The organism is Erythrobacter sp. S249, assembly GCF_057364975.1.
Genome location: NZ_CP200287.1, coordinates 909,409 through 964,790 on the forward strand (window position 1 = coordinate 909,409; position 55,382 = coordinate 964,790).

Below are 55,382 nucleotides of genomic sequence, written 5' to 3' on the forward strand. Positions count from 1 at the left end.
GAGGCAGGCGGTTATGATGTCTTGCTGTGCGATCTGGGCCTGCCCGATGGCAGCGGGGTGGATCTCATCCGGAAAGAGGTCCTAACCGGCCGAGATACCGACATCTTGGTAATCACGATTTTTGCAAATCAGGCGAAAGTTCTGGATGCGGTGCGGGCGGGTGCACGCGGGTATCTGCTCAAAGATGAACGAATTGAGGATTGTATTGAGGCCATCCGCAATATCCGTGCAGGGGGTTCCCCCATCAGCCCGGTGATCGCGCGGCAATTGCTTGGTGAGATCAAACCCGATCCAGCACAGCCCGCGGTGCCAATGGCCTCGCCCTTGTCAGAACGCGAATTTGAGGTGCTGAACCTGCTTGCGCGCGGTTTTTCCAATGCGGAATGTGCGGATGTCTTGAGCGTATCGAGCCACACTGTTGGAACACACGTCAAAAACATCTATCGCAAGCTAGAAGTCAACAGCCGAGCGGAGGCGTTGTTTGAAGCTTCATCACAGGGGCTGCTCGTGCGCGAGTAGAATGGGCGCGAGTAAAGCGGGGATGACTGCATGGGCGATGCGGTTCGCACTGCTGTGCCTTATGCTGCTCGCCGTGCCAGGCACTCTGCTGGCTCAGACCGCCGACTCCTTTGAAGTGATCGAGACGCCAACTGGGCCGATCATCGAATTTACCGAGGGGGAATATATCCTCAGCGAAGGCATCCAATTTCCAAACGAAGGGTGGGAGCGAGGCGAGAACCCGGCGATATTCCGCATAAACGAGGCCAAATGGCGGATCGGCGACGAACACAGTTTGAGCGGACGATTTCGGTTTGAACGCAGCGCGATTGGAGCAAACCCTATCGCGCTTTATACGATCAGCACGCGCAACAATTTTACAGTGCTAGTGAACGGTGAAGAGGTCTACCGCAATTTTGCACAGATCTCTGATCAAATGAACACATGGTATCGGCCGATCTTAATTCCGATCCCAACGGAAACCTTAAAGCCCGGGCTGAACGAGATCATCTTTCAGGCGTATTCGCAAGAATCGTTGGGAATTGGCCGAGTGCTGCTCGGGCCGCAAATCACGTTACAGAAATTCCACGATTCGCGGTTCTTTTGGCAGATTTCAGGACCACGCGCCGTGAATTTTGCCATGCTTCTTATGGGCATGCTGGTGTTCCTATTTTGGCTGGGGCGCAGACAAGAGGTAGAGCTGCTCTGGTTATCGATTTCGACGGTCGTTTGGTTCCTGAGGAACTACCAATTCTACGCAGAACAAGCTCCGTTTGAACTCAGTCCGTTCGGCCTAACAGTGTTTACAACATTACCAGTTTATGCGGCGTACTTTGCAACGGTGGCAACCGCGGCATTTTATCTCTGCTTTACGAAATCAGCTTACCGGAAAACTTGGATATGGGTCATGTTGTCCCTCGGCGTGGTGCTGACGTTGGTGCATGCACTGCTCGGCACCTCAGATCTAACTCTGTATGGGCCTTCTGCAATTGTCGTCTTTGGCATATCTGCACTCGGGTTCATTAACTTGAATCGCCATCGCAATATTGAGCATGGCGTTCTCGGTTTCATCATGATGGCGACGCCGCTTTTGACCCTATACGATCTCTATATAGCAATCTTACATCAAGGCGACGGCAGCGCCACTTATGCGACGATCTATGGCGGACTGATGTATACTAGCGCCTTCGTTATCTCCTTCGGCAAGAGGGCGCTTGATGCCTTTGTCGATCTGGGCAAATCCAACGTGCGGCTTGCACAACGTATAGCAGAGACCCGCGCGGAACTGGCAGCAAGTGAAGCGGCCAGGCAGGAATTGCTGGTCGAGCAAACCCTAGCTGGAGAGCGAGGCCGCTTGATGCAGGAAATGCATGATGGGATCGGGTCAAATCTGATCACTGCCTTGGCCGTGGCGCGCCGACAGAACCATCCAGAGACTACAATAAACACTCTCAACCGTGCGCTTAATGATCTGAAGATAACGGTCGATTCATTGGAACCGATCGAAGGCGATTTGCTCGCGCTCATCGGCAATCTTCGTCACCGCATGGCGGGTGATTTGCGTGATGCTGGGATCGCCTGCAAATGGGAGGTTGAGGACTGCCAGCCGCTCTCTTGGCTAGATGCGAGCAACGCGCTGCATGTTCTGCGGATTATGCAAGAAGCGATTGGAAACGTGCTACTTCATTCCCAAGCCAATGAACTCACGATCGGATGCAAGGAGGAGACGCAGAGCGGCGTCCAAGGGATCGCCTCTTACGTGATAGACAATGGCTGCGGCTTTGACGCGGACATAGATTACCAAGGCAAGGGGCTCAGCAATATGAAGTCCAGAGCGCAGTCTTTGCACGGCAGTCTTGCTTGTCGCTCCGAGCCCGGTGGAGGCTGCACAATCACTCTCTGGCTGCCTTATTTTCGGCAAGAGCGCCGAGAACTAGCATAGGGGCCTGCGCTACCCTTTGATTGCTAAATAACGCAACTGCCAGCGGTATTAGCTAATGAGCACTTTAAAAATGTCCGTCTCCGCCCTCACCCAAGAATTCAAGCGATGGCAAAAATGGGCCAACAGCGGAACCTCCGCTTGCTGCTAGAGGCGTCTAAAATGGACATATCATCCCAGCGCTTTAGTCTCTACGCTTCCGCAAACTCCACGGGAACCCAGCCACCTATTGGAAAATTCAAAGACTATCAGTGCCTCTCAGTTCTCTTTGAGGTGAGATCAATGCAGCCGCCCTCTTCGCCTCATTTGGTAGGTGCATATACAGGCAAGTCAGCCAAGAGGCCTTGGTCATAAGGCTCTTCTGGGAACATCAGCGGATAATAGAACGCGCGCAGCTGGCCATGGTAGTCCCGCACGCGGTTTTCATAGGCGATCATTGCGGCTGCATCGGTTCCAGCCAGTTTCTCAAACGAACGCTCAGCCAGCGACGTAGGGGACAGCAGCGAGGCTGTTCCTGCCAACCGATCTCTCGCAAGCCGCGCATCGCGATATTGCTGAACGAGCGGCTCTGCCACTTGGTCGCCGACCTGCTGGAACGCGTAATACCACTTCCATTCGAAGCCTTCTTCGATCTCTGTATGGTCAACGAGTTCAGGATGCCGCTCCACAAACGGCTCCATCGTCGCTTCCTTGGGTAAATCCCATGCGTCGTTCACTGTCTCGCGTTGCAAGAGGAGGATTTCACCGCCGTCGGGCACAGGATTGCTGGCTTCGATGGCCGCCTTTGAAACAGCAGGAACGACGATGGCTAGCGCAAGCCACAAGCCGATCAGCGATGTCAGCAGGATCGATGGTGAGGCGTCGATGCGGCTGACCAACTCAACGATCAGCCACCAGATCAGCAGCGAGCCGACTACGATAGCGCTCGCCTGTATGGTGAGCGCCAGCGCAGCGCCTTCGACCGCAGTTCCTATCCAGAGGGGAATGAGCAGCAGCAAGGCCAACGCAGATACTCGCACCAGCGCACGCGGCAGCCATAGCGACCGCGGCGAACCGGCGGTCGCCACCAGCAAATCGTGGCGGCGCATGGTCCGCTCCGATGCCCGCAGATCGTAGAGCAACAATATCAGCAGCAGCGGCGCAACGGAGGCCGCTAGGAAGGCGAAATCGAACCGTCCAACAAGACCGAAGTCCGCATTGCGTGTATCGGCCTCATGGATTTGCCCCTCCAGCGCGAGCATGCGCACACGGTGTTTCCATGGGCTGCTATCGCGTTGTCCCATGGCCGCGAAGGCGAAGTCGGATGGCGGCGCGTAGGTGAGGTGGAAGGCGTAATAGGCGGCGCTGCCCCAATCCTCCTGTCCCTCGAGTGCATTTGCGCGATCCGCAGCGTCTTCTTCGAGCAAAGTCGCGATGGTTTCGCGCTGTTCGCGAACCTCTGCGATGCCGAAAGATACCGCCACGACGGAGAGGAGAAACGCGAGAAGCAGCCAGAACAGCGCCCCGCGATCTTTTGCGAGGAAACGCGCTTCGCGGACTAAATTTCCGAGCATCAGAGCCTCACCCGCCGCGCTGCGCCGTAAACCAGCCCGCCAGCAGCGGTGAGCCAAATCAATAGAATGACAAATGAGAGCAATGCGCGCTCTAGGCGCGTGTCTGCGTCATCTGGCTCAAAGCGGAACTCGTCGAGCACCTCCCAGGCGCCGGCGTTAATTCGTGCGCGGCGGGACGCCTCAGCATCGGCATTGCGGTTCATGTCGATTGCATAATCGAGTTCGTTGACGTGCTTTTCATTGAGCGCCTGGACGAAGCCAAATCGCAAAGCCTCGCTTTCGCGCAAGAACCGGTGGTGGGTTGCGAGATCGGTCCCAGCCAGTGTGCGCGACGCTGAGCTGATCGCGATGGTCGGTGAAGCCAATCCGAACCATCCGAAGATGCGCGACTGGCTCGCCTCTAGCCCCATACGCTCTTCTGCGTAGGAATTGAGCAGATCGGTCAGCTCGGCCTCCGAATACGATGCGACCACGCCGCGCCAATTCATGGGTAGCTCCTCGATGGTCTCAACTTCATATTGCTCCAGCACTTCGGCCTGAAGCTGCATGAAGGCTGGGTCTGCCGCATTGTGCCCATCGCCCAGCTTGCGCTGCTCGGCAAGCATCACAAGATCGCTCTCGATTTTGCCAGGTGCGTCAATCGCCGCGCTGCTCGCATTAATGGCAAAGCGCGGGACGATGAGGGCTGCGAACAGCCACACGAAGATCAGTGCGCCAAGCGAGACCGAGCGCTGATTGAGCAAGATTGAGGCAGCGAGGACAATTGCGCCCCAGATGCAGAGGTAGACGAAATACCCGGCGACCATTGAACCGGCAGCAAGGGCACTTTCGCCGAGGCTGACCGAATAGGCAGCCACGAGCACCAGCGGGACCATGAAGATGGCGATCACGGCAAGCAAAGCGGTTGCTTTGCCCAGCGCAAGCCTCGCGCCCGATTGTCCCTGCGCGAGCATGACCGCGAGCGTTCCGCTTTCGCGCTCGCGCAGGAACATAGCGTGGCCCAAGACGATGAGCAGCAGCGGCAGGAGCAATTGATAGAGGCTCGCCGGGGTCAGTGCGGCAAATCCGCCAAGATCCGCCGCCGCCTTGGTATCGGCGAACATAGCAGTGTTCTGGCGGTGCCCTTCGAGAAAGATGGATTGACCTGTCACCGCATCCACGCCCGGCTCAAACACCGCAAGCGGCGGCGGCGGACGGAACGCATAGTGGCCGTAGTGAATCATCCTGTGGGGATGGCGGTCAGGCTGCGCAAAGAAGGTTTGCTCTGCTGATATCTGTTGCTGGGTGCGCTGATATTGCTCGTCAGCGATACGGCTTGCGGTTAGCAGACTTGTGGCAGCAATCAGCACCGCGACGATCACCGCAGCCGCGATCACGACCCGCGAGCGCAGCCAGAGGCGCCATTCCTCGCGCGCTATGCGGGTGACCGTGCTCATGCAGCTTGCCTTTCAGCGAATGCCGCATGCACCGTTTCTGTATCGATCCGCTGGCCGTTCTCTGCCGCGAAGCTGCCGACCAATTTGCCGTGGCGGAGCAGACCGACCCGGTCTGCAATTTGGCAAGCGCCGTAAACATCGTGGGTCACCATAAGAACGGTCTGCCCGCCCTCGGCCAAGGCCTTCACGAGATCGTGAAACTCATGAATGGCAACTGGATCGAGGCCTGATGTCGGCTCATCAAGCAGCAATATTGGGGTTTCGCGGAGCAAGGCGAGCGCGATGGCGGTCTTTTGCCGCATCCCCTTGGAATAGGATTGCAAGCGGCGGGTTCTAGCTTCTTGCGGCAAGGCAACGCGGTCAAGCGCGGCGTCGATCTCGCCCGTAGTCGCTGATTTTCCGGCTAGGTGTAGGAAATAGTCAAGATTTTCATAGGCTGTCATGTGCCCATAAAGCGATGCCGCCTCAGGCAAATATGCGATCGCACCGCGAGCAGCAGCCACATCACTGCTCACACTTGTGCCATTCACCAACACTTCCCCGCCGGACGGATCGAGAAAGCCGAGGAAGGTGAGCAATGTGCTGGATTTGCCAGCACCATTGCCGCCGAGCAGCGCGAAAATCTCGCCCTGCTGTACGGCAAAGGAAACGCCGTCCAACACGGCGTTTCCCTCGCGAACCAGAGAAAGCGAGCGAGCCTCCAAAGGCGATGTCATGTCGTTTTCCTCTTTCAATCAGAAGCTGTAGCGTGCTGAGATAAACGCCGAGCGTGGAGCGCCAGGTTGGACCCAGACGGATGCGAAGGAGTCGGTGTAATAGGTCTCGTCGAACAAGTTCTCGAAATCGACCCGGAATGACAGGTTCTCGATAAATTCAAATTCGGCGAACAGACGGACCGTTGTGTAATCGGGCAGGTCGAAGTCGCCACCGACTTCCCCGTTACGCTCTCCAACATGAAGCACCCCGCCGCCCAATTGTACGCCAATATCATCGACCACCCAGCGTTGAGACACTTGCAGGCTCAGCTGATGGTCAGGCGAGTTGATGAGCGGCTCTCCAGGATTGAAGGTGGTGAACGTTGCCGAATCCGTTCCGCTATTGGTGTATTCGGCATCGGTGTAAGCATAGGACAGCCAGATATTTAGTCCGCTATCGAAGCTCGCATTGGCATCAAACTCCAGCCCGCGGCTGCGCGCTTCGCCCGCTGGGATCAGTTCGCCCGCTGCTTCAGGACGTGGGTCGAAGATGAGAATATTGCTCTGATCAACATCGAACACGGTCGCAGAAGCTGAACCCTGAACGCCTGAGAACACAGAAGCTAGGTCAAGCTTCAAGCCCGCTTCAAACGACGTAGACTTATTCGGATCGAATGAGTTGCCTTCAAAGTCCGCACCGGAAAGCTGGCGAATGCCCTCTCCGTATGACGCATATAGGCTGATGCCATTGGTCGCGCGGTACACAAGGCCTGCTTGCGGAGAAAAGGCGCTGTTGGATGACTCGCTTACGACTGCGGGAGTAGAGCTACGGTTGACCAACCTCTGATTAAAATCATCAAAGCGCCCGCCTATGCGAACCTGCAATTTGTCGGTCAGGTCAATCTGGTCCTGGATGTAAAAACCAAATCCACCCGTTTCTTCCAAGCGATCAATCTGTGCAGCGGCATCGGGGCGGGCATATTGACCGTAAAGCGGGTTGTTCACGAAGATTAGCAGGTAAGTCTCTGGATCAAGCGTGCCGCTGGCAGCTCCGCCAATTCCAGCCTGGCGAAAACGGTTGGCGACCTGATCATTGTCAAACTCGTCGTAGTCGACACCGAAGATCAAGCGGTGACGCAATGCGCCCGTGTTGAACTCGCCATTCACCTCTGCGCGCAGGGCGAGATATTCCGCTTCGTAATCGCGGAAGCGGAAAAAACGGGAAATCGCTTGGCCGTCGACGAGATAGGGCTGGCGGCTGCCAAAGTTGTTTTCATAAGCATCGCCAACAAGCGATGTCTCTCGATAACCTGCACCTACGAGAAGGCCCCAATTGTCGCTGAACTCGGTCTGAAATTCGAGCTGGTGCCCAAACACCTCTGTATCGATCAGCGCATCAGGTTCGCCCGTGAACAAGCTGCGAGGCGAAAAACTGAACTGGTCGGAGAAGATTACACCGCGGTCCTGAGGCAATTCTTGCGAGGTGTATTCAAGCTCGTATGTGATCGTTGAGCTTTCCCCGACATCGAAACGGACGGACGGATAGATGCCAAATTTCTGCGTTTCCTTACCCACGCGGAAACTGCCCGCATCTTCGAAAAAGCCTGCAACGCGGATACCGCCATTGTCACCCAGCGTCGTTTGAAGGTCGATATCCCCGCGGTAAAAATCAAATGAGCCGCCTTGAAGCTGGACATAGCCAGACGTCTCATACTGAGGACGCTTGGTGACGAGATTGATCGTGCCGCCCGGTTCACCCCGTCCATAAAGCGCAGAGCGCGGGCCCTTCAAAACTTCAACCGCTTCAATTCCAGAAATATCGCGCGGGCCGCCAAAGCCTCGCCCGGCGTTAAAACCATTAACGAGAAAACCGCTGGGCAGGTTGATGTCGCCTGAAAAGCCGCGGATGGAGAAGCTGTTCCAAAGGCCGCCAAAGTTGTTTTGGCGTGACACAGAAGCCGACAGATCCAACGCTGCATTCAAATCCAGTGCATTGGTATCGCGCAGAATTTCTGAGCCGATAGTCTGGTCGATTTGAGGAATCTCAAGATCCTCAAAATCGCCCCGATAGGCGCGGCGATCGGTGACAATGATCTCGCCACTTGCCGTCTCGACACCCTCGGACGCTTCAAAGTCCTGAGCGATGGCCGGAGCACTGACAGCGCCTAGTATGATGAAGGAAGAGGAGGCAAGAAGCCGATTAAGGTGCATTAGAATATCCGTTCAGAACTAGTGATTTCGGGAAAGTCGGTAGAGGTGCGCCCCCGCCAAGAGCACCGCGCCGGCAATTGTTGGGGCGGTTTCGCCAAAGCCTAGGGACTCAGCGACAAGCGCAAGGAGCAGCAAGCCAATCCCGGTGATTGCCGGGATAAGAAATGAAGGCGTGCGCGCATCATGCGCGATTAAGACAGTCGTGACCCCCGCCAGGATTGCGAGTGCTACAAACAACCAGTGGACCCATTCGGCATCCGCCAGCAAACCAAGCATTGGTAGGCTGATCGCGGCGACGGGCAAGAGCGCGCAATGCACCACACAGATCAGGCTGAAGCCTATTGCTGCCCGGTCGATTTTTGCTGTGTTCTCCATGTCACTCGCCCTCAGAAGGATTGAGGACCAGAAGCAGGCGTTTCTCGCCCGTTCCTGCGATAGGAGGCGAACGGTGAATGGCCGGGCTATTGGTGGCGAGCTTACCCTTGAAGATGCCAATATCACCCGCCGACATCGAGTTGATGTGGAGCGGCTCAGCTCCGTTCTTTACGCGGGCGGCATCGTCGTCTGTCAGCCATTGAGTGCCTGACCCCGCATAAGTCGTGATTAGGCGCGCTTTGACATAGTCGGCATGCCACTTGCGGCAGGAATTGGTGGTAACGACCTCAATTCTGACTTCGAGTTCAGTGAGGTCAAGAACGCTACAATAGCGCTCCGCCAACATCACAATGTCGGCGGTCAGTTCGTCTCGCTCAACTTGATCTGCGAAGCCCGCATCATCCAAGCATTCCTCAAGGCGTTCGCGTAGGTTTGGCAAGGGCGTGTCGAACCGAACATCTGTAGGATCGCTCGAAAGTAGGCGGGCATAGTTGCCCGGAATTTCGCGCTCCCAGATCGCGAGATTGCACTCTGGATCACGCAGCGCGCGAAGAACGTCACAGGAGGCAGAAACCGCTGCGGAGGTTTGCAATATTTCAGACAATTTCGAGATCGACTCATTTAATGTTACAACGTAACATCGGAGCTAGCTGAGGGATTTGTTCCTTGCAAATGGTTTGTTGATGGAACGTTCGTTTCCGGCCGTAGAGCTGGAACTCCCCACATGTGAGGGCTCCTGAAGGTGGCATTCGCACCGGCTTGAACGCGCTCGATCCTTCTGAAGCAAAACTCCAGCTACTCACTTATTCTGCCCAAAGGACGCACCAACAGCATTGACAAAATTCCGGCATCACTAGATGCTAATGCAAGTGACTCGCATTTGCGAAACGCTATGGAGGATTTTCACTTGTCAATTACCCGTTTCAGTCATGCTGCCCGAGCAGCATGTTCTGCCATCGCTATTATGTCCGCTTGCGCGGCAAACGCTTCGGAAGAAGCCGCAGAGGATCAACAAACCGATCAAAACACCATTACCGTCACTGCGACGCGCGCGCCCGTGACGATTGCTGACGCGCCCGCAACGGTCACAGTTATCGATGCTGAGCAGATTGCGGATGAGCTAGTCACCGACATTCGCGATCTGGTGCGCTTTGAGCCAGGTGTGACTGTTCGCCGTGCTCCTGCCCGCTTTGGTGCCGCGCTCGGCACGACTGGGCGCGCTGGCAATGAGGATTTCAATATTCGCGGGATCGGCGGCAACCGTGTGCTAATCCAGGTGGATGGCATCCGCGCGCCGCAAGGGTTTGCATTTGGCGCGCAAAGCGTTGGCCGAGACAGTGCCAGTGACCTTGGCCTGATCAAATCGGTCGAGATCCTGCGCGGGCCTGCCTCTGCATTTTACGGCAGTGACGGGCTGGCCGGCGCGATCAGCTTCACAACTTCGGACCCCGAAGATTTCATTGATGATGGCAACCGCATCGGCGGCTTTATGCGTGCGCAATATGGCTCTGCCGACAATGAGTTCGCTGGCACCTCTGCCATCGCGGGCAGTGCCGGGAACTTCTCCGCGCTGCTCGCCTACTCGCGCCGCGATTTCGAAGAGCTCGACAATCAGGCAAGCATTGGCGGCGAAGGCCCCACGCGCACCTTGCCCAATCCCCAAGACGGCGAATCCAACGCACTGCTCGGTAAATTGGTCTGGAGCGATGGCGGCCATCGCATTCGTCTGACCGGTGAATACCTTGAACGCGAAGTGTTCTCCGATGTGCTGACCGGGCGCGGTCCTGTCTTCCTATTCGGCCCAACGCCCAGCTGGATTGTCGACAGTCTAACGGCGCTCGACACGACAGAGCGCACCCGCGTTTCAGCCGATTGGACATGGACCGCTGACGAAGCTGGCACTGGCTTTATCGATTATGCCCATCTTGCGGCCTATTGGCAGGATGGCGAAGATCGCCAGTTCGCCGATGAAGATCGCTCACCAACCGGGGCAACACCGCGTCCTGATCGCGAACGGCTCAACACGTTTGAGAACCGCGTTTATGGCAGCGTCGCAGACTTCCGTTCGAGCTTTGACACTGGCGGGATCTCGCACACGCTCTCCTATGGCGGCGACGTGAGCTTCACCCGGCAAGAAGGCCTGCGTCACGGAGTGGTCCCGCCATTCGGCGAGAGTTTCCCAAGCAGAGCCTTCCCAGTCACCGATTTCACGCTCGGCGGCATATTTGTGGGTAACGCAGTAGAGATCGCTGATGGCGCATTCACGCTTTACCCAGCAGTACGGTTCGACTTTTATGATCTGGACCCGACCGATGATCCGCTTCTGCCGACCTTTTCAGCATCGGGACAAGATGGCTCCCGCCTCTCACCGAAAGTCGGCGCGGTTCTCAAACTGGGCAATGGCGATGTCCGCCTGTTCGCAAACTACGCGCAAGGTTTCCGCGCGCCAACGCCAAGCCAAGTGAACAACTTCTTTGAAAACCTGGCCTTCGGCTACACCTCTGCGCCCAACCCGGATCTCGAACCAGAAACCAGCGAAACGTTCGAGGGCGGTGTGCGCTACGGCACGGATGAGATTGATCTGTCGCTTACTGGCTTTGTCGCCGACTATGACAACTTCATAAGCCAAGAGGTTGTTAGCGGCACCGGCACGCCATTTGATCCCAGTGTTTTCCAGTTCGTCAATCTCGACAGCGTCAAGGTCAACGGCGTCGAGGCAAGAGCCAGCTACCAGGCGGATAACGGTTTCCGCACCCGGTTCGCCATCGCCTATGCCGATGGCGAGGTGCAGTCACCCGGCGCGCCTGTTGCTGCGCTTTCAACTATAGATCCGCTCAATGCGGTGTTCGGCATCGGCTATCGCGACCCGGATCGACGCTTCGGCGGCGAGCTGATCGTTACGTACAATGCGGGCAAGGAAGCGAATGAAACGGTCGGCGTGTGCAATGGCACCTGTTTCCGTCCAGAAGAGTTCGCGATTTTTGATGCAACGGCCTTCTACCGCTTCAACGACACATTCACGCTGCGCGCCGGCCTCTTCAACATCACGGATAGGGCCTATTCCTATTGGAGCGATGTTCGCGGCCTGACCGACGCGTCCACCCTCACCGAAGCCTTCACTCAACCCGGCCGCAATTTCAGCGTCTCGCTCAGCGCCGCTTTTTGATCCCAGGAGAATGAACCCATGAAATTGGCAAACCTATTTGGCGGCGCCGTTTGCGCCCTTGCCCTTGCAACCAGCCCAGCACTCGCTGACGCCCCTGTCGGTGAGCGTACGAGCGCCCAGGAAAGCGCATCGTTCGAGGCGGACCGCGCCGACATTCTGGCAATGGCAGGCGACTTCAAAGTTACCTTCGATATGAAAGAAACGACCCCTTGGCGCGAAGGCTATGAGCCGATCGATGCCAAAATTTCTGGCGGGCATGAAAGCGTGCGGGTGATCGAGGATACGGGCCGCAAGATTGTGCTGCAGCACCTGCTGGTGGTCGGACCGGAGGCGAGCCCATTTGTCATCAAGCATTGGCGGCAAGACTGGGAATATGAGCCTGAGCAAATCCTGACTTACAACAGCACGGGCAAATGGGTGCTCGAAGATGTGCCCCAACCAATGCGAGCCGGGCGCTGGTCGCAAACCGTCTATCAGGTGGATGACAGCCCGCGCTATGCCGGGTGGGGTCAATGGGAAACCACCAATGGTGTGCGCCGCTGGCGGTCAAATTGGACCGTGCGCCCGCTGGCCCGCCGCGATGCGACCCGAAATCCGGATTATGATCACTACCGCTCGATCAACCGTCATCAGCCATTTCCGGGCGGCTGGATCCATTGGCAAGACAACACGAAGATGAAGTGGGTCGACGGTGAAGCTGTGCCCTATGTCCAGGAGAGCGTGCTCAACACCTATGTCACATTTGACGGTTATCCCACTGGAGCCGCTGATGCATACTGGAAAGCGACTGAGGATTATTGGGCCGTCGTGCGCGCAGAATGGGACAAAGCGATTGCAAGCGGCAACGGCGTAACTGTCGAGGAAGAGGCCAACACTGGCACTGTCATCAGTGGCCGCTTGCTTGAGATGGGCACACAAATCCAGAAAGGAGAGATGGAGCAGTCAGCTGCAATTGCCGAGGCTCAAACTTTGATCCGCACCGCTGCGGCTGCACCCGCGACGGCAAGAGCCACGACTGAAGCAAAGGATGCTGGATACTGAGCGACCAAAGCAATGCGTGGCGAGCGTCACCACCGCAGCTCGTAAGACACGCATTCTCTAAGCTCGCAGTCTGCCGCACGAGAACCATCACGTATTGGCTGCTACCGGTCGTGCAACTGGATGACTTTGAGAAATGCGTCCCCATAGGCATCCAGTTTCTTCGCCCCGACGCCAGGCAATTCGCTTAGCGCGTCGCGGGTCTGAGGCTTAAACCCGGTCATGTCTCGCAGTACGGAGTCGTGGAAGATGACATATGGAGGGACCTGATTCTCCTTTGCCAAGTCGCGGCGCAATTCGCGCAAGGCATCGAATAGCGGGTCGCCAACTGGGTTGAGCGCCTGGCTTGAACCGGATTTGCGTCGCTTCCCGCCGACCCGTTTTGGTGGGATAACCAGATCCAGCGGCTGCTCTCCTTTGAGGTAACCGCGTGCCTCCGGGCCTAGCATCAAGCCGCCATGTTCCGTCGGCATTAATGCACCGCGCACCAGCAGCGCTCGGTGCACTGGTTTGAGCAGGTCAGCTTCCTCGCCTTCGACTATGCCGAAGACTGACAGTGTATCGTGCCCCTGTGCACGGCTACGCTCACTGGATTGACCGGTTAGAATGCTCTCGATGTACCCTGATCCATAGGTTTGCCGCGTGCGCGCCACCGCTGAGAGGTACTTTTGCGCGGCAATCGTCGCATCAACAGCGCGGGCCGGTTCCAGGCAATTGTCGCAATTGCCGCAAGTTTGCGCAGGATGCTCTCCGAAATGGCGCAGCAGGATCGCACGGCGGCACCCACCGGTTTCAACCAGCGCGCCGAGGGCCGACAATCGCGTCCGCTCTCCTGCCTGCCTCGCCTCTTCAACATCGCTAACGCGCATGCGCGCCCGTGCAAAATCGTCCGCTCCCCAGAACATGTGCGCCGATGCTGGATCGCCGTCGCGCCCGGCGCGGCCCGTTTCTTGATAATAGGCTTCGATCGATTTGGGCAGGCCAGCGTGGGCGACAAACCGCACGTCTGGCTTATCAATGCCCATGCCAAACGCGACCGTCGCGCAAATCACCATGTTCTCGCTTTCGACGAAGGCCGCTTGGTTTGCGGCGCGAATGTCGGCTGGCAGTCCGGCGTGGTAACAACGCACTTCGCGTGTTCCGTCAGACAGCGAATTGGACAGTCGTTCGGTCGCCGCCCGAGTTTGGGCATAGATAATCCCGGGTCCGGAATTCTCGGCCAACAAGCGTCTTAGTTGCTGCGTCAGCTGGTCGCGGGGACGGATCGCATAGCGGATATTGGGGCGATCGAACCCGGCGACGATCAACCCTTCTGGCGCAATCCCAAGCTGCGTTAAGATATCTGACCGTGTATGGGCGTCTGCTGTCGCGGTTAGGGCTAGTTGTGGCACATTGCTGAACTGGTCCATCAACGGGCGCAGCAGACGGTAGTCAGGGCGGAAATCGTGCCCCCATTCGGACACGCAATGCGCCTCGTCGATCGCGAACAAGGATATCTGACACTGGGAAAGCAGCTCCCTAAAATGAGACTGGCTTGCCCGTTCCGGCGCTACGTACAAAAGATCGAGCTCGCCTGCTCGTAACTGAGCGATCGTTTCAGCGCGGTTCTCGTCTGCGCTGGTAAGGGTGGCGGCGCGGATCCCGTTTGCGCGGGCGCTGCGCAATTGATCGTGCATCAACGCGATCAGCGGGCTGATGACAATGCAGGTCCCCTCCAGTAGCGTGGCGGGCAGTTGGTAGGTCAGCGATTTACCCGCCCCGGTCGGCATGACAGCCAGTGTCGAATGCCCGTCCATGATCCGATCCACGACTTGCTGCTGAACGCCGCGGAAGGAATGAAAGCCGAAGACCTCGTGCAGTTTATGCAGCAATTCGGGCCCGGTCGGCAAACCGGTTCCGCCTGAATCAGGCTGGATGTGCTCGTCTGGGGGGCAAATTTGGGAGCTGCCAGTTTCGGTGGTCATAGCGTTCGCCATGCCAGAACTCTTCTGGTGAGAGAAGCGCCAGTCCTTCTTAATGAGGCAAGCCTGTGGGCGAGCGCGATGAAGCAACTGACCACACATATCTCGCCTGGTTCGCGCTGAGAATGATTGCTTGGGATTGAGGGAAGCGCGGTTTGGACTGGCAAAACCCTCGTTAAACGCGGCCTCGCGCAGCCACTGTATAAGCGGAGACCAGTAGCGGGACTAGGTGGCGGAGAGGGTGGGATTCGAACCCACGGTACCCAGAAGGCACAACAGTTTTCGAGACTGCCCCGTTCGACCACTCCGGCACCTCTCCGTATGGGGTGCGCGCTTTCGCTTGAAAGCACTGCTGTGAATGGTGCGCTTGCGCGCTGCATTCTGGTCGGGAGCGCCGTTAGCGCAGCCCCTTTGACTTGCCAAGGGGAGAATGCCTCACGCCTTTGCATTTGGGTAACACATCGCGGCAATTCGCCACAATAACCTACCAAAACTGGCCAAAGCTGGGGAGTGATCGCCCCGCGCGCTTGTTTTGCACCTGCGAAGGTCCATATTCGCCGGCATGGAAAGCGCAGAGTTCTTCTCCAGCCAAGCAGGCCGTAAGTTAATTGCACCGCGGCAGTTGAAGGCTCGTTTCGGTATTGGCGATGTCGTCTGCCACCGCCTGTTCGATTTCCGCGGCGTCGTATTCGATATCGACCCAGTCTTCGCCAATAGCGAGGAGTGGTACGAGTTGATCCCGGAGGACATTCGCCCTCGCCGTGATCAGCCTTTCTACCACCTACTCGCCGAAAATGACGATGCGAGCTATGTCGCCTATGTTAGCCAGCAAAACTTGCTGGATGATGCCACCGGCGGCCCAGTTGACCACCCGACAGTCCCGCAATTGTTTGATGGCTTCAAGGACGGGCGGTATCAGATGCGCCGTTCCTTAACGCACTAAGCGCTGCATCGCACCCACTTAGCTTTTGAGCTTCCACCCTGATTTCAAAACGGCGTAAACCGCGCCTGCCATCACCAGATTGAGCACCAGCAGTCCTATGGCCGCGCCCATAACCGCGCTGTCAGAACCAATGTCGCTGCGACCCAAGAAGCCATAGCGGAAGCCTGAGATCACATAGAAGAACGGGTTAAATCGGCTGACCGCTTGGAACGTCTCCGACAGGTTGTCGATCACGTAGAATGTGCCGGATAACAGCGACAAAGGAGCGATCACGAAGTTGCTGATCGCGGCGTTATGATCGAACTTCTCCGCCCAGATCGAAGTCGCTAGACCCAGCAGCGCCAGCATCACTGTACCCATTAGGGCGAACCATATCACCGCCCACCAATGCTGAGGCGCCAAGGAGACACCCGGCCACAGCAGCATGGCGAGCGAAACCGCACCGCCCACCGCAATCCCGCGCGTTACCGCCGCCATCACGATCCCGCCCATCAGCTCTCCTGGAGACAATGGCGGCATCAAGAGGTCGATGATCGTCCCCTGGATCTTGCCCGACAGCAGCGAGAAAGACGAATTGGCAAAGGCGTTCTGCATCATACCCATCACAATCAGGCCCGGCGCAACGAAGCTGGCGAATGACACGCCCAGCACTTCGCGCCCCCCGCGCCCCAATGCGACCGTGAAAATCACCAGAAACAGCAAAGTTGTGACCGCCGGAGCCCAGACAGTCTGCGTCTGCACCTTGAGAAACCGGCGAACCTCCTTAATATAGAGGCTCCACAACCCAATGCGGTTGATCCCGGTGATAAGCGGGGTTCCTCGCGGCGGAAACTGAACGGTGCTTTGCGCGCCTGCACTGCTAGGCGACACTTCATTGACGACAGCGTCTTCGTTTGCGCTGGATTGTGCTTGATCGGCCATAGAGGGTGCGGTTAGGGCGAAGGGGAATGGCATGCAAGTGCGGCGAGCTCGCCGTGCCGGTATGACTGGGGATGAGATTGATGGCGACCTGCGCAAACCTGGGCAGGCCGCACGCGCATTTGACGCGATAGAGACAGAATGGAGTTTCAATGGCTTGGACCGATGAGCGAATTGGTACGCTCAAGAAGATGTGGGAAGGCGGCTCGACCGCCAGCCAGATTGCTGAAGAACTGGGCGGTGTTAGCCGCAATGCAGTGATCGGCAAGGCGCACCGGCTGGGCTTGAAGTCCCGCCCTTCCCCTGTGAAGGCCAATGAGAAGAAGAAGGCGGCCAAGAAGGCTGCGGCTAAACCAGCCGCTAAGAGAGCGCCGCCAAAGGCCGCCACTAAGGCCCCGGCTGCGGCCGCGAAGCCTGCGGCTAAGCCTAGCGCTGGCAGCGCGCCTGCCGCTGCGCCAAGCGGCCCTGCGGCAAGCGGCGTTCCGTCTCAGCCTCTGCCCGATCCGCGTCCTGATCTGCCCAAGATCGTCTCGGTCGGCCCTGGCGGCTTCCTGAGGCAAGGCCCCGGTGATCAGCAACCGCCGATCCCGCCTGCCCCGCCGCGCCGTCTGGTGCCTGCCAAGCCAAGCCCAGAGATCGCGGACAAGACGAGCCTGCTCGACCTGTCCGAGAAGGTGTGCCGCTGGCCGATGGGTCACCCTGGCGAAGCGGACTTTCACTTCTGCGGAGAGGCCGTGAACCCGGGCTTTCCGTACTGCGTCGAACATTGCGGCCGGGCCTATCAGGCACAATTGCCGCGCGGTGCCCGCCGTCCCCCACCGCCTCTGCCATTCGGCGGCCCACGGGTACGCTAAGGCACGCATCACTGACATTATGACCAAGCCTGGCGCCCACAGCAGCGCGCTCGGCCTAGTCAACGCTTGGTAACTCTCTCCCGCTATAGGCATGGCCTTTAGCGGGAGATGTGTTTTGAGCGAGGATGACAGGCCAAACAGCTTTGACCGGCTTGACCAACGGATTGGCAGCATCTGGAGCCGGTTCTGGGGCGCAGTGCTGGGCGCTGGATCCGCTGCGTTGTTACTTAGCGCGCTCAGCTCTGACGACTTCTCACTTTCGGGATATTGGCCAGCTCTGGTGGGTGCTGCGGTGCTCGCGCTATTGGCCGCCGCATGCTTCCGATCGCGTGAGGGTATGCTGAGCATACTGTCCGATGTTGGGGTTTCCAAACGCAAGCCCTGAGCACCTACCGCCTGCACAGCCTCATCTGATGCGGCGCCCTCGCTTCGTCGTACGTCAAGCACGTTTGGAACAGCTGGAACACAGTACAGGGCGAAAAATCCAATCGATTGAAAACAGCCTGAGTGATCGGAAAAAGCGATCAACCGGGCCTGCATGGCGTCCCGCCAGAAAAAACGCGGCCAAGCGCGCCAAACTGCCAGCTCCCTCACCTGCGCGTTCAAGCACCAAGACAGCTGCAAAGCTCGCATCAGAATTCGCCAAAGGACCATCCCGCCACTCTGCGCGCGCAGGCCAGCAGTAGGAAAGTGTTTTGCGCCCTAAAACTAGCCCTCTATACCTCCGCTCAACCAAGCATCGGCTCTCCCCACACGCGCTTGTCCATAGGCCAGCCCCATGCCTTGCGTTCTCACCGCCCACCCGGCAACACGGCCCTCGAGATAAACCTGCTCAAACCCGCACACGGAGAACACCATGCCTCTTTCGCTTCACGCCGCCTTCGTTCCCAGCGGTCTCCAAATGATCGGCACCGGCCGCCATTTGCTCAAAAAGGCGGAAAAGTGGTGCGATGCGCAGGGCAAGGACCACAGCGACATTCTGAACGCTCGGATCATCGAAGACATGCTGCCGTTCACTTATCAGGTGAAGTGCATAGCCGAGCACACCGCGGGCGCACTCGCCGCCGTACAGAATGGATTTTACAGCCCGGATCTAAACCCGCCTCCGGCCACCTTTGCAGAACTCCACGCCAAACTCGACGCAGCAGAGGCCGCTCTGGGTGCCCTCACCGAGCAGCAAATGGAAGAGTGGATCGGCAAGGATATGCGCTTTGAATTCAAAGACATGGGGCTAGATTTCACTGCTGAGAATTTCCTGCTTAGCTTTGCTCAGCCCAATTTCTATTTCCACGCCGCCACCGCCTATGACATTTTGCGGATGCTCGGCATTGAGGTGGGCAAGCGCGACTTTACCGGCGCGATCCGGATCAAAGTGCCGTCATGATGTCAGCCACCGGCGATCAGCGAGAGCGCGCCGCAGCCCAATGATTTTACGAATGTTTACGCCTCCATGCGCCGCGACCTTGGTAAGCGGCAGGCGACACAGCACACAATGCCACTTGGAGCCCCAAAGATGACCTTCCCAAAACTCACCGCCTCACTTCTCCTCGCCGGCACAGCGCTGGGTCTGCCCAGCGCCGCTCATGCAGAAATTCCCGCATCCGTGCGCGCGATGATCGAAAAGGCTGAGGAAAGCGACGATGTCGAGGCGATGCAGGTTCTGATCGACCTCGCGGATGAGACCTTCCCGGGCAATGCCGATGAGCTCAACTCCATCATGGCGAGCTTTAAAGAGCGCGTTGCTGTCAAAACCGCTGCCGCGCAGGTGGCCGAGGCAGAGGCCGAAGAAGAAGCGATCCGCAGCGCGGGCATCTTTCAAAACTGGTCCGGAAAAGGCGAATTTGGCGCGTTCCGCTCCACTGGCAATTCCTCCAACACCGGGGTCACCGCCGGGATTGAACTGGGTCGCCAGGAGATCGGTTGGCAGCAAAGTTTCAGATTCCTCGCCGATTTCCAGCGCAGCAATGGCGTGACCACGCGCGAGCAATTCCTTGCCGCCTACCAGGCCGATGTCGACATTAACGACCGCCTGTTCGCTTACGGTCTTGGCCAATGGGAACGTGACCGGTTTCAGGGCTTTTCCGCGCGCGTCTCCGCCTCGGGCGGCTTGGGCTACCGCGTGCTGACAGAAAACCCGACGCTGACCGTGCGCGCTGGCCCCGCCTACCGCGTCACGCGCAGCACGACGGGCGATGTCTCACGCAATATCGCGGGGCTCGCCGCGCTCGATTTCGATTGGGAAATCGCAGAATCGCTGAAACTGACCCAGGACGCGAGCGCCTTCATCCAATCCGGCAACAGCACCTACACCAGCACCACCGGCCTGCAGGCATCGCTCAGCGACAATCTGTCCGCGCGCATTTCCTATGCGGTTGAGCACGACACCAACCCACCACTGGGCGCAGTGCAAACCGACACGCTAAGCCGGATCACGCTGATTTACGACTTTTGAGGCGGAGTGGGCGTGGGATGTCCGCTAAAGATCCAAGACCTGACATTCATGCATGCGCAGCCCACCTGATCTCCAAGCCACTTCTCCCGACTACGTCGCGCGTAGCTCCATTCATTTCGATTGATTGTGTAATTTCGCCATCTGAGGGAGTATAGGCAGCCTGCCAAGTGTGGCGTCAGGGAGCGGTGGGCATGCCAGAAGTGAATGCGGAGTTTATAACAATTGTCGCCGAGCAGCTTGGCTTTGTGAGTGCATTTCTTGGCGGGGTCTCGGCGACAATCTTGGTTACCATAGTAATTTTCGTCGAACCAAAGCGATCCGTCAGTTGGATCGTTGGTGCCTCCGCGCTGGCTGCGTGTAGTTTGCTGATTGCTGTCGTCGCCTCGTGGCGGTTGATCCTGCTGCTCAACACAGACCTGTCCTCACAAGTCGAGTTGGATATGATTGCCTTGCTTTATCGAAGTATGTTGCTCGGCTATGGCGTGGGCTTTCTCAGCCTGATAACATGCATTGGACTTGCGGGCTGGATACGATCACGAAAGCTCGGCATCATCACTACGACTATGGCCGTAATTGCCGCCAGCTTCTTCATATTTGCCACGCCGTTCGGATTGTAGCTTTTTCGAAGGACGCTGCGTTTCGACATCACCAAACCTGTCGGTCTGCTTCCACCCGCAAAAATTGCTAGCAAGACCGCCACTATCGGATCGCAGATGCGCCTACGTCTGTCTCCATTCCGCTCACTTCCTCGCAAACCAGATCACGTGATGCGCGCCTTTGTTGTTGGGGCGCGAGCGTACGCGGCGTTCCTCTACTTTCAGGCGGGCGTCTTGCAGGCGGCGTCTAAAGCCGTGGTCGGGCGCGGCGGACCATACCGCCAGAACGCCGTCCGGGGTAAGAGCGTCGCGCGCTTTGGCTAGGCCGGTGCGCGAATAGATGCGGTTGTTGTCGGCGCGCACCATGCCGTCTGGGCCGTTGTCAACGTCGAGCAAGATCGCATCGAACTTCTCGCACGTGCCATCATTCGCATCATCGATCAGCGCGGCGACATCGCAAATCTTGAGGTCAAGGCGCGGATCATCCAGCGCATCGCCGGTCAGCTCTGCCATCGGCCCCTTCGCCCATTCGATGATCTTGTCGGAGATTTCAGCGACCACGGCCTCGCCCTTATCCCCCATCCGCGCGAGCGCCGCGCGGTAGGTGAAGCCCATGCCATATCCGCCGATCAGGATGCGCGGACTGTCCTTCTCCAGCCGGTCAAACGTAAGCTCAGCCAGCTGCTCCTCAGAGAAGCGCATGCGCGTGCTCATCAGCTCATTATATCCCAGCACGATCATGAAATCGCGCCCATGGCTGTAGAGCTCAAGCACTTCCCCATCGGGGATTTCAACGGTGTCGATCAATTCACGTTTTAGCATGGCGGAGGCCTTAGATGATTTCGTCTTCGTCAAACATAGTGTCAGCCAGAACAGCTTCTGCGATGTCGTTCAACCGGTCATCGGCGGTATCTGGTCCAACAACTTCGGCAATATGCATCAAGGCGTCCCCCTGATTGACGACCGGTAAGTTGGTTCGGCCAATGATAACACCGGATAACGTGGCTGTAATATCGTGGTTTTCTTCCCCAAACGGATCAGAAATCGTGCCTAGCAATTCGCCATCTTCAACGAATTGCCCTGCCGCCTTGATCGCGCGGAAAATGCCGCCCTCGCTTGCCCGAACCCATGATGTGCGCACGCTGCGCACAGACGCGGCGGCCGATTTCGCTGGCTTGCGCACGCCCATGCCGAGGTGGTTCATCACGCGCAAAATCCCCTGGACGCCAATGCGGATTGCCAGCTCGTCAAACCGCAAGGCTTCGCCGGCTTCAAACAGCAGCACGTCGCACTCATGCTCCGCCGCGGTTTGCCGCAGAGATCCCTCGCGCAGGCTGGAGGTGATGATCGCCGGCGGCGCGAACACCTTGGCCAGCTCCGCTGCGCGCGGGCGATCCGCACTGATGCGGATTTGCGGCAAGTTCGTGCGGTGCAGCGCGGCCGTGTGCAAGTCGACGCCGAAATCGCATTGTTCGATAATCTCAGTGGTGAAGACATTCGCCAATTGCGCCGCCAGCGAGCCTTTTGCAGAACCAGGGAAACAGCGATTGAGGTCGCGCCGGTCTGGCAAGTAACGTTGGTGCGCGACGAAGCCGAACACGTTGACGATCGGGAGACACAGCAAGGTCCCGCACAAACGCTTTGCCGAAACATGGGTAAGCAAGCGGCGGATCACCTCCACACCCAATATTTCATCGCCGTGGATCGCGGCGCTCACAAACATGGTCGGCCCCGGTTTTGCGCCGTGTATCACTCTGATCGGCAGCGAGACCTCGGTGCTGGTGGAAAGACGGCTGATCGGGGCGTCGATCGTAGCAATTGTTCCAGCGGGCACTTCATGGCCGCATAGGATGAACGGCGGGCGCGGTGTGGTTTTGGGCAATTCATATCCTCTTTGCTGAGAGCCTGAAATGGGCTGTCCACATACAAAAGAAAAGAGCCGCCCGGGTTTCCCCAAGCGGCCCTTTTGATTGGCTATCTGAGAAGACTTAGTCTTTCAGGAAGTCTGGCATTGAAGCTGGGCCATCGCTGTCCCCGCCTTTATCGCCGCCGCCGCCACGTGGGCCGCGACCACCGCCGCCGCCGCGTGGACGACGATCACCGCCGCCGCGACCGCCGCGATCGCCGCGCGGCTTGTTTTCGCGCGGTGGGCGGGTGTCTTCCAACTCTTCGCCGGTTTCCTGGTCAACAACGCGCATCGACAGGCGGACCTTGCCGCGCTGATCGATCTCGAGAACCTTGACCTTCACTTCTTGACCTTCGGAAACAACGTCGGTGACTTTCTCAACGCGCTCGTTCTTCATTTCAGACACGTGGACGAGACCGTCTTTGCCGCCCATGAAGTTCACGAATGCGCCGAAATCAACGATGTTGACGACCTTGCCGTTGTAGATTTTGCCGACTTCGGCCTCTTCAACGATGCCTTCGATCCATGCTTTCGCCGCTGCGATCTCATCAGCGTTCGAAGAGCTGATCTTGATCGTGCCTTCATCGTCAATGTCGACCTTCGCGCCGGTTTCAGCAACGATCTCACGGATGACCTTGCCGCCCGTACCGATGATGTCGCGGATCTTCGACTTGTCGATCTGCATGGTTTCGATGCGCGGTGCGTGCTTCGAAACTTCACCGCGTGAAGAGCTAAGCGCTTCGGTCATCTTGCCGAGGATGTGCGCACGGCCAGCTTTCGCCTGCTCCAGCGCTTGGGTCATGATTTCCTGCGTGATGCCGGCAACCTTGATGTCCATCTGAAGGCTGGTGATGCCTTCTTCTGAACCGGCCACCTTAAAGTCCATGTCGCCCAAGTGATCTTCGTCACCCAGAATGTCGGACAGGACGGTAAAGTCTTCGCCTTCAAGGATCAGACCCATCGCAATACCGGAAACCGGACGCTTCAATGGAACGCCAGCGTCCATCATCGAGAGCGAGCCGCCACAAACGGTCGCCATCGAGCTTGAGCCGTTGGACTCGGTGATGTCTGACAGAACGCGGATCGTGTAAGGGAAGTCCTCAACACTTGGCAGAACCGGATGCAGCGCGCGGAAGGCGAGCTTGCCGTGGCCAGTTTCGCGGCGGCTGGTAAAGCCGAAGCGGCCCACTTCGCCGACCGAATAGGGCGGGAAGTTATAGTGCAGCATGAAGTTGCTGTAAGAGAGGCCTTCCAGCCCGTCGATCATTTGCTCAGCGTCTTTGGTGCCAAGCGTGGTGGTGCAGATCGCCTGCGTTTCACCGCGGGTGAACAGCGCCGAACCGTGGGTGCGCGGCAGCAGGCCGACCATCGCCTCAATCGGGCGAACTTCGTCGGTCTTACGGCCATCAATGCGCTGACCATCCTTAAGGATCGCCTTGCGAACGATGTCGCTTTCCAGCTTCTTCACGAGCTTAAGAATGCCCATGTATTGTGCTGGATCGCTCTCTTCGAGATCGGCAAAGTGCTCGCGCGCTTTTGCACGGGCTGCGTTGACGGCGTCCTGACGGGCGCTCTTCTCGGTCAGCTTGTAAGCCGCTGCCATGTCGTCGCCAATGGCGTCGCGCAGTTGCTCAAGTGCGGCCGATTTGTCTTCAACCGGATCGAGTTCCCACGGATCCTTCGCAGCTTGTTCAGCCAGATCGATGATCGCGCCGATAACCTTGCGGCTTTCCTCGTGAGCGAACATCACCGCGCCGAGCATTTGCTCTTCGGTCAGTTCTTTCGCTTCGGATTCGACCATCATCACCGCGTCTTGCGTCGCAGCGACCACGAGGTCGAGATTGCCGTCTTCGCCCAGCGCATCGGTGATGGTTGGGTTGAGAACGTATTCGCCTTCATTGTTGAAGCCGACACGCGCTGCGCCGATTGGGCCCATGAATGGCAGGCCCGAAATCGTCAGAGCGGCTGAGGCAGCGATCATCGCAAGGATATCTGGCTCGGTCTCGCCATCATAGGAGAGAACCTGACAGATTACGTTGATTTCGTTGTAGAAACCTTCTGGGAACAGCGGACGACATGGGCGGTCGATCAGACGGCTGGTCAGCGTTTCCTTTTCAGTCGCGCGACCTTCGCGCTTAAAGAAGCCGCCCGGGATCCGGCCAGCTGCAGAGAATTTTTCTTGATAGTGAACGGTCAGCGGGAAGAAATCCTGGCCTTCCTTCACAGATTTGGCGGCGGTGACTGCGCACAGCACCACGGTTTCGCCATAGGTGGCCAGAACAGCGCCGTCGGCTTGACGGGCAATACGGCCGGTTTCCAGAGTGAGGGTTTTCCCGCCCCACTCCAGCGATACGGTTTTCGTGTCGAACATTGATTTTCCTTTTGAACCCGCATGGCGCCTTATTGCGCGGCGGGGCCTACATTTTCCGGTCTAGACTGGCCCGGAACAGTATGGGGTCATTTACCCCTCGCTTTCCCTCACCGAATTGTGAAAAAAAGCTGTTTTGTTTGGTCGCATCGCGGACGCAAAAACCGGCAAGCCACTTTTTGCTGCGATACTCCCGTTTGCCGGGGATACCGTCCCGGTCCGGTGCGGGGGCTTTTTCTATCCCCCAAAGGCTCTGCCGCCGAATTGCAGCCAGTGCCTCTTACTTTCCCTTTATTGTGATCCCCCGCGAAGGCGGGGGTCTCGTACGGTCAGGAACGAAATTTTCCGAACAAGGCCCCCGCCTTCGCGGGGACTCACGCTTTATAGCAAAACGGCCCCCGTTGTGGGAGCCGCCTGCAAAACTCTTATTTACGCAGACCCAGTTTCTGGATCAGGGCGTTGTACCGCTCAACATCTTTCTTCTTGAGATAGGCGAGCAGGTTACGGCGCTTGTTGACCATCATCAGAAGGCCGCGGCGCGAATGGTTGTCTTTGTGGTTGCCTTTAAAGTGATCGGTCAGGTTGCGGATACGCTGGGTCAGGATCGCGACCTGTACTTCAGGACTTCCGGTGTCACCCTTACCTTGGGCGTTGTCCTTGATGATCTTGGCTTTTTCTTCGGCAGTTACCGACATAATATTCTCTCTTACTCAGCGACATCGGGAAGGTTAAAGCCCCGCACGATTTTGGTCGTACCTTCGATCAACTCAATGAGCGCTACCGGAACATTGTCCAGCATCGCGCAATAGAGCCCATCACTTTGGGGCAGTTCAGACAGGACCCGGCCCTGGCGGACCGCCTGCGCGCTAGTCTGATCGAGGATTAAGGCCGGGATGTCGTCCAGCCCCGCCTCGAGCGGCAGGGTTAAGTCTTTCAATGGCGCGCCACTAGCGATTTCATTGAGTTTGTCCAGCGAAATCGACTGGTTTTCGGTGAATGGCCCCGCCTTTGTACGCCTTAGATAGGTAACATGACCGCAGGTTCCAAGAGTGCGGGCAATATCGCGGGCGAGCGAGCGAATGTATGTGCCTTTGGAAACATGGGCTGAGAGGGTGACTTTCTTTAGCCTCTCGTCACCCTGAACTTGGCTCAGGGTCCATCCCTCGGAACTTTCCTCAAAGTTTGAGCTGGCGATGGATGCTGAAACAAGTTCAGCATGACGCGGCGAAAGAGAGTGGATCGTAACCGCCCGTTTCTTCAGCTCCACCTGCTCGCCAGCCCGCGCCAGATCATAGGCACGCTTGCCGTCCACCTTCAGCGCGGAATAGGCTGGCGGAACCTGCTCAATCGGCCCGGTGAAATCAGGCAGCACGGCCATAACCTCGTCCAAGGTTGGCATGACGTCGCTGCGCTCAATCACCTCGCCCTCGGTATCGAGCGTATCAGTCTCCGCTCCAAAGAGGATCGTGAAATCGTAGATCTTGCTAGCATCCAGCATCCGGCCCGCGAGCTTAGTCGCCTCGCCGAGCGCAATCGGCAAAACTCCTTCCGCCAGCGGATCGAGCGTGCCGCCATGCCCGACTTTGGTTTTAGCATATCCGCCTTCACGCAATACGCGCTTCACCGCGCCGACCGCCTGCGTCGAGCCAAGCCCGCGCGGCTTATCGAGGACTATCCAGCCGTGTGGGGCAGACTTCTTGTCGCTCATGCCGGTGCTTCTGTCTGCCTGAACCCGAACTCTGCCCGATTACCGAACACCACGCGATTGGTGATGAGCGACACCGCAATCGAGCTGAACAGCACAAACACCATCACATCGATATAGTGCAGCCAATCCAGGCCGAGCGAGCGGTAGAACGTCGTTCCACCCCATATCCCCCTATCAGTGTAGAGATAGAAGGTGTGGAAGGCGTAGATTGCGACGCCATAAATCAGACCAGTCACTGCCGCTCGCGCATCTATATTGCGGAACAACAAGGCCGCAGCAAAGGCCGACAAGATCGGCATGGAAAGCAGGCCGTTGAGCTGTTGCAAAAGGTCGATAATGCTTTCCGCGTTGGCGTAGACTGGGACCAGCACAATCGATGCTAGCATCGCACCAATTCCGACCTTGCGGTTGAGGTTTACGACGTTGACATCGGGGTTGATAAACTTGCGGTGAAAGTCGACCGACCACAGCGTAATCGTCGCGTTCATCACAGCCGAATATGTGGTCAAAACCGCAGCCGCAATCATCGCTGCGAACAGACCGCTTGTCCAACCCGGCAAGACTTCGCCCACCAACATACCATAGGCCTCGTCGCCAACCCCTCCGAAAAGCTTGTAGGCGACTACGCCCGGGATAACCACAATCGGCGGTACGATCAGCACGCGAACGATTGCTGCCGCAATGATGCCCTTCTGCGCCTCCTTCACATTGGGTGCGGCCAGCGCCTTTTGCGTGATGTTCTGATTGGTCGACCAATAGAATATCTGGATGAAGATCATTCCGGTAAACAGCGTGTGAAAGGGGATCTGACTGTCATTGTCTCCCACCATCGACAGGCGCTCAGACGGAATACCGGAGAAATCGAAGCCAATGGCTTGCAGCGCGAGGAACACCACCACCAGCGCGAGCGCGAGAATGCCGATACCGCTGTACGTATCGAGCACCGCGACCGCGCGCAGACCACCCAAAATTGCATAGGCTGCTCCGACTATTGCAAAAACGCTTGCGATCATGATGAGCGGAATATCGGCCCCGAAAACGGCCTTGGTAAACAGTGATCCGCTATAGATGACAGCCGGGAGATAGATAAAGATATTACCGGCAAGAAAAAGCCCCGAGATGACCGTGCGGATGCTGCCTCCCTTGTAGCGCTTTTCAAGCAGCTCGGTCACCGTCGTACAATTGTTGCGATAGTAGATCGGGACAAACACAAATGCGAGCAGCAACAGACCGATAAACCCTGCAATCTCCCACCACGCCAGCAGGAACATTTGAGCACCGTTCATGCCCACCAGCTGATCGGTCGAAAGGTTGGTCAGCGTGATAGCGCCCGCAACGAAAAACCAGCTTAGCCCTCCGCCTGCGAGGAAAATTTCCTTGTCTGCAGTCGCGTGACTGGCCGCGCGCGCTGCAGCAACTTTGCGCCACGTCATGCCAGCGAGCACCGCCATCAGTGCAAAGAACACTGTGACCTGAATGGTATCCATGAATTCCCTTCCCTGCGACGCCTGCCCTCGATCGGCAGGTCTTCGAACTGCTTTGGTCTTGTCCTAGCCCAAGGAGTGCCGCATGGCGATGGCAATGACCACGCAGCCCCCACCCTCTCCCCATTATCACGAATTGCGAGCAGGCGGCGCGTTCGTCGCGCTAGAGGCGACGCAAGGCGCTCGTCCAATCATCCTTTATGCTGGCCCTGATCTTCCGGGCGTCGAGTTAGAAGAATTGGCGATGCTTGCCACTCGCCAACACGCGCCGGGCACTGCGGCGGTTCCGCTGCGCGGCTTTATGATCAACGAGATCGGCACCGGGATTTCCGGACCATCCGGCCTGATCGCGCATCGCGGCGGGCAAGATTGGGCGATTGATTTGCGCCTCGTCGCGATTGAGCAACGCGGCGAGCACGACGTCACCCTGTGCTGCGAAGACGCCAACACCGCCGTTGCTGTGCGCCATACGCTATCGCTCGACCCCAAGACCGGCTTGCTGACCAGCAGCACCGAGATCGAGAACCGCGCGGACGGCGAGCTGCAACTGGATTGGACCGCTGCGCTGTGCCTGCCGCTGGACCAGAGGCTGGAGCGTATTTTCAGCTTTACGGGCCGCTGGTCAGGCGAATTTGCGATCGAAGAAATCGCCCCTTTTCAAGGCAGCATCGTGCGCGAGAACAAGGCTGGACGGACCAGCCATGATGTCTATCCGGGGGCCTTCGCTGGCGCGCCTGCGACTTCTGAAGACAGCGGCCTTGCGGCGGGATTTCACCTCGCATGGAGCGGGAACAGCCGCCTGCGTGTCGACCGACACAGCGATGGCCGCGCATTCGTTCAATTCGGCGAAATGTCCTTCCCCGGAGAGATCAGCCTGGGCCGCGATGAAAGCTATCGCACGCCCGATCTGATAGTTGCTTGGTCGCGGGACGGCTTCAACGACGTATCGCAGCGTCTTTACGACCACCTCTGCAACGAAGTGCTGGACAAGCGCAGCTTCGCAAAGCCACGCCCTGTGCATTACAACACTTGGGAAGCGGTCTATTTCGACCACGACGAGGCGACGCTGATCACGCTCGCGGAGCACGCCGCCGCCGTCGGCGCAGAGCGCTATGTGCTCGACGATGGCTGGTTCGGCGGACGCCGCCACGACAATGCGGGCCTTGGCGATTGGTGGGTCTCAGACGCGGTCTATCCCAATGGGCTCCACGCCATCGTCAATCGGGTCAAACAGCTCGGCATGGAATTCGGCCTGTGGTTTGAACCAGAAATGGTCAATCCCGACAGCGATCTGTTCCGCGCGCATCCTGACTGGGTGCAGGGCGTGGAAGGGGTGGAACCGATCCCCTCGCGCGGCCAATTGACGCTCGACCTCACGCGATCTGAGGTATGCGATTACCTGTTCGAGCGGATCGACAAGCTCGTGCGCGAATATGCGATTGACTACATCAAATGGGATATGAACCGCGACACGCATTTCCCCGGCAGCGGGGGGCGCGCGGTGATGCACCAGCAGACAAAGGCGGTCTACCGCTTGATGGAGCGTCTGCGCGAGGCTCATGCGGAATTGGAGATAGAAAGTTGTTCCTCCGGCGGTGCGCGCGCTGACTTTGGCGTGCTTCGTCATTCGGACCGCATCTGGACCTCCGATAATAATGACGCCCGCACGCGCCAGCACATCATGCGCGGTGCCAGCCATTTCCTGCCTTTGCGCGTGCTGGGCAATCATGTCGGGCCGAAAAAATGCCATATCACGGGCCGCCAGTTTGCCATGCATTTCCGCGTCGCCAGCGCGATCTTCGGCCATATGGGCATGGAGCTGGACCTGCGCGATGAGAGCGAGGCGGATCTCGAAACGCTGAAAGCCGGGATCGCTTTGCACAAAAAGCACCGCGAGCTGATCCATGGCGGGCATTTCCTTCGCCTCAAATCAACCGCGACCACCAATATGATTGGCTGCGCGGCGCGCGATCAAAGCGAGGGGCTGTTTTCCTACGCCAAGCTGGAAAGCGAGCTCAACACGCTGCCCGATCGGATCATGTTCGGCGGGCTTGATCCAGCGCGCCATTACCGTGTGCAAATGGTCTGGCCGCTGGCGAACCCATCGCTCAGCACGCCCTCTATCATTGAGGCGGCCAAACTGCTTGAAGGCGGAACGACATTCTCAGGCGCCGCGTTAATGGGCTACGGGATCCAGCCGCCGCTGACATTCCCCGACACCTGCCTGATCTATCATTTGGAAGCGACCGACTAAAATATGAGCCAGACTGCACAGCACAGCGAAGAGATGCTTGATCTCTTGGTGATTGGCGGCGGCATCAATGGCGCCGGGATTGCCCGCGATGCGGCCGGGCGCGGCCTCAAAGTGTGCCTGGTGGAGAAAGACGACCTCGCCAGCCACACCTCCAGCGCATCGACCAAGCTGGTCCACGGCGGCCTGCGCTATCTGGAGCATTTGGAATTCCGCTTGGTCCGCGAAAGCCTGATCGAGCGGGAACGCCTGCTGAAAATCGCGCCGCATATCGTCTGGCCGCTGAGATTTGTTCTGCCGCATGACAAAGGTTTGCGACCCAGATGGCTGCTGCGGCTTGGCCTGTTCATGTATGATCATATGGGCGGGCGCAAACTGCTGCCCCCGACCCGCACGGTGAACCTGCGCGAGGCTCCGCATGGGAGCTTCCTCGAAGACCGGCTGGTCAAGGGGTTCGAATATTCCGATTGCTGGGTTGAGGATTCGCGCCTGGTCGCGCTCAATTGCGTCGATGCAAAAGAACGCGGTGCAGACATTCGCACGCGCACGGAATGCACCGGGCTTACCCGTGACGGTCATCATTGGAACGCGGTCCTTAGCGGCCCCGATGGCGAGACGCATGTACAGGCCCGCCAAGTGGTGAACGCGGCTGGCCCATGGGTCGACAAAGTGCTGGGCCGGGCAATCCCGCGCGAAAGCCATGAGAATCTGCGGCTGGTCAAGGGAAGCCATCTGATCTTCCCAAAGCTATTTGACGGCGACCACTGCTATATCTTTCAAAACAAGGATGACCGGATCATCTTTGCGATCCCCTATGAGCGCGACTTCACTCTGGTTGGCACCACCGACCAAGGGTTTGAGGGCGATCCATCGGGCATCGATATCTCACCGGAAGAGGCGGACTACATCTGCGATGCCGCCAATGAATATCTGCGCACGGACATTGCGCCGGATCAGGCTGTCTCCAGCTATGCCGGAGTGCGGCCTTTGTATGATGACAAGGCCGCCAGCAATTCCACGGTGACGCGTGATTATGTGTTTGAGCTGGAAGACACAGACGAAAACGGCGCGAAGGCAGCGCCAATCCTGTCGATCTTTGGCGGCAAGATCACAACCTATCGCAAGCTTGCCGAACATGCTCTGAAGCGCCTGGGCCAAGGCGACACCAGCTGGACGATTGATGCGCATTTGCCCGGCGGAGAGATCGATCCGATGCGCTTTGACGCCTTTGTGACCGACCTAGCCATGCGCTATCCGTGGCTGCCCGATGGGGCTGCGCTGCGGCTTGCACGGGCATACGGGACGCGGGCCGAGGCGCTGATTGGCGGGGCGCAGGGCCTCAATGATATGGGCGCGCATTTGGGCGGCGATCTGTTCGCGCGCGAGCTTGAATATCTGATCGAACACGAATTCGTTCGCAGCGCCTATGATGCTCTGTGGCGACGCAGCAAGCTGGGCCTGCACCTGACCAAGGAAGAGCGCGCGCGTGTGCATGAATGGTTCGAAAGCGAACAGGTGTCCGCGAAAGCCGCCGCCCAATGACCAAGAACACGCCGCTGTCCCGCGCCATTGGCGGCAAGACTGTCTATCGCCGTGAGCATCGCAAGGCCGATGGGCGGATGCTGCAATTATACGGCCACTCGCCGCACGAATTGGCGCTGCAATCCGAAAGCGCGGATGAAATCGCGCAAGGCGGAGAAATCCGCCATCATCCCCTGCGGGACGAATGGAACGTCTATGCCGCACACCGGCAAAATCGCACGTTTAAGCCTGCCGCCTCAGACGACCCCCTCGCCCCAACCCGCGCAGGCGGCCCGGAAACAGAAATTCCGTTTGAGGATTTCGAACTCGCGGTGTTTGAAAACAAATTTGCCGCCTTCCACCCCAGCGCCTCTGATGCGAGCGCGATTGCTGGCATCACCGCCGAACCCGCCAAGGGCGCGTGTGAGGTGGTGGTCTATTCAGCCGAGGCCAGCGGCAGCTTGCACACTATCGGCCATGATCGCCGGCGCGTCCTGATCGCCGCTCTGCTCGACCGCTATCAGGCGATGTTTGATGCGGGCTGCGAATATGTGCTGCCGTTTGAAAATCGCGGCGATGAAGTCGGCGTAACTTTGCACCACCCACACGGCCAGATTTACGGATTTCAGCGCGTGCCGGCAATACAGCAGCGGGCAATAGATGCCTTTGCGGGCGGCTATGACCTCGCCGCCGAGATACAGGCCGCCATGCCGGACTACGGACTTGGCGAGAAAGACGGGATCGCCGCCTTCGTGCCGCGCTTCGCCCGCTTCCCCTATGAGGCATGGATCGCGCCCACGGCGCGCCGCGCAGGCCCATGGGAATGCAGCGATGCAGAGCTTGACGCCCTTACCTATTGGCTTGGCGAGATGACGCGCCGCTATGACGTTTTGTTTGACGGACCGGCGGCAACTATGATGGCGTTTCACGCTGCGCCGAAATCTGGCGGCGAAGGCTATCATTTTACCGTGCAATTCTACCCGCTGCTGCGCGCCAAGGGCCGGGTGAAATATCTCGCATCAGTTGAACAACACACCGGGACATTCACCGTCGATGTGATGCCCGAAAGCGCAGCAGAAGCGCTGCGCAAGGTGGGGGCACATGACTGATTTTACCGCGCACGCGCCGGGCCGCGTGAACCTGATCGGGGAGCACACGGATTACAATGGCGGCGTGGTGCTGCCCGCTGCGCTGTCCATCGGCTTGGACGTGACGCTGGCGGCGCGCGATGACGATACGGTCGCGGTCAGCTCTGGCGATTACGACGCGCCCGACATTCGCAATCTGTCCGATGATGCGGTCGGCGAATGGTCCGACCCTTGTGTGGGCGCGATCCGGGTCGCCAATGATCTGGGGCTGCTGAGCGGTGGCGCGACGCTGGAGGTTCAATCGACCATTCCAGAGGGTTCTGGTCTGTCTTCCAGCGCGGCTCTAATCGTCGCAGTCTTGAAGGCAGCGCGCGCCGCTGGCGGAGGCACGCAAAGCGATGTCGAGCTGGCCGTGGCTGCGCGCCGGGTTGAGAACGAATATATGGGCGTGCCCTGCGGTATTATGGACCAGATGGCGGTCGCGCTGGCTACTCCCGGTACGGCCATGGCGCTCGACACCAAGCATCTCGAATACGATCTCGTCGCCCTGCCCGAAAGCCATGAGATGGTGGTGATCCACTCCGGCCTCACCCGCAAGCTGACCGATGGCCGTTACGCCGCACGCAAAGTCGAATGCGACGCCGCAAAGGCGCATTTTGGCACCAATGACCTGTGCCTGCTGCCGACTGAGCAAATCGAGCAAGCAGAACTGGACCCTGTCGCCAAACGCCGCGCCCTGCACTGCGCGACCGAGCAAGCGCGCGTCTGGGCCGCGATTGATGCGCTGAAAGCGGGCGATATTGCCGCACTGGGCCATGCGATGAACGACAGCCATGTTTCCATGCGCGACTTGTTCGAAATAACCCTGCCAGAAATCGACGCTCTGGTGGCCAGCGCGCAGGAGCTAGGCGCGGCAGGAGCGCGGCTGACGGGCGGCGGCTTTGGCGGCTGCATCGTCGCCTGCGTCGCAAAGGACACCCGCGAGACGTGGCTAGAGCAATTGCTCGCGCGCCATCCGCAGGCACGCTTTATCGACGCAGTCGGAGCTTAGCTTAGCCCGCGACAGCCACCGCAATCGACCGGTATTGATCCATCACCCAGCCAACCGCCGGGCCAATGGTGTTTTCGAGCACACCCCATTGCGGCGCAAACCACGTCAGTGCGACCAGCCCAAAAAACAGCAGCATCCCAAACGGCCGCAACTTCGCATAATATTTCACCATGCTGCGCGGCAGCAATCCTTCGACAATGTGCGAGCCATCAAATGGCGGGATCGGCAGCAGGTTAAACACACCCAGAAACACATTGATGAGGATAAAGTACCCCAGACCCTGCACCAGAATGTTCGGATCGTCAGGATTTGCGGACGGGTCCAAATTGCCCGTGACTATGCCCAAGGCAATCGCGCCCAGCAGAGCGAGCACAAAATTCGTGCCCGGCCCCGCCGCCGCCACGGCCATCATGCCATAACGCGGATTGTTCAATCGCCACGGCTGCACCGGCACCGGCTTGGCCCAGCCAAACACCGGCGCGCCCGCCAACGCCAGCGCTCCCGGCACCAATAAAGTGCCCACCGGATCAACATGGCGGATCGGGTTGAGGCTCAGCCGCTTTTGCTCCTGCGCGGTCGGATCACCGAGCAGTTTTGCGGCATATCCATGCGCGACCTCATGAAAAACAATCGCGACGATCAGGCACGGGATCAGGATGAGGGCAAGGGAAAGGGTCTCGGACATCTGTGATAGGTAGGCGCGCGCGCCTTAACCCGCCAGAGCTTCGCTGAAATGTTTGCGACACAGCGCCAGATAGCGATCATTCCCGCCAATCTCGGTTTGCGCGCCTTCCTTCACCGCAGCGCCGCTTTCATCGACCCGCAGGTTCATCGTCGCCTTGCGCCCGCAATGGCACACCGCCTTTTGCTCGATCAACGCATCGGCAATGCCCAGCAGCGCCGCTGAGCCGGGGAACAGCTCCCCCTGAAAATCCGTGCGCAGGCCATAGCAAAGCACCGGAATGCCGTGCACATCGGCCAGCCGGGCCAGCTGCCACACCTGATCCTTCGTCAGGAATTGCGCCTCGTCCAGCAGCACGCAGTCAATCGGCGTTTCTGCATGATCACCCAGCACAAAGCGCTCTATGTCCGTCGCAGAATCAAACCGCCGCGCATCGCTGGACAGGCCAATCCGGCTGCTGATCGCGCCAAATCCGGGCCGATCATCAATTGCCGCCGTCCACAGGCACACTCGCATTCCCTGCTCGCGGTAATTGAACGCGGTCTGGAGCAGAGTGGTGCTCTTGCCCGCATTCATGCTCGCAAAATAGAAATAGAGCTTCGCCATGGAGGCGCAGCCTAAGCCAGCGCTGGCATTTGGGCCAGCCGGGAAGATGTGCCCATACACAGGCTTTACTTGTGTGCAGACGCATTCACAGGGCAGACAGGCACCGCACGCAATGTTAGCGTCACGTCTAGATACACAGCATGAGTTGAGGGGCTTTATCCTATGGCAAGCGCAGCGCCGACACCCGATCAGAGCAAAGGCATGGGCGGGATTTTGGGCTGGATTGAACGCAGCGGTAATAAGCTGCCCGATCCGGTGTTCCTGTTCTTCTGGCTGATCGCAATCCTTGTGCTGATCTCCGTGATTGCCAGCGCGGTGGACCTATCCGCAGCGCACCCGACAGAGATTGACCCGGAAACTGGCAATGCGCGGATCATCACCGCCGCCAGCCTGTTCAGTGCGGAGAATATCCAGCGTTTGTGGGTGGATATGCCCAAAACCTTCACGCACTTTCACCCGCTGGGCTATGTTCTGGTGGTGATGTTGGGCGCGGGCGTGGCCGAGCGGGCGGGCCTGTTTGGCACCGCGATGCGCGCGGGCGTTCGCAATGCGCCAAAGGCTCTGCTCACCCCGATTGTTGTGCTGGTCGGGATGCTCGGCAACCTCGCCGCTGACGCTGCCTATGTGGTGCTGATCCCGCTGGCGGGCATCATCTTCCACGCCGCTGGCAGGCACCCGGTCGCCGGGATCGCCGCGACATTTGCCGGTGTTTCTGGCGGCTTTTCCGCAAACCTCTTCCCGGGCCAGCTCGACGCGCTGCTGTTCGGCATTACCGAGGCGGCGGTGGAAACCGTGTTCGGCGATTACACCGCGAACATCGCGGGCAATTGGTATTTCATAGCGGCGATGACATTCGTCTTTCTGCCGGTGATCTGGTTCGTGACCGACAAGGTGATTGAGCCGCGTCTGGGCACGTGGAACCCCGCCAATGCGGGCCGTCCAGCCGAAGACGAGCAGGGCGACAAGCCGCTGACCGATGGTGAGCGCGCTGGCCTGCGTTACGCTGGCCTTGCCGTGCTTGGCGTGATCGCGCTGTGGCTCGGCTTTACCTTTGGCCCCGGCACACCTCTGATTGATGAGACCGCATCGCCAGAGGCTCAGCTTAATCCGTTCTATCAAAGCCTCGTCGGCGGCTTCTTCCTGCTCTTCCTGCTGGCCGCATGGGCCTATGGTAAGGGCGCGGGGACGATCACCAATCACCGCGACCTCGTAAAGATGATGTCCGGTTCGATGGAGGACCTCGCCTATTACCTCGTGCTCGCCTTTGCGGCGGCGCATTTTGTCGCAATGTTCAGCTGGTCGAACCTCGGCCTGATCCTGGCCGTGCAAGGCGCAGATTTCCTCGGCTCAACCGGATTGCCAGCCTGGGCGCTGCTCACCGCGATCATCCTGGTCTCCGGCCTTCTCAACCTGTTCGTTGGTTCAGCAAGCGCGAAATGGGCGCTGCTCTCGCCAGTTATGGTGCCGATGCTGATGCTGCTCGGTATCTCGCCAGAGATGGCTACGGCAGCCTACCGTGTGGGTGATGGGGCAACCAATATCATCACCCCGCTGATGGTCTATTTCCCGCTAATCCTGATCTTCTGCCAGCGCTGGGATAAGAGCTTTGGCATTGGCAGTCTGGCGGCGATCATGCTGCCGTTCTCGATCGGGTTGATGATCTCTGGCCTTGCTCTCACAATTGGCTGGGTCGTGCTCGATCTGCCGCTTGGACCAGGTGCGAGCGTGTTCATCGATATCCCGACAGCGGCCAATGCGGCCGGAGGATAAGGCCTCTAATTTTCTTAAAGTGAAACTTTTCGCAGGGTTGGCGCGAACATCGTACCATAGGAGAGTTTATGTCCCGCGTTCCCCAGTCCCTTGCAGGCAAGTTCAAGATCGTCGCCGTCCCCATGCTCGCAGCATTGCTGATGGGCAACGCGTCGCAGACCTACACGCTCGACACTAAGGCAAGCTCAATCGCGGCAAAGGTGCCGTTCCTGGGCATTGGCAGCCGCACGGCGACGTTCAACACGATCACTGGAGCGGTCACCTTCGTCCCGGATCGCCCGCGCGATGCGAAGGTCGATGTGACGATCAACACGCAGGACATCAAAGCGCCAGATTCGGTGACGTTGAAACGGCTGCGTTCTGAAAAGTTCTTCTGGGTCGATAAGTATCCAACCGCGCGTTTTCGCGGCTCCAACCTGGTCATGACCAGCGGCCGCACCGGCAAAATCACCGGGAAACTGACCGCGCGCGGTGTGACCCGCGATGAAACTCTGTTTGTGACCTTTGATCAGCCACCGGCCAGCAATGTCGGCAAGGCGATTGGCCTCACCGGCACGATGAAGATCAATCGCAAAGACTACGGGATGACGTCGTTCAATTTGATCGTCGGCAAGACCGTGACGATCAGCCTGAAGGCGAAGATGATCCCGCGCTAGGCGCCGGTTAAGGCGGCGCGCTCACCCCTCAAATTCAAAACCATTGCCAATGGTGCTCAGCGTTGGCTGGGTGTCCTTCGGCACATCACTCCATATCCAATTGGACTGGTCGTCTTCGATGCTGCCTTTTGCATCCTTGCGCCTGCCGGTGAGGTAATTCACGCTGGTCTGGCGCATTTCGCCTGTGTTGCGCCGCACATGCGTATACTCAAACCCGATCAGCGCCATGGCTTTCCCGTCCCAGCGAAACTGAAACTGGCGGTTAGACATGCTCCAGCTGCCCGCGTTTGCGAAGAATGCGATGTGGAGATGCAGCGAACCACCCTCGATCCGCATATCTTCATAGGGATCGCTGATCGTCGGCTGATCATGATCAGGGATGATCGCATTGCCTTTGGCGACCAGCCGATATTGCCCTAGGCTGTCTTGCAAAATGACAAGCACGATGCGCGGATTGGCATCGTGATAATCCATGCCAAAGCCATCGGGATTGCTCCTCATTTTGGCCGGGTCATTTTCCTGAATGATCAATACGCTGTCGGTGCGGCCATCACCGTTGAGATCACCTTCGGCCTTGTCGAACAATCGCCAGCCGCGCGGAACGAAGTCGAGATCGCGATAAGACGTCAGGCTCTCCCAAGTGGGAGTGGACGATCCGGGAACAGGCTGAATTTCTGCAGGCGCATCAGTCGCTCCGCCAGCCAGCGCCGCCGCGGCCAGAAAGGCGATCACGATGCGCCGCCTTCATCGCCCTCTTCTTCAGCCAGGTCGCGCGCCACCTTGGGATCGCGCAGCAGGCTCTCAATCCGATCTGCCTCATCAAAGCTCTCATCAGCTCGAAACTTCAGCTTGGGCGCGAATTTCAGCCCTAGCCTTTTCGCAACCTCGCGCTGAAGAAAAGCGGTGTTCTGGCGCAATGCCTTCACCACCTCTTCCTCTTCAGAGCCGAGCAGTGGCTTCACATAGGCGGTCGCATTGCGCAGATCCGGCGTCATGCGAACCTCTGTCACCGCGATGTTAGAGGCGCTCACCACATCATCATGCACTTCGCCGCGCGCCAGCAATTCGGACAGGATATGGCGCACCCGTTCGCCCACTTTCAGGACGCGAACCGATTGCTGTTCAGCGGTGAATTGTTGGCGAGCCATCGGCTTAATCCATCTTTGAAAGTATGTTCTTGAGCGAGTTCATGTTGCGCGCTGTGCCGCGACAATCAAGCCGCCGCTCAAGAAATTTGCTGGAAAGGTCGGACACGCCGACCCCGTGGACATAGTCCAGATAGAGCACACGGTCCCCCAGTGCGAGCCGCTCGCTGCCCTTTGAATTGTGTTCCTGCTTCAGCGCTTCAAAGCGCGCGGGCTCCGGCTGCTGGCTGAGGAATATCGAATGCACCATCTTGTCAGAGCCATGCTCTGTCCCCGTGCCGTGGAACGGATTGTCCTCAACGGCTGATTGCACCTCCGCCTTGGTGCGCACCATGACGCAGCTCTTAAAGCCAAACTGATCGGCGAGAATACGCTCAAGATGCGCCTCAATCTCCACCGGCGCGCGGTCATCGGACAGGATCAAATTGCCGCTCGCTGCAACGGTGACGAGGTCTTTCAAGCCTTCTTTCGCAAAGGCAGCCTTCAGATCGACCATCTTCACCCGGTTGCCGCCGATATTGATGCTGCCCAGCAGAGCAAGCAAGAGCGCCATCAGAAACCTTCGGGAATATCAGTTGGCAAGGCGGTGGAAGTGGCGCGCGCGAGGAGATTGCCCGCCTCATCGAATAGCTCACCCTCAAGGAAAGCGACCCGGCGGCCATGCTTGACCACGCGGCCCTTCGCGATGATTGGCGCGAGCGGAACCATCGACACGAACGTCAGGTTCATATCGAGATTGAGCGGGAGCTTGGTGCCGTGCTCGCTGCCCTCGGTGACCGCCAGCAAAGCGCCGCCCATCACTTCATCAAGAAACCCTGCGATCAAGCCGCCCTGCACCGCGCCCCTTGGGGAGGCGAAGCTGGGCGGCGGGGTGAAGCGCGTGGTCAGCTCGCCTTTGTCGGCATCGAACGAGACGAACTCGCTCCCCATCAGCTGAGCCGATGGGGAGCGCTTGGATTCGTAAATCTTGCCCATTCGCCTGCGTCAGACGCTGATCACAGCGTCCGTTCACGCTCCTCAACCTCGAAGACTTCGAGGCTGTCGCCCGGTTGGATGTCGTTGGTATCTTCCAGAACCACACCGCATTCGAGGCCAGAGCGCACTTCGTCGACATCGTCTTTGAAGCGGCGCAGCGAAGCGATGGTGGTCGCCGAAACGATGACATCTTCGCGAGTAAGGCGCGCATGCAGACCTTTGCGGATGGAGCCTTCGGTGACGAGCAGACCTGCCGCCTTGTCCTTCTTGCCGGACTTGAAGACTTCTTGAACATCCGCACGGCCAACAACGTGCTCGATCTTTTCCGGACCAAGCTCGCCGGCCATTTCCTTCGCGATTTCGTCGGTCAGGTGATAGATCACATCGTAATACATCATCCGCACGCCTTCGCGCTTCACGAGGTCACGCGCTTTCGCATTCGGACGCACGTTAAAGCCGAGGATCGGCGCGTTTGAGGCCGCCGCCAAGGTCACATCGCTTTCCGTGATCGCGCCAACGCCAGCGTGCAGCACGCGGACCTTGATAAGATCATTGGACAGGTTGTGCAGCGCGGTGTTGATCGCCTCAACCGAGCCCTGAACATCGGCCTTCACCAGAACGGGGAATTCGACCACGTCAGAGGCAAGGTTGTTGAACATTGTGTCGAAATTGGTCGGGGCGAGCGCGGTGCGCTGCTCCGTTTTCTTCTCACGGCGATATTCGGCCACTTCACGGGCGCGCTGCTCGTTTTCTACCACGGTCAGAACGTCACCAGCGGATGGCACACCGCCCAGGCCAAGGACTTCGATCGGGAAGCTTGGTCCCGCTTCCTTGATCTGCTTGCCCTTGTCATTGACGAGCGCGCGGACACGTCCGCTCTCGGTGCCAACCACAAAGGTGTCGCCGCGTTTCAATGTGCCGCGCGTTACCAGCACCGTGGCAACCGGGCCGCGGCCCTTATCCAGCTTGGCCTCAACCACGGTCGCATCGGCATGGCGGTCTGGCCGTGCTTTAAGCTCCAGCAGTTCCGCCTGCAGAGTGATCGCCTCGATCAGATCATCCAGACCAGTGCCCTTGGTTGCGGACACTTCCACATCCTGCACATCACCCGACATCTTCTCCACGATCACTTCATGTTCGAGCAGACGGGTGCGGACATTGTCGGCATTGCCTTCTGGCTTATCGATCTTGTTGATCGCCACGATCATCGGCACGCCGGCCGCTTTCGTGTGTTTAATCGCCTCAATGGTTTGCGGCATGATGCCATCATCGGCAGCCACCACCAGCACCACAATATCGGTCACATTCGCGCCGCGTTGACGCATTTCGGTGAATGCGGCGTGGCCGGGTGTATCGAGGAAGGTGATCTTCTGCTTGTTCTTGGTCTCGATCTGATAGGCGCCAATGTGCTGAGTAATCCCGCCAGCTTCGCCTTTGGTCACATCGGTCCCGCGCAAAGCGTCGAGCAGTGAGGTCTTGCCGTGATCGACGTGGCCCATAATGGTCACGACTGGTGGACGCTCTTTCAACGTCTCTTCAGGATCTTTGTCTTCCTCAGCGACGATATCGATATCGGCTTCTGAGACCTTCTCGATATTATGGCCAAACTGCTCCACGAGCAGCTCGGCAGTGTCTTGGTCGATCGTCTGGTTGACGGTGACCATCATGTCGAGATTGAACAGCTCTTTGACCAGATCTGCGCCCTTCTCGCCCATCCGCTTGGCGAGTTCGCCAACGGTGATCGCTTCTGGAACGATAACGTCGCGAACTTGCTTCTCACGCGGTTTGGACGGCCCGCCTTGTGCGCGGCGTTCTTTCTCACGCGCACGTTTGAGCGCGGCCAGTGAACGCGCGCGGCGCCCCTCGTCCTCGTTCAGCGCTTTGGTAACGGTCAGCTTGCCCGAACGGCGCTTGTCTGCACCGGGCGAGCTGCGCTTGTCCTCGCGGCCCTTTTTCTTTTCAGGACGCTTCGGCTCTGGACGCGCAACCGGGGTAAACTTGCGACCGCTTGGCGCAGGCGCAGCTTCCTTCTTGGCTGCTGGCGCTTCGGCGGCGGCCGCAGCAGGCGCTTCAGCCTCGGCGGTGGCTGCTTGCTCAGCGGCTTTCGCATCGGCGGCGGCTTGCTTTTCCGCTTCTTCGTCAGCTTTGCGATTGTCTTCAGCGCGCTTTTTCTCGTCTTCAGCGGCCTTCTTCGCCTTCTGGTCGTCACGCTTGCGCGCGTCTTCGGCGAGCTGGAGGCGCTGTTCTTCGGCCTCGCGCTCAAGCCGCTTTACGCGCTCTTGCGGAGTTTCTGATGGCGCGGCCTTCTTAGCAGGCGCTTTCTTCGGCGCGGGCGCAGGCGCTTCCGCAACCGGTTCTGGCGCAGGTGCAGGCGCTGGCGCAGCCTCTGGCGGCGGAGTTTCGCCCGGCTTCAAGAGCTTGCGGCGGCGCTTAACCTCGACCGCCACCTTATTGGTGCGGCCGTGGCTGAAGGTCTGCTTGACCTCACCGTCACCAGCCGGCCGTTTGAGGCCAAGTGGTTTACGGGTCCGTTTGTTGTTGTCGTCGTCGCTCATGCTAGCTCGTTAGTCCTTCGTGTATTCTTCTATGTCGTTCGGGCGCGGCTGATCCGCCCCGTCCGTCGATCGTTTTGTGCTGCCGCCGCAGCCAGCCATGACAGCCCCCGAAAACGCCATGAGCCGGGACAGCGCCCGCTTCATGCGATCCGCCCCGCTTGCTCCGCGAAGAGCAAGATGAACGACATTCTCGCGGCCCAATGCCACAGACAGAGCCGCGCGGTCCAGTGGCAAGACCTCACCGCGCTCTCCGGTTCCCTCTGCCTCGCGCCCAACGCGCCAGGCTTGATCCAATTTCTTGCGCCCGTCTTCGCTGCTGTCGCTGGCGTGCAGCAACATATGCAGCGTGCCCGCGCGCGCTTGGTCCTCGATCCGTCCAGAGCCGAGCACCAATTGCCCTGCGCGTAGCTCCAATCCCAATCGGTCCATCAGTGATTTGCGCAGTGCAGATTCGATCTGCTGCGGCAAATCGTCGCTGTAGGAAAGTTTCGCGCCTTTAAACCCGCGCGCCAGCGCCCCTTTTAGCTGGCCATTCGCCATGGCCGCTTCAAGTGCCGCCTTGTCCAGCGTGACCCACGCTCCGCGCCCCGGTGCCTTGGCCGATGGATCAGGCAAAACGTCACCATCGGGCGAAATTGCCAGCCTCAGCAGCTCGTCCTGCCCAGCATGATCGCCGGTCAGGATACAGCGCCGCTCTGGCGCGCCCTTACCCTTATTCGCATTGCGACGACGGTTCTTGGACTTGCCAGACCCTCCGCCCCGGTGGCCAGATTTACCCTCCGGCTTCGGCACGGAATTGGCGTAGCCCTCTTGGGAGCCAGAAGCGGAGTTCTGACCCTCGCTGGCTTTCCCGCCAGCATCAACGATGTCGGACGCTACGCGCTCATTTGTCGGAGTCCGCATTCGCGGCCTCCTGTGTTGTCGCTTCGGTTGCAGCGTCTGCTGCCCCGTCTTCGTCTTCAAACCAGTGCGCACGCGCAGCCATGATGATCTCGTTGCCCTGCTCTTCGCTCAGGCCAAACTCACCCAGCACGCCGCCTTTGTCTTCCTGACGCTGCGGCGGACGCCGTGTTGGCGGGCCATCGGCATTATTGCGGCGGCGCGGTGCTTCGCGCTTCTTGGCGATCAGTTCGTCAGTTGCGAGGTCGGCCAGATCATCGAGCGTCTTGATGCCGCCCTTGCCCAGCACAACAAGCATCGCCTCGGAGAGGTGCGGCATATCAGCCAGCGCATCGTCGACGCCCAGTTCGCGGCGGACCGCGCGGTGTGCTTCTTCCTGACGCTCCAGCGCTTCTTTCGCGCGGTTTTGCAGCTCTTCGCCAAGCTCTTCGTCAAAGCCTTCGATCGCGGCCAGCTCTTCCAGCGGCACGTAAGCAACCTCTTCGAGCTCCGCAAAGCCTTCTGCAACGAGCAGCTGCGACAAGGTCTCGTCAACGTCGAGCTCTTCTTCGAACATCTTGGAGCGTTCAGCGAATTCTTTCGAACGCTTCTCGCTGGCCTCTTCCTCAGTCATGATGTCGATCTGGTGACCGGTCAGCTGGCTGGCAAGGCGTACGTTTTGGCCGCGGCGACCAATCGCCAGGCTCAATTGATCGTCAGGCACGACGACTTCGATGCGGCCTTCTTCCTCGTCGAGAACAACGCGGGCAACGGTCGCAGGCTGAAGCGCGTTTACGACGAAGGTCGCAATGTCATCGCTCCATGGGATGATGTCGATCTTCTCGCCCTGCAATTCCTGCACGACGGCCTGAACACGGCTACCCTTCATACCCACACAGGCACCGACCGGATCGATCGAGCTGTCGTGGCTAATAACGCCGATTTTCGCGCGGCTGCCCGGATCGCGTGCAGCAGCTTTGATCTCGATGATGCCGTCGTAAATTTCTGGCACTTCCTGAGCGAACAGCTTGCGCATGAAATCAGGCGCGCTGCGGCTGAGGAAGATTTGCGGACCGCGATTGTTGCGCTCCACCTTGGTGATCAGCGCACGCACGCGCTCACCAGTACGGGCCGCTTCACGCGGAATTTGCTGATCGCGGCGGATCACGCCTTCGGCGCGGCCGAGGTTTACGATCACATGGCCAAACTCGACCGATTTGATGACGCCGGTGATGACTTCATCAGCGCGGTCTTTGAACTCTTCAAACTGACGCTCCCGCTCTGCATCGCGGACCTTTTGAAAGATCACCTGCTTGGCGGATTGGGCGTCGATACGGCCCAGATCAACCGGAGGCAGCGGATCGACGATAAAGTCGCCAATGCTCGCGCCCTCTTGCAGCTTTTGGCCCTGAGCCAAATCGACCTGCTTGAAGTAGTCCTCGACCTCTTCAACCACTTCGACAACGCGCCAAAGCGTCAAGTCGCCGGTTTGCGGATCCAGCTTTGCACGAATGTCGTTCTCGGCACCGTAACGGTTGCGAGCGCTCTTTTGGATCGCCTCTTCCATCGCCTCAATGACGATGTTTTTGTCGATCATCTTTTCAGATGCGACCGCATTTGCGATTGCGAGCAATTCAGCCTTGTTGGCGGAAATGGCACTGGCCATCAGTCGTCTGCCTTCTCTTGTTCTAGAATTTCGTCTGCACCACTCGTATCGAGCGGCTGTGTAGCGGCAATGAGTTCATCTGTCAGGATGAGTTTTGCCGAATGAATTTGGTCGCGTGGTACGCGGGTTTCCCCGGCCTTCGCGTCTTCGATGATGACTGTATCACCATCGATCCCGCTTAGCGAGCCGCGAAGCGTGCGCTGGCCGTCAAACCCTTTGACCATGGAAATCTTTGCCTCGTGCCCTGCCCAATTGGCAAAGTCCTTGGCCCGCGTCAGCGGGCGGTCGATGCCCGGCGATGACACTTCGAGGTGATAAGCGCCCTCGATCAGCACCTCACCCGCCTCTTCGCGCGCATCCATGGCGCTGGACACCCGGCGGCTCAGTTCAGCGCATTGCTCAATGATCAGCTGACCAGTGGCCGGATCTTCCGCCATGATCTGCAGCGCTTCGCCGCCATCACCGGCCTCTGATGGCATCATCTTTACGCGCACGAGTTCGAACCCGAGCGTTGCGGCTTCAGGTTCGATTACTTCATAAAGGCGCGCCAGATCGGCCATCGTAACTCCGTTAAGACACCATGCGAAAGACAAGCTCGTTTGGGTCCGGCCCCCGGAGGCGCCAAACTCAGACCGTCTCGACGATGTCGTGATGAGCGCTAACTAAGCGCGTTCGATCCGCTTGGCAAGAGCGTTAGCGCAAATTTGCTCTGGCTCGCCTTGGGCTCAATCGGCCCAATCATCGCTCTCGCTGTTAGAGCTACCATCATCAGCGCCATAGCCCCAACCCTCTTCGGCCAAGCGCTCATTGCGATCGGCTTCCTCAGCGGCTTCAATTGCGCGGGTGGTCGCTCGCTCAGCGCGCTCAGCAACATCTTCGACAACCTTAGGGGCGAAGTATGAAACGCCAGCGGTAAAAAACAGACCCAAACCGAAAACACACAGCACCAACAGGCCGACGATGACGCGAATGCCGCCGAAAACCCGATCAATGATGTCGATAACGCCTTGCATGTCTCAAACCCCACAATACCCGCAACTCGTCTAAGCTGAGCCTTAGTTTAACTGAGTAAATAAGTGGTTAGAACACGCACTTCTGGCCTCACGCGCTTCTGCGCCGACCATTTTGAGTGGATTGCTGGTTTGCCAGCACTGAGGTAGCAACACCATCAATGAACGCTCAGAGAGGCAAGACGCACAATGGATTTGACGGACCAGAAATTTATCTTGGGAGCGGAGGCCGATAGCGGCACCTTTTATATCGCCACGCAAGATCCAAACCTTGTCGCAGAATCTACAGAGCACACTGGGTTCGCAAAGTGGACAGCAGACACTGGCTGGGTCGAGGTCGGCCTTGTTGAGTATGAAACCATCGCCCTTGTTCCCGGAAACGGTGATCTTGAACTAATCATGCTGTCACCCGTGGGCCTAGTGACCGAGCTAGGCACCGAAGGCCACGATCGCTCGTTAATTCGCACACCTGATGGTGAGGTTAGCCGCTCGCAATATCGCCACGGAACCAGAGTTGGGAAACACGTCTATGCGACAGGCCTCAACCGGCACGTGTTTGTCCGCGGGCCAGATGAAGGTGAATTCAACCTTATCTCAACCGAGATGATGATGGATGCTCCGGGTGCAAAGGCGATCATGGGCCTTGATGGCTATGCGCCCGATGAAGTTTACGCGGTGGGCACCGAAGGCGAAATCTGGAACTATAATGGCGCGCATTGGACGCAGGAAAATTCGGGCACAGGGATCACACTAACTGCGATTGCGGCTGGCCCTGATTACTGCGTCGCTGCTGGATTGGCTGGAACCTTAGTGATCGGGCGCGGCGACCAATGGCGAGTGCTGGAGCAATCAACCCTTACTGGCGATGTCTGGGGCGCAGCGTTTTTCCAAGGCGCGTTCTATTTCGCGACCACCTTCGGGATTTACCGCCTGATCGGAGATGAGGTCGAGGAAGTGCCGTTTGACGGCATAGATATGCGAACCTGCTTCACCCTATCGGTCGGCCCAAGCGGGTTATGGTGCCTCGGTACAAGCGACCTCGCCCTTTACGATAGCGAGAGCTGGCGGATGATCGGCCAGTCCTAAATTGGCGACCAATAGGTCACCCGCTAACCGTCGGCTTGCTCTTCCATCAAGCCATGCTTTTTGATGCAATGGCGCAGCTGGTCATAGGATAGACCCAGTGCCTTGGCGGTCTGCCGTTGGTTCCAGCGATGTTTGCCCAGCGCATGTTCGACAATCGTGCGCTCGTGCTGATCCACGGCGAGGCGCAGGTCATCAATATTGTCGATTTCACTTGGCGCTGATGATCCAGCATCGCCAGCGGCTGGCGCTGCGCCGCGCCCTGCCCCAGCGGTCGCACTGTCATCGCGGCGATGCGGCGGTGCGGCTGGCTTCCACGGGCTGTCGAATGGGTCGAACTGCACGTGAGAGATCGGCGCCTCGACGTCGTCCCAGCGGTACACACCCCGCTCCACCACATTGCGCAGTTCACGCACATTGCCCGGCCATGCATAGTTTTCCATCTCGCGCATGACGTGCTCGGAAAAACCGGGCCAGCCATGCCAATCAAGCTCTGCCGCCATGCGCCGTCCGAAATATTCCGCCAGCACGGCGATATCGCCATCGCGCACCCGCAAAGGTGGCAGGGTGATCACCTCAAAGCTGAGGCGGTCGAGCAGATCGGCCCGAAAATCTCCGGTTTTGGCCAAATGCGGCAAATCATCATTGGTTGCCGCCACGATCCGCACATCAACCCGCACCGGGCGCGAGGCACCAATGCGCGTAACCTCGCCATATTCGACCGCGCGCAGCAGGCGTTCTTGCGCGCCCATCGACAAAGTGCCCAGTTCGTCGAGAAATAGAGTGCCCTTGTCGGCTTCTTCAAACCTTCCGGCGCGCGCTTTGGTAGCCCCTGTGAAAGCGCCCGCCTCATGTCCGAACAATTCTGCTTCGATCAGGGTTTCAGGCAAAGCGGCGCAGTTCATGGTGACCAGCGGCTCACCCCAGCGAGAGGAAAGGCGGTGCAAACGCTCCGCAATCAGCTCCTTGCCGGTTCCGCGTTCACCAATGACCAAAACGGGCCGGCTCATCGGGGCGGCACGACTGGCCCGCTCGACCGCATCGAGGAATGCCCCAGATTGCCCTATAAACTGATTTTCCCGTTCCACGCACCAACCTATAGTGAAAATTCCCAATGATTGGCAATAGCCACCATTAACAAATTTTGGGATACGCCTAATTCATATATATATCAGCACTTTATATGCTTTGGCACACCGCTTGCTACTACGTGAACAACATCGTGACCCAGTCACAAACGACACAGACCAAAGGAAACGACCTCATGTACAACCGCAGCTTCTTCCAGAGCAAATTGGGCCAAGCAGCGCTTGCAAGCATCGCCGCAATGACCGCGCTGATCGCGCTGTCCACGCAGATGCAGGCTGATCCTTTGATGGCCGCTGCGCCTTATGCCAGCACGCATTTGATCGAAATCGCATGAACCGCCCAAGCAAGTCTTCTTTAGGGCCGGAGCGCTCAACCGACATTGGCAGTCCCCCCAATGCGGATACCCCTGCAGATGCCCTGGCACCTGCGAGCGACACTCCGGCCCACCCCGCTTCGCCCAAATTGGGTGAAATTCCGCCCGGCAACCGGGTATCACGGCTTGATGCTGAGATTCAGCGCTTGCGCACAGGGCCCGAGAATGGGCAAACATACGGGACAAACAACAATACGAGCGCGTCAACCAAACGCGACAATTCGTTTTTAGATGGAGTAGCCTTCATGGGCATTTTCAGCCGCACCCGCGATATTATCGCTGCCAATTTTAATGACATGCTGGATCAGGCGGATGACCCGTCAAAAATGATCCGCATGATCATCCTCGAAATGGAGGAGACATTGGTCGAAGTGCGGGCAAGCGCGGCGCGCACGATTGCAGATCAGAAAGAAATGAACCGCCACGTTATCAAGCTGGAGCGGCTTGAGGCGGATTGGGGCGAGAAGGCTCAGCTGGCGCTGTCGAAAGATCGCGAAGATCTGGCCCGCGCCGCTCTGGTAGAGAAGAAAAAGGCAGCCGACATGGGCGGCCAGCTGCGCGCAGAGATCGGCGTGCTGGATGACGCCTTGCGCGCTTATGAAGAAGACATTCAAAAGTTGCAGCACCGCCTGCGTGAGGCACGCAGCCGCCAGACGCAAATCGCCGCCCGCCTCGAGAGCGCTGAAAACCGCGTAAAACTGCGCACGCTGATGAGCAGCGAACGCACCGACGAAGCGCTGTCGAAATTCGACCAGATGGAACGCCGGGTTGATTACGCAGAGGGCCGCGCAGAGGCGCTGAGCATTTCTGACCAGAACGGCACACCATCGTTATCCGATGAGATCGCCGCGCTCGAAGGGGCGGATGCGATCAACGATGAACTTGAACAAATGAAGAAAGCGCTTGGCAAAGATAGCGCCAAGAAAGGGAATTAAGACCGATGGATGATCTAGTACCTGTACTGGTTGTAGGGATGCTCTTTATCGGACTCCCTTGGATGATCCTCCACCATGTGACCAAGTGGAAAACAGCAGCAACAATCACCACCGACGACGAAGTCTTGCTTGAAGAGCTCTATGCCCTTGCCAAGCGCTTGGATGAACGGATGGACACGGTCGAACGACTGGTCGCGACAGATGACGCGACATTTGAACCCAAGCGCCTGATGCATGATCAGGAAGTCGACAACCAGCAACTCCGCGAGCTTGATCGCATGATGGCTGAAAAGAAAGGAACGCCGCAATGAACTCCCCCCGCACGACACTCTATCGCGACAAACACAACGCGAAACTGATGGGCGTCTGCTCAGGAATTGCGGACTACACAGGCACCAATGTGCTATGGGTTCGAATTGGCCTCATGGTCCTGACCTTTGCAGGCATGGCTGGCATCACCATCCCAGCCTACTTCATCGCCGGATTGTTGCTGAACAAGAAGCCGCCGCATCTGTACGTCGATCAGGAAGAGCAGAAATACTGGCAAGGCGTTCGGCAAAGCCCGCAGCGGACTGCTCGCGAAATCCGCGCCAAATTCCGCGATGTTGATCGCCGCCTCGCCGCTGTCGAGACGCACTACGTCACCAGCAACACGAGCCTGACGGCTGAAATCGAGAACCTGCGCTAGGCGCGGCTCAACTGGAGGGACTGAATTATGGAAGGTGAAATGGCGCTGTTGATACCGCTTATGGCTCTCAGCATTCCTTTCTTCGCCATTTGGACGAAGCACAAAGAGAAAGTGGCCAAATTGCAGGTTGAAGCCACCGCTGAAAACACCGCTGAAAAGGCCGCGCAATATTCAAGCCAGGTGCAAAAACTGGAAGACCGCGTCCAAGTGCTGGAGCGTATTGTGACCGACCGCGGCTATGATGTGGCCACTCAAATCGAGGCGCTGCGCGATGTGCGCGATGTCGAACAATCCGATAGCGGCGTGCCGCTGAACATGAGCAAGCAGGAGAAAGTATAATGGATTGGGGTGGGCCAGGATTTGTTATTGCCATCATCGCCATCTCGACCGTTGGCTGGATCTTCAACAATTGGATCCGTGCGAAACATGGCTATCCCTTGGAAGACGAGTGGGGCGGCAAAACTCCATCAAAAGACACCGCCGAAACCAAGCGCCTGCGCGCGGAAAACAGCGAGCTTAATGAAAAGCTCGATATGATGCAGGACCGCATGATCGTACTCGAGAAGATCGTGACCGACCGCGGCTACACCCTGTCTGACGAAATCGAGGCGCTGCGCGATGCGCCCAGCAAAACCGCCGGCGACAGCGGCGTGCCGCTCAATATCAAAGCCCAGGAAAAAGCCCGATGAATGAGATACTGACCACTGAACTGCTAATGACTGTCGGCTTAGCTGGCGTGGGGGGCTGGGTTTTCACCACCTGGCTGCGGGTCAAGAATGGCTACCCGCTGGAAAACAGCTGGGGCAAAGCGGTGTATCCCAAAGGTGATCCTGCGGGCGAGCGCGTGAAGCTCTTGACCCAAGAAAACGCCGAGCTGCGCGCTGAGCTGGGCGCGGTCAAAGACCGCCTCGTCAATGTCGAACGGATCGTGACCGATGGCGGCTACGCACTGGGCAGCGAAATTGATGCTCTGCGTGAACGGGCGCTTGAAGATCGCACGGACAAAGGAAACGCATAATGTTTGGCGCTGACACGGCTTTGGTATTTGACGCGCTCCAGATCGGAGCATTGGCTCTGGCAGTGGGTGCGGGCGGGTTTGCCGTGTTTACGAAGCTGCGCGCAAAGCGTGGTCAGCCAGACGCCGGATCAAATGCGCCTTCGCCTTCCAAGGCCGATCTGGAAGAGCGCGTACGCGTTCTCGAACGGATCGCAACCGACCGCTCAAAGGATCTTGAGCTGGAGATTGAAAAGCTGCGCAGCACGCCCAGCAAGCAGGAGAATGCGTAATGGGCGGCTGGGTCTTGATCGCCGTCGTCGCAATCGTGGTTTGGGGCGTGTTGCAGTTTAACAAGCAGCATAACCGCCATGTCGAGATCGACAGCGAAGACCGCGATGCCTTGCTCGAGGCTCAGCGTGAACGCGATGAGCTGCGCGAACGCGTGCAAGTGCTCGAACGCATTGTCACCGATGAAAACACGCCAGATGCCAAGAAAACGCAGCAGCTGGCCCATGAAATTGAAAACCTGCGCCTGAGCGAGAGTAAGCCGCGCACCAAGACTACGGAGGATATGAGCGAATGATCGATGCAGTTTTCGACCCCTACCTCGTCATTGCCGGAGCCTGCCTTGTGGGTCTTTGCGTGGTCGCCTTTGCCCTGCTGAAAGGCTGGCAGGGATGGCTGGAGCTGAAGCGCTCAGAGCTGGATCAGCTGGAGCAGCTGGGCACCGGCCCGCGCGAAGTGGAAGGCAATGCCTCGATCGGCGCCGCACGGATCGAAATGGCTGACCTAAAAGAGCGCATCAAGAAACTAGAGGCGATTGCTAGCGGAGTGGAGCTCTAAGCTCCCTCCCCCAGCTTGAGGCGAGCGCGCCGCAGCCCCCCTCAGTTTGCGCTAAGCCTTAGAATACCCTAGGGAACCCAGCATGTAGTCCAACCGTAAGGACACTATGCGCCAACACGAACTTCGCACCCAAGTCGTCAAGGAAATGCATCTTCGCCGGTGGGAGATGCTGTGCGTACCGTGTCTCTACATGCAATGGGTGGTTCTGGTTGAGCCGGATGAGCGCGAGGCGGAATATGCCGCGATCGAGGCGCGCTTTGGCTCGCTCAACGGCTCTCGCAACACCACCCACCGTTCCGGCCGACTAAGCGAGCGCATCGGTTTCACGTGGGAGCGCCACAGCGAAGGCACCACGATCAGCCTGTTCGTTGAGAAGTGCAAGCCGGACGAATTCCTAAAGCCCAGAGATCATCCCGATATCGCAGCTGCGATCGATTGGGTGGAGAGCCTGCCCGGCGCGGTGCTGCGCGCGACCCGCGGTCTGGTGGTCGATAAAGAGAAAGAGGCCGCGGCTGTCGTAAACAAGACCGGGTTTGAGATGCATGAGCTGGTGTCTTGCCATATCGGCAAATCGGCGCGCATCTGGTCCGATTTCCGTGTGAAACCCGATGGCTTTGGCGCGATTGTGATTGCCTCCAACGGAACACAACCCGCCGACCTCACCCGGCTGGTCCAGCGCCTGCAAGAGCTGGGCAATTATCGCAATCGCGCGCTGCTTGGCCTGCCCGTTGCTCAAAAGATTTGGCCCAGCCTCAACCAGGCCGAAGAGCTGCTGACCGCAATTGCTCACCGCATTGCGGAAGGCGCCGATACCGATGACGCGCTAATGCGTGAAATCTCCGAGCTGTCGGTCGATCTCAACGCAGGCATCACCGAGGCGAGCTTTCGGATGAGCGCCACGGCGGCCTATGGCAGCCTCGTCTCAGAGCGGCTGCGCGAACTTGAGACCCGCCGGATAGAGGGATTCGCCTCGCTCAACTATTTCACCCAGCGCCGCTTTGCCCCGGCTGTGCGTTTCTGCGCCGCTGTGACGAAGCGCCAGGGAGAGCTTGCAGAGCGCGCTGGTCAGTTGGCGACCTTGCTGCGCGCACGGATCGAAACGCGGATCGAGAACCAAAACGCTCAGCTGCTGCGCTCGATGGACCGGAACGCGGGCATGCAATTGCGCCTGCAGCAATTGGTCGAAGGCCTCTCGATCGTCGCGGCCAGCTATTACGCGCTTGCCATCATCAGCTACGCACTGGTCGGCCTCAAATCAGTCTGGCCGATGTTCGACAAGGATCTGGTGCTCGGCATTCTGGTGATCCCTGTGGTCGCTGGCATCTATTCCTTCGTGCAATCGGCGAAAAAACGCTTGCTGAAAAAGCCGGAATAGAGATCGGCGATAGACATGGGCGCGAGCGACCCTAAATAGCGGCGCATGCGAACTCTTTCTGACATTCTCGAAGAATATGAATTCCTTGAAGGCGACGAGCGTTACCGCTTGCTGATTGAGCTTGGCCGCGAGCTTGATGACATGCCCGACGCGCTGAAAACCGACGCGACATTAGTGCGCGGATGCTCGGCGGCAGTGTGGGTCTATCCGACAGAGCAGACGGAAACTTTGCATTTCCTCGCCGACAGCAACGCTGCGATTACAAAGGGTATCGTCGCTCTGGTGATTGCCGCGGTGCAGGACAAGCCGGCGGGCGAAGTCGCGGAGATGAACGTCGTCGAGGCGCTGGCCCCATTTGATTTGAAGAGCCAGCTGTCATCTAACCGGACGCAGGGCGTGCCCAATATGATCGCTCTGGTTCAGGAACATGCAGCGCGGCTGGCGGCAGCTTAAGCCTTTAGGCCCCGGCGCTGTCCCGGACAACCGCTATGCCAGCGGCCTTTTGCTCTTTCAGTTCCGCCTTTAGCTTCGCCGGATCGCGCGCGAAGACAAAGCCAAAGCTGACCCCGCCTTCCTTACCGATGGTCGCATGGTGCAGCTTGTGCGCCTGAACCAGCCGCTTGGCATAACCCCTTTTCGGGACCCATTTGAAATAGCGCTGATGGACCAGGCCGTCATGCACCAGCGTGTAAATCACGCCGTAGAGGGTGATGCCGACGGCAAACCACCACAGCGCGTCCCAATAGAGCGAGCCGTAAATATACATCCCAGCGTTGATTGTGCCGAACACGACCGCAAACAGATCGTTCTTTTCCAGCGCATTATCATGCGGTTCGTGGTGGTCGCGGTGCCATGCCCAGCCCCAGCCGTGCATGATGTATTTGTGCGCGTACCACGCGAACAGCTCCATGCCGATCAGTGCGGCCATCACAACCAGGAAAACTTCGAGCCAGCTCATGCAGTCACTCCTGCACCAATTCCCGCCCGCTTCGCAATTGGCAGCGCCCACCATGGCACATCCGGGCGGCGGTGATGCTCCAGATGATAGCCGAAATGGAAACAGCTGGCGAGGCTTGCGAGTGTGCTGAAATGGTCGCTGCGCGCATTGTGATCATCGGGAAACGCGCCGGCACCGTGCCGATGCGGCCGGTAGGTCCCAAAATAGAAAAGTTGCAGCGAAGATGCGAGCGCGGGCAAACCATAAAGCAGGAATATCTGCATGAATGGAATATCGAGGACAAACAAATAGATCGCCACAACTGTGTGCACGAAAACTAGGGACTGCCAGCTGAAATAGCGGGTGAAAAACGTCCAATACCAACGCAGAAAACTGGTCGGATGATGCTCGTCGAAATCGGGGTCGCCTTCGCGCCCTGCCAGCTTGTGATGCTCAAAATGCGCATCACGCATCCGCCGCCATGCAAAGCCTGCATAAAGGGCCAGAAGCACCGCCCCGACAGCCGAATTTACGCGCTTAAACCCCGGCGCCAATGTGCCGTGCATCGCATCATGGCTGATGATGAAGACACCGACGGAAAGCCAGCATTGCAACGCCGCCAATGCAAGCGCTAGCGGCCAATTCGACCACGTGAGCTCAAACACGAACATGCCGTAAGCGTGCAGGCCCAGCCAGCCGCCAGCGATCGCAGCCGCCAAGGCAAGGCCAATTGCCGCCTGATGCGAGCGGGCGGGCAGAGAGAGATCAGCGCTCATGGGAAAAGATACGCAGGCGACACCATTACGGCTTCGTATAAACAATTCGGAATGAAACGGAAATCAAGGGACCGCTTATCGGATTATGCGAGCCCTTGCCTGTCCGCTCGATGCCTCAACAGCCCAGACATGTTTATTCTCAATGGTCGAGACATAGAGGGGCAAACCCGCAGCGAACATGGAAAACACATGGATTTCGGTCGGAACATCGTCCAGCAGATGAGAAATCATTAGAGCTTCGGGACGGTTGCCATCTTCGTTTTCGCCGGTCTCAAGCGATATGCAGCTGTTGGTGAACATACGACTATTCACTACTTCGCCATCCCGCAC

General features: G+C 58.4%; 58 protein-coding genes and 1 tRNA gene (2 of these 59 only partly in view). 29 read left to right on the forward strand and 30 right to left on the reverse strand.

Translation table 11 applies throughout. From position 1 onward, the window contains the following. A protein-coding gene (locus AC0V6V_RS04390; RefSeq protein WP_486164227.1) for a LuxR C-terminal-related transcriptional regulator crosses the window boundary here: on the forward strand, positions 1-519 show its 3' portion. 129 nt of this gene lie to the left of the window's left edge; 519 of the gene's 648 nt are visible here — the last part of the coding sequence; the start codon falls outside the window, past its left edge; the stop codon is at positions 517-519. A gap of 1 nt (position 520) precedes the next feature. Next, complete coding sequence (locus tag AC0V6V_RS04395; protein WP_486164228.1) at positions 521-2,440, forward strand: sensor histidine kinase; 1,920 nt, start codon at positions 521-523, stop codon at positions 2,438-2,440. Between the two features lie 299 nt (positions 2,441-2,739). Here AC0V6V_RS04395 and AC0V6V_RS04400 read toward each other — a convergent pair whose 3' ends face one another. Genes AC0V6V_RS04400 through AC0V6V_RS04425 form a run of 6 tightly spaced genes read right to left on the reverse strand, consistent with a single transcriptional unit; the run spans position 2,740 to position 9,311 of the window. After that, positions 2,740-3,990: a DUF3526 domain-containing protein gene (locus AC0V6V_RS04400; protein WP_486164229.1), complete on the reverse strand. Its 1,251-nt coding sequence runs from the start codon at positions 3,988-3,990 to the stop codon at positions 2,740-2,742. Beyond that, positions 3,990-5,426: a DUF3526 domain-containing protein gene (locus AC0V6V_RS04405; RefSeq protein ID WP_486166218.1), complete on the reverse strand. Its 1,437-nt coding sequence runs from the start codon at positions 5,424-5,426 to the stop codon at positions 3,990-3,992. Before AC0V6V_RS04405 ends, AC0V6V_RS04400 begins: the two co-directional genes overlap by 1 nt. Beyond that, positions 5,423-6,142 (reverse strand): ABC transporter ATP-binding protein, encoded by a 720-nt coding sequence (locus AC0V6V_RS04410; RefSeq protein ID WP_486166219.1) that lies wholly within the window; start codon positions 6,140-6,142, stop codon positions 5,423-5,425. The genes AC0V6V_RS04405 and AC0V6V_RS04410 overlap by 4 nt, the downstream gene beginning before the upstream one ends. A gap of 18 nt (positions 6,143-6,160) precedes the next feature. After that, positions 6,161-8,332, reverse strand: a complete 2,172-nt coding sequence (locus tag AC0V6V_RS04415) for a TonB-dependent siderophore receptor (protein WP_486166220.1) — start codon at positions 8,330-8,332, stop codon at positions 6,161-6,163. An 18-nt stretch (positions 8,333-8,350) separates the two neighbouring features. Next, complete coding sequence (locus AC0V6V_RS04420) at positions 8,351-8,707, reverse strand: MerC domain-containing protein (RefSeq protein ID WP_486164233.1); 357 nt, start codon at positions 8,705-8,707, stop codon at positions 8,351-8,353. 1 nt (position 8,708) lies between these two features. Further along, the gene (locus tag AC0V6V_RS04425) at positions 8,709-9,311 is read right to left on the reverse strand and encodes a DUF1826 domain-containing protein (protein WP_486166221.1); all 603 of its coding nucleotides are present in this window, start codon (positions 9,309-9,311) and stop codon (positions 8,709-8,711) included. Positions 9,312-9,614: 303 nt separating this feature from the next. On the opposite strand from AC0V6V_RS04425, the gene AC0V6V_RS04430 reads away from it, so the two are divergent. Beyond that, positions 9,615-11,873, forward strand: coding sequence for a TonB-dependent hemoglobin/transferrin/lactoferrin family receptor (locus AC0V6V_RS04430; RefSeq protein WP_486164235.1), 2,259 nt, complete (start codon positions 9,615-9,617; stop codon positions 11,871-11,873). A gap of 18 nt (positions 11,874-11,891) precedes the next feature. Continuing rightward, the gene (locus tag AC0V6V_RS04435) at positions 11,892-12,914 is read left to right on the forward strand and encodes a DUF6607 family protein (protein ID WP_486164236.1); all 1,023 of its coding nucleotides are present in this window, start codon (positions 11,892-11,894) and stop codon (positions 12,912-12,914) included. 101 nt (positions 12,915-13,015) lie between these two features. Here the strand turns inward: AC0V6V_RS04435 and recQ are convergent, their stop codons facing one another. Next, a complete protein-coding gene (gene recQ / locus AC0V6V_RS04440) occupies positions 13,016-14,875 on the reverse strand; it encodes a DNA helicase RecQ (RefSeq protein WP_486164237.1) in 1,860 nt (619 codons plus the stop codon). A gap of 227 nt (positions 14,876-15,102) precedes the next feature. After that, a tRNA-Ser gene (locus AC0V6V_RS04445) sits at positions 15,103-15,191 on the reverse strand. 243 nt (positions 15,192-15,434) lie between these two features. Here AC0V6V_RS04445 and hspQ point away from each other — a divergent pair. Further along, a complete protein-coding gene (gene hspQ, locus AC0V6V_RS04450; protein WP_486166222.1) occupies positions 15,435-15,815 on the forward strand; it encodes a heat shock protein HspQ in 381 nt (126 codons plus the stop codon). A gap of 18 nt (positions 15,816-15,833) precedes the next feature. Here the strand turns inward: hspQ and AC0V6V_RS04455 are convergent, their stop codons facing one another. Continuing rightward, positions 15,834-16,736, reverse strand: a complete 903-nt coding sequence (locus AC0V6V_RS04455) for an ABC transporter permease (protein WP_486164238.1) — start codon at positions 16,734-16,736, stop codon at positions 15,834-15,836. A 149-nt stretch (positions 16,737-16,885) separates the two neighbouring features. Between AC0V6V_RS04455 and AC0V6V_RS04460 the strand changes: the two genes are divergently transcribed. The 5 genes from AC0V6V_RS04460 (at position 16,886) to AC0V6V_RS04480 (ending at position 20,656) form a co-directional block, all read left to right on the forward strand. Next, positions 16,886-17,587 carry a GcrA family cell cycle regulator gene (locus AC0V6V_RS04460; protein WP_486164239.1) on the forward strand — a complete coding sequence of 234 codons (702 nt, stop codon included), beginning with the start codon at positions 16,886-16,888 and terminating at the stop codon, positions 17,585-17,587. A 115-nt stretch (positions 17,588-17,702) separates the two neighbouring features. Next, complete coding sequence (locus tag AC0V6V_RS04465) at positions 17,703-17,972, forward strand: hypothetical protein (protein ID WP_486164240.1); 270 nt, start codon at positions 17,703-17,705, stop codon at positions 17,970-17,972. Positions 17,973-18,443: 471 nt separating this feature from the next. Beyond that, positions 18,444-18,971 carry a DUF1993 domain-containing protein gene (locus tag AC0V6V_RS04470; RefSeq protein ID WP_486164241.1) on the forward strand — a complete coding sequence of 176 codons (528 nt, stop codon included), beginning with the start codon at positions 18,444-18,446 and terminating at the stop codon, positions 18,969-18,971. A 129-nt stretch (positions 18,972-19,100) separates the two neighbouring features. Continuing rightward, complete coding sequence (locus tag AC0V6V_RS04475; protein WP_486164242.1) at positions 19,101-20,039, forward strand: DUF481 domain-containing protein; 939 nt, start codon at positions 19,101-19,103, stop codon at positions 20,037-20,039. A gap of 191 nt (positions 20,040-20,230) precedes the next feature. Further along, on the forward strand, positions 20,231-20,656 hold the full coding sequence (locus AC0V6V_RS04480; RefSeq protein ID WP_486164243.1) for a hypothetical protein: 426 nt from the start codon (positions 20,231-20,233) through the stop codon (positions 20,654-20,656). 123 nt (positions 20,657-20,779) lie between these two features. Here the strand turns inward: AC0V6V_RS04480 and AC0V6V_RS04485 are convergent, their stop codons facing one another. The 6 genes from AC0V6V_RS04485 to AC0V6V_RS04510 all read right to left on the reverse strand — a co-directional run bounded on the left by AC0V6V_RS04485 (position 20,780) and on the right by AC0V6V_RS04510 (position 28,104). Continuing rightward, a complete protein-coding gene (locus tag AC0V6V_RS04485; RefSeq protein WP_486164244.1) occupies positions 20,780-21,457 on the reverse strand; it encodes a spermidine synthase in 678 nt (225 codons plus the stop codon). 10 nt (positions 21,458-21,467) lie between these two features. After that, positions 21,468-22,517: a succinylglutamate desuccinylase/aspartoacylase family protein gene (locus AC0V6V_RS04490; protein WP_486164245.1), complete on the reverse strand. Its 1,050-nt coding sequence runs from the start codon at positions 22,515-22,517 to the stop codon at positions 21,468-21,470. 106 nt (positions 22,518-22,623) lie between these two features. Then, positions 22,624-24,912 (reverse strand): polyribonucleotide nucleotidyltransferase, encoded by a 2,289-nt coding sequence (pnp, locus tag AC0V6V_RS04495; RefSeq protein WP_486164246.1) that lies wholly within the window; start codon positions 24,910-24,912, stop codon positions 22,624-22,626. A 422-nt stretch (positions 24,913-25,334) separates the two neighbouring features. Then, positions 25,335-25,604, reverse strand: coding sequence for a 30S ribosomal protein S15 (gene rpsO, locus AC0V6V_RS04500; protein WP_298468140.1), 270 nt, complete (start codon positions 25,602-25,604; stop codon positions 25,335-25,337). 11 nt (positions 25,605-25,615) lie between these two features. Next, on the reverse strand, positions 25,616-26,617 hold the full coding sequence (gene truB / locus AC0V6V_RS04505; protein ID WP_486164247.1) for a tRNA pseudouridine(55) synthase TruB: 1,002 nt from the start codon (positions 26,615-26,617) through the stop codon (positions 25,616-25,618). After that, positions 26,614-28,104: an SLC5 family protein gene (locus AC0V6V_RS04510; protein WP_486164248.1), complete on the reverse strand. Its 1,491-nt coding sequence runs from the start codon at positions 28,102-28,104 to the stop codon at positions 26,614-26,616. The genes truB and AC0V6V_RS04510 overlap by 4 nt, the downstream gene beginning before the upstream one ends. Before the next feature lie 82 nt (positions 28,105-28,186). On the opposite strand from AC0V6V_RS04510, the gene AC0V6V_RS04515 reads away from it, so the two are divergent. Genes AC0V6V_RS04515 through galK form a run of 4 tightly spaced genes read left to right on the forward strand, consistent with a single transcriptional unit; the run spans position 28,187 to position 34,012 of the window. Beyond that, entirely contained in the window at positions 28,187-30,355 is a 2,169-nt protein-coding gene (locus tag AC0V6V_RS04515) for an alpha-galactosidase (RefSeq protein WP_486166223.1), read from the forward strand. Between the two features lie 3 nt (positions 30,356-30,358). Then, the gene (gene glpD / locus AC0V6V_RS04520; protein WP_486164250.1) at positions 30,359-31,894 is read left to right on the forward strand and encodes a glycerol-3-phosphate dehydrogenase; all 1,536 of its coding nucleotides are present in this window, start codon (positions 30,359-30,361) and stop codon (positions 31,892-31,894) included. Beyond that, positions 31,891-32,982: a galactose-1-phosphate uridylyltransferase gene (locus tag AC0V6V_RS04525; protein ID WP_486164251.1), complete on the forward strand. Its 1,092-nt coding sequence runs from the start codon at positions 31,891-31,893 to the stop codon at positions 32,980-32,982. Before glpD ends, AC0V6V_RS04525 begins: the two co-directional genes overlap by 4 nt. Further along, positions 32,975-34,012: a galactokinase gene (gene galK / locus AC0V6V_RS04530; RefSeq protein WP_486164252.1), complete on the forward strand. Its 1,038-nt coding sequence runs from the start codon at positions 32,975-32,977 to the stop codon at positions 34,010-34,012. The genes AC0V6V_RS04525 and galK overlap by 8 nt, the downstream gene beginning before the upstream one ends. Position 34,013: 1 nt before the next feature. Here the strand turns inward: galK and AC0V6V_RS04535 are convergent, their stop codons facing one another. Then, the gene (locus AC0V6V_RS04535; RefSeq protein WP_486164253.1) at positions 34,014-34,697 is read right to left on the reverse strand and encodes a site-2 protease family protein; all 684 of its coding nucleotides are present in this window, start codon (positions 34,695-34,697) and stop codon (positions 34,014-34,016) included. 24 nt (positions 34,698-34,721) lie between these two features. Next, positions 34,722-35,300 (reverse strand): thymidine kinase, encoded by a 579-nt coding sequence (locus AC0V6V_RS04540; RefSeq protein ID WP_486164254.1) that lies wholly within the window; start codon positions 35,298-35,300, stop codon positions 34,722-34,724. A gap of 162 nt (positions 35,301-35,462) precedes the next feature. Between AC0V6V_RS04540 and AC0V6V_RS04545 the strand changes: the two genes are divergently transcribed. Both AC0V6V_RS04545 and AC0V6V_RS04550 read left to right on the forward strand, forming a co-directional pair. Then, positions 35,463-37,070 (forward strand): AbgT family transporter, encoded by a 1,608-nt coding sequence (locus tag AC0V6V_RS04545; protein WP_486164255.1) that lies wholly within the window; start codon positions 35,463-35,465, stop codon positions 37,068-37,070. Positions 37,071-37,138: 68 nt separating this feature from the next. Then, positions 37,139-37,726, forward strand: a complete 588-nt coding sequence (locus tag AC0V6V_RS04550; RefSeq protein ID WP_486164256.1) for a YceI family protein — start codon at positions 37,139-37,141, stop codon at positions 37,724-37,726. Between the two features lie 21 nt (positions 37,727-37,747). Here the strand turns inward: AC0V6V_RS04550 and AC0V6V_RS04555 are convergent, their stop codons facing one another. The 9 genes from AC0V6V_RS04555 to AC0V6V_RS04595 all read right to left on the reverse strand — a co-directional run bounded on the left by AC0V6V_RS04555 (position 37,748) and on the right by AC0V6V_RS04595 (position 45,959). Further along, on the reverse strand, positions 37,748-38,458 hold the full coding sequence (locus tag AC0V6V_RS04555; RefSeq protein ID WP_486166224.1) for a hypothetical protein: 711 nt from the start codon (positions 38,456-38,458) through the stop codon (positions 37,748-37,750). Beyond that, positions 38,455-38,874: a 30S ribosome-binding factor RbfA gene (gene rbfA, locus AC0V6V_RS04560; RefSeq protein WP_486164258.1), complete on the reverse strand. Its 420-nt coding sequence runs from the start codon at positions 38,872-38,874 to the stop codon at positions 38,455-38,457. The genes AC0V6V_RS04555 and rbfA overlap by 4 nt, the downstream gene beginning before the upstream one ends. 4 nt (positions 38,875-38,878) lie before the next feature. Further along, positions 38,879-39,424 (reverse strand): DUF1697 domain-containing protein, encoded by a 546-nt coding sequence (locus AC0V6V_RS04565; protein WP_486164259.1) that lies wholly within the window; start codon positions 39,422-39,424, stop codon positions 38,879-38,881. Next, on the reverse strand, positions 39,424-39,846 hold the full coding sequence (locus AC0V6V_RS04570; protein ID WP_486164260.1) for a PaaI family thioesterase: 423 nt from the start codon (positions 39,844-39,846) through the stop codon (positions 39,424-39,426). The genes AC0V6V_RS04565 and AC0V6V_RS04570 overlap by 1 nt, the downstream gene beginning before the upstream one ends. Before the next feature lie 20 nt (positions 39,847-39,866). Next, the gene (infB, locus tag AC0V6V_RS04575; protein ID WP_486164261.1) at positions 39,867-42,401 is read right to left on the reverse strand and encodes a translation initiation factor IF-2; all 2,535 of its coding nucleotides are present in this window, start codon (positions 42,399-42,401) and stop codon (positions 39,867-39,869) included. A gap of 9 nt (positions 42,402-42,410) precedes the next feature. Further along, positions 42,411-43,304, reverse strand: a complete 894-nt coding sequence (locus AC0V6V_RS04580; protein ID WP_486164262.1) for a DUF448 domain-containing protein — start codon at positions 43,302-43,304, stop codon at positions 42,411-42,413. Beyond that, positions 43,285-44,946 (reverse strand): transcription termination factor NusA, encoded by a 1,662-nt coding sequence (gene nusA, locus AC0V6V_RS04585; RefSeq protein WP_486164263.1) that lies wholly within the window; start codon positions 44,944-44,946, stop codon positions 43,285-43,287. Before nusA ends, AC0V6V_RS04580 begins: the two co-directional genes overlap by 20 nt. Next, complete coding sequence (rimP, locus tag AC0V6V_RS04590; RefSeq protein ID WP_486164264.1) at positions 44,946-45,506, reverse strand: ribosome maturation protein RimP; 561 nt, start codon at positions 45,504-45,506, stop codon at positions 44,946-44,948. The genes nusA and rimP overlap by 1 nt, the downstream gene beginning before the upstream one ends. Before the next feature lie 165 nt (positions 45,507-45,671). Next, on the reverse strand, positions 45,672-45,959 hold the full coding sequence (locus AC0V6V_RS04595; protein ID WP_486164265.1) for a hypothetical protein: 288 nt from the start codon (positions 45,957-45,959) through the stop codon (positions 45,672-45,674). A gap of 186 nt (positions 45,960-46,145) precedes the next feature. Between AC0V6V_RS04595 and AC0V6V_RS04600 the strand changes: the two genes are divergently transcribed. Then, positions 46,146-47,042 (forward strand): beta propeller repeat protein, encoded by an 897-nt coding sequence (locus AC0V6V_RS04600; protein ID WP_486164266.1) that lies wholly within the window; start codon positions 46,146-46,148, stop codon positions 47,040-47,042. A 23-nt stretch (positions 47,043-47,065) separates the two neighbouring features. Here AC0V6V_RS04600 and pspF read toward each other — a convergent pair whose 3' ends face one another. Then, a complete protein-coding gene (gene pspF, locus AC0V6V_RS04605) occupies positions 47,066-48,127 on the reverse strand; it encodes a phage shock protein operon transcriptional activator (protein ID WP_486164267.1) in 1,062 nt (353 codons plus the stop codon). A 176-nt stretch (positions 48,128-48,303) separates the two neighbouring features. Here pspF and AC0V6V_RS04610 point away from each other — a divergent pair, with 176 nt between their 5' ends. The 12 genes from AC0V6V_RS04610 (at position 48,304) to AC0V6V_RS04665 (ending at position 53,792) form a co-directional block, all read left to right on the forward strand. Further along, positions 48,304-48,462 carry a hypothetical protein gene (locus tag AC0V6V_RS04610; protein WP_486138582.1) on the forward strand — a complete coding sequence of 53 codons (159 nt, stop codon included), beginning with the start codon at positions 48,304-48,306 and terminating at the stop codon, positions 48,460-48,462. Next, the gene (gene pspA / locus AC0V6V_RS04615; protein WP_486164269.1) at positions 48,459-49,436 is read left to right on the forward strand and encodes a phage shock protein PspA; all 978 of its coding nucleotides are present in this window, start codon (positions 48,459-48,461) and stop codon (positions 49,434-49,436) included. The genes AC0V6V_RS04610 and pspA overlap by 4 nt, the downstream gene beginning before the upstream one ends. 5 nt (positions 49,437-49,441) lie before the next feature. Next, a complete protein-coding gene (gene pspB, locus AC0V6V_RS04620) occupies positions 49,442-49,747 on the forward strand; it encodes an envelope stress response membrane protein PspB (RefSeq protein ID WP_486164270.1) in 306 nt (101 codons plus the stop codon). Next, entirely contained in the window at positions 49,744-50,124 is a 381-nt protein-coding gene (pspC, locus tag AC0V6V_RS04625; RefSeq protein WP_486166225.1) for an envelope stress response membrane protein PspC, read from the forward strand. Before pspB ends, pspC begins: the two co-directional genes overlap by 4 nt. Before the next feature lie 39 nt (positions 50,125-50,163). Then, positions 50,164-50,463, forward strand: coding sequence for a hypothetical protein (locus AC0V6V_RS04630; RefSeq protein WP_486164271.1), 300 nt, complete (start codon positions 50,164-50,166; stop codon positions 50,461-50,463). Next, positions 50,463-50,813: a hypothetical protein gene (locus AC0V6V_RS04635; RefSeq protein WP_486164272.1), complete on the forward strand. Its 351-nt coding sequence runs from the start codon at positions 50,463-50,465 to the stop codon at positions 50,811-50,813. The genes AC0V6V_RS04630 and AC0V6V_RS04635 overlap by 1 nt, the downstream gene beginning before the upstream one ends. Then, positions 50,810-51,142: a hypothetical protein gene (locus tag AC0V6V_RS04640; protein WP_486164273.1), complete on the forward strand. Its 333-nt coding sequence runs from the start codon at positions 50,810-50,812 to the stop codon at positions 51,140-51,142. The genes AC0V6V_RS04635 and AC0V6V_RS04640 overlap by 4 nt, the downstream gene beginning before the upstream one ends. Continuing rightward, positions 51,142-51,411, forward strand: coding sequence for a hypothetical protein (locus AC0V6V_RS04645; protein ID WP_486164274.1), 270 nt, complete (start codon positions 51,142-51,144; stop codon positions 51,409-51,411). The genes AC0V6V_RS04640 and AC0V6V_RS04645 overlap by 1 nt, the downstream gene beginning before the upstream one ends. Further along, on the forward strand, positions 51,411-51,704 hold the full coding sequence (locus AC0V6V_RS04650; RefSeq protein WP_486164275.1) for a hypothetical protein: 294 nt from the start codon (positions 51,411-51,413) through the stop codon (positions 51,702-51,704). The genes AC0V6V_RS04645 and AC0V6V_RS04650 overlap by 1 nt, the downstream gene beginning before the upstream one ends. Continuing rightward, positions 51,701-51,964: a hypothetical protein gene (locus AC0V6V_RS04655; protein WP_486164276.1), complete on the forward strand. Its 264-nt coding sequence runs from the start codon at positions 51,701-51,703 to the stop codon at positions 51,962-51,964. The genes AC0V6V_RS04650 and AC0V6V_RS04655 overlap by 4 nt, the downstream gene beginning before the upstream one ends. A 106-nt stretch (positions 51,965-52,070) precedes the next feature. Further along, positions 52,071-53,339, forward strand: coding sequence for a DUF3422 domain-containing protein (locus tag AC0V6V_RS04660; RefSeq protein WP_486164277.1), 1,269 nt, complete (start codon positions 52,071-52,073; stop codon positions 53,337-53,339). Between the two features lie 45 nt (positions 53,340-53,384). Next, the gene (locus tag AC0V6V_RS04665; RefSeq protein WP_486164278.1) at positions 53,385-53,792 is read left to right on the forward strand and encodes a SufE family protein; all 408 of its coding nucleotides are present in this window, start codon (positions 53,385-53,387) and stop codon (positions 53,790-53,792) included. A 4-nt stretch (positions 53,793-53,796) separates the two neighbouring features. Here the strand turns inward: AC0V6V_RS04665 and AC0V6V_RS04670 are convergent, their stop codons facing one another. From AC0V6V_RS04670 to AC0V6V_RS04680, 3 genes are all read right to left on the reverse strand, one after another. Continuing rightward, entirely contained in the window at positions 53,797-54,297 is a 501-nt protein-coding gene (locus AC0V6V_RS04670) for a sterol desaturase family protein (protein ID WP_486164279.1), read from the reverse strand. Further along, positions 54,294-55,052: a fatty acid desaturase gene (locus tag AC0V6V_RS04675; RefSeq protein WP_486164280.1), complete on the reverse strand. Its 759-nt coding sequence runs from the start codon at positions 55,050-55,052 to the stop codon at positions 54,294-54,296. The genes AC0V6V_RS04670 and AC0V6V_RS04675 overlap by 4 nt, the downstream gene beginning before the upstream one ends. 75 nt (positions 55,053-55,127) lie before the next feature. Further along, positions 55,128-55,382, reverse strand: partial view of a hypothetical protein gene (locus AC0V6V_RS04680; protein ID WP_486164281.1) — the 3' end only. 381 nt of this gene lie beyond the right edge of the window; the window shows 255 of its 636 coding nt (coding positions 382-636); its start codon lies beyond the right edge, outside the window; the stop codon is at positions 55,128-55,130.

What these genes read in the sequence shown, in the direction of transcription:
- AC0V6V_RS04455 (WP_486164238.1), bottom strand. Translation starts at nt 16,736, where the DNA reads ATGGCCGATCAAGCACAATCCAGCGCAAACGAAGACGCTGTCGTCAAT.
- AC0V6V_RS04395 (WP_486164228.1), top strand. Translation starts at nt 521, where the DNA reads ATGGGCGCGAGTAAAGCGGGGATGACTGCATGGGCGATGCGGTTCGCA.
- AC0V6V_RS04670 (WP_486164279.1), bottom strand. Translation starts at nt 54,297, where the DNA reads ATGAGCTGGCTCGAAGTTTTCCTGGTTGTGATGGCCGCACTGATCGGC.
- AC0V6V_RS04410 (WP_486166219.1), bottom strand. Translation starts at nt 6,142, where the DNA reads ATGACATCGCCTTTGGAGGCTCGCTCGCTTTCTCTGGTTCGCGAGGGA.
- AC0V6V_RS04570 (WP_486164260.1), bottom strand. Translation starts at nt 39,846, where the DNA reads ATGGGCAAGATTTACGAATCCAAGCGCTCCCCATCGGCTCAGCTGATG.
- AC0V6V_RS04515 (WP_486166223.1), top strand. Translation starts at nt 28,187, where the DNA reads ATGGCGATGGCAATGACCACGCAGCCCCCACCCTCTCCCCATTATCAC.
- AC0V6V_RS04565 (WP_486164259.1), bottom strand. Translation starts at nt 39,424, where the DNA reads ATGGCGCTCTTGCTTGCTCTGCTGGGCAGCATCAATATCGGCGGCAAC.
- pnp (WP_486164246.1), bottom strand. Translation starts at nt 24,912, where the DNA reads ATGTTCGACACGAAAACCGTATCGCTGGAGTGGGGCGGGAAAACCCTC.
- AC0V6V_RS04545 (WP_486164255.1), top strand. Translation starts at nt 35,463, where the DNA reads ATGGCAAGCGCAGCGCCGACACCCGATCAGAGCAAAGGCATGGGCGGG.
- AC0V6V_RS04660 (WP_486164277.1), top strand. Translation starts at nt 52,071, where the DNA reads ATGCGCCAACACGAACTTCGCACCCAAGTCGTCAAGGAAATGCATCTT.
- hspQ (WP_486166222.1), top strand. Translation starts at nt 15,435, where the DNA reads ATGGAAAGCGCAGAGTTCTTCTCCAGCCAAGCAGGCCGTAAGTTAATT.
- AC0V6V_RS04655 (WP_486164276.1), top strand. Translation starts at nt 51,701, where the DNA reads ATGATCGATGCAGTTTTCGACCCCTACCTCGTCATTGCCGGAGCCTGC.
- AC0V6V_RS04470 (WP_486164241.1), top strand. Translation starts at nt 18,444, where the DNA reads ATGCCTCTTTCGCTTCACGCCGCCTTCGTTCCCAGCGGTCTCCAAATG.
- AC0V6V_RS04650 (WP_486164275.1), top strand. Translation starts at nt 51,411, where the DNA reads ATGGGCGGCTGGGTCTTGATCGCCGTCGTCGCAATCGTGGTTTGGGGC.
- truB (WP_486164247.1), bottom strand. Translation starts at nt 26,617, where the DNA reads ATGAGCGACAAGAAGTCTGCCCCACACGGCTGGATAGTCCTCGATAAG.
- pspB (WP_486164270.1), top strand. Translation starts at nt 49,442, where the DNA reads ATGGATGATCTAGTACCTGTACTGGTTGTAGGGATGCTCTTTATCGGA.
- AC0V6V_RS04435 (WP_486164236.1), top strand. Translation starts at nt 11,892, where the DNA reads ATGAAATTGGCAAACCTATTTGGCGGCGCCGTTTGCGCCCTTGCCCTT.
- AC0V6V_RS04645 (WP_486164274.1), top strand. Translation starts at nt 51,142, where the DNA reads ATGTTTGGCGCTGACACGGCTTTGGTATTTGACGCGCTCCAGATCGGA.
- glpD (WP_486164250.1), top strand. Translation starts at nt 30,359, where the DNA reads ATGAGCCAGACTGCACAGCACAGCGAAGAGATGCTTGATCTCTTGGTG.
- AC0V6V_RS04400 (WP_486164229.1), bottom strand. Translation starts at nt 3,990, where the DNA reads ATGCTCGGAAATTTAGTCCGCGAAGCGCGTTTCCTCGCAAAAGATCGC.
- AC0V6V_RS04420 (WP_486164233.1), bottom strand. Translation starts at nt 8,707, where the DNA reads ATGGAGAACACAGCAAAAATCGACCGGGCAGCAATAGGCTTCAGCCTG.
- infB (WP_486164261.1), bottom strand. Translation starts at nt 42,401, where the DNA reads ATGAGCGACGACGACAACAACAAACGGACCCGTAAACCACTTGGCCTC.
- AC0V6V_RS04535 (WP_486164253.1), bottom strand. Translation starts at nt 34,697, where the DNA reads ATGTCCGAGACCCTTTCCCTTGCCCTCATCCTGATCCCGTGCCTGATC.
- AC0V6V_RS04595 (WP_486164265.1), bottom strand. Translation starts at nt 45,959, where the DNA reads ATGCAAGGCGTTATCGACATCATTGATCGGGTTTTCGGCGGCATTCGC.
- AC0V6V_RS04510 (WP_486164248.1), bottom strand. Translation starts at nt 28,104, where the DNA reads ATGGATACCATTCAGGTCACAGTGTTCTTTGCACTGATGGCGGTGCTC.
- AC0V6V_RS04635 (WP_486164272.1), top strand. Translation starts at nt 50,463, where the DNA reads ATGGATTGGGGTGGGCCAGGATTTGTTATTGCCATCATCGCCATCTCG.
- AC0V6V_RS04475 (WP_486164242.1), top strand. Translation starts at nt 19,101, where the DNA reads ATGACCTTCCCAAAACTCACCGCCTCACTTCTCCTCGCCGGCACAGCG.
- recQ (WP_486164237.1), bottom strand. Translation starts at nt 14,875, where the DNA reads ATGACCACCGAAACTGGCAGCTCCCAAATTTGCCCCCCAGACGAGCAC.
- AC0V6V_RS04550 (WP_486164256.1), top strand. Translation starts at nt 37,139, where the DNA reads ATGTCCCGCGTTCCCCAGTCCCTTGCAGGCAAGTTCAAGATCGTCGCC.
- rbfA (WP_486164258.1), bottom strand. Translation starts at nt 38,874, where the DNA reads ATGGCTCGCCAACAATTCACCGCTGAACAGCAATCGGTTCGCGTCCTG.
- AC0V6V_RS04675 (WP_486164280.1), bottom strand. Translation starts at nt 55,052, where the DNA reads ATGAGCGCTGATCTCTCTCTGCCCGCCCGCTCGCATCAGGCGGCAATT.
- pspA (WP_486164269.1), top strand. Translation starts at nt 48,459, where the DNA reads ATGAACCGCCCAAGCAAGTCTTCTTTAGGGCCGGAGCGCTCAACCGAC.
- AC0V6V_RS04580 (WP_486164262.1), bottom strand. Translation starts at nt 43,304, where the DNA reads ATGCGGACTCCGACAAATGAGCGCGTAGCGTCCGACATCGTTGATGCT.
- AC0V6V_RS04460 (WP_486164239.1), top strand. Translation starts at nt 16,886, where the DNA reads ATGGCTTGGACCGATGAGCGAATTGGTACGCTCAAGAAGATGTGGGAA.
- AC0V6V_RS04415 (WP_486166220.1), bottom strand. Translation starts at nt 8,332, where the DNA reads ATGCACCTTAATCGGCTTCTTGCCTCCTCTTCCTTCATCATACTAGGC.
- AC0V6V_RS04600 (WP_486164266.1), top strand. Translation starts at nt 46,146, where the DNA reads ATGGATTTGACGGACCAGAAATTTATCTTGGGAGCGGAGGCCGATAGC.
- AC0V6V_RS04480 (WP_486164243.1), top strand. Translation starts at nt 20,231, where the DNA reads ATGCCAGAAGTGAATGCGGAGTTTATAACAATTGTCGCCGAGCAGCTT.
- AC0V6V_RS04405 (WP_486166218.1), bottom strand. Translation starts at nt 5,426, where the DNA reads ATGAGCACGGTCACCCGCATAGCGCGCGAGGAATGGCGCCTCTGGCTG.
- AC0V6V_RS04525 (WP_486164251.1), top strand. Translation starts at nt 31,891, where the DNA reads ATGACCAAGAACACGCCGCTGTCCCGCGCCATTGGCGGCAAGACTGTC.
- AC0V6V_RS04640 (WP_486164273.1), top strand. Translation starts at nt 50,810, where the DNA reads ATGAATGAGATACTGACCACTGAACTGCTAATGACTGTCGGCTTAGCT.
- AC0V6V_RS04665 (WP_486164278.1), top strand. Translation starts at nt 53,385, where the DNA reads ATGCGAACTCTTTCTGACATTCTCGAAGAATATGAATTCCTTGAAGGC.
- rimP (WP_486164264.1), bottom strand. Translation starts at nt 45,506, where the DNA reads ATGGCCGATCTGGCGCGCCTTTATGAAGTAATCGAACCTGAAGCCGCA.
- AC0V6V_RS04630 (WP_486164271.1), top strand. Translation starts at nt 50,164, where the DNA reads ATGGCGCTGTTGATACCGCTTATGGCTCTCAGCATTCCTTTCTTCGCC.
- AC0V6V_RS04540 (WP_486164254.1), bottom strand. Translation starts at nt 35,300, where the DNA reads ATGGCGAAGCTCTATTTCTATTTTGCGAGCATGAATGCGGGCAAGAGC.
- AC0V6V_RS04610 (WP_486138582.1), top strand. Translation starts at nt 48,304, where the DNA reads ATGTACAACCGCAGCTTCTTCCAGAGCAAATTGGGCCAAGCAGCGCTT.
- galK (WP_486164252.1), top strand. Translation starts at nt 32,975, where the DNA reads ATGACTGATTTTACCGCGCACGCGCCGGGCCGCGTGAACCTGATCGGG.
- AC0V6V_RS04485 (WP_486164244.1), bottom strand. Translation starts at nt 21,457, where the DNA reads ATGCTAAAACGTGAATTGATCGACACCGTTGAAATCCCCGATGGGGAA.
- rpsO (WP_298468140.1), bottom strand. Translation starts at nt 25,604, where the DNA reads ATGTCGGTAACTGCCGAAGAAAAAGCCAAGATCATCAAGGACAACGCC.
- pspC (WP_486166225.1), top strand. Translation starts at nt 49,744, where the DNA reads ATGAACTCCCCCCGCACGACACTCTATCGCGACAAACACAACGCGAAA.
- nusA (WP_486164263.1), bottom strand. Translation starts at nt 44,946, where the DNA reads ATGGCCAGTGCCATTTCCGCCAACAAGGCTGAATTGCTCGCAATCGCA.